Source organism: Halorubrum sp. ARQ200, from assembly GCF_005435115.1.
Lineage (GTDB): Archaea > Halobacteriota > Halobacteria > Halobacteriales > Haloferacaceae > Halorubrum > Halorubrum tropicale.
Genome location: NZ_SGTZ01000002.1, coordinates 1 through 55,555 on the forward strand (window position 1 = coordinate 1; position 55,555 = coordinate 55,555).

General features: G+C 70.1%; 53 protein-coding genes, 2 tRNA genes and 3 pseudogenes (1 of these 58 cut by a window edge). 26 read left to right on the top strand and 32 right to left on the bottom strand.

Features of this window, described 5'->3' with window-relative positions; genetic code table 11:
• Positions 1–603: 603 nt before the first annotated feature.
• A complete protein-coding gene (locus tag EXE50_RS03215) occupies positions 604–1,164 on the top strand; it encodes a TATA-box-binding protein (protein WP_049932645.1) in 561 nt (186 codons plus the stop codon).
• 103 nt (positions 1,165–1,267) lie between these two features.
• On the opposite strand, the gene EXE50_RS03220 is transcribed toward EXE50_RS03215, so the two are convergent.
• The 3 genes from EXE50_RS03220 to EXE50_RS03230 all read right to left on the bottom strand — a co-directional run bounded on the left by EXE50_RS03220 (position 1,268) and on the right by EXE50_RS03230 (position 6,751).
• Positions 1,268–2,473, bottom strand: coding sequence for a Cdc6/Cdc18 family protein (locus EXE50_RS03220; protein WP_053772570.1), 1,206 nt, complete (start codon positions 2,471–2,473; stop codon positions 1,268–1,270).
• A gap of 721 nt (positions 2,474–3,194) precedes the next feature.
• Positions 3,195–5,447: an NADP-dependent malic enzyme gene (locus tag EXE50_RS03225; RefSeq protein ID WP_053772571.1), complete on the bottom strand. Its 2,253-nt coding sequence runs from the start codon at positions 5,445–5,447 to the stop codon at positions 3,195–3,197.
• 170 nt (positions 5,448–5,617) lie between these two features.
• Positions 5,618–6,751 carry a hypothetical protein gene (locus tag EXE50_RS03230; protein WP_137704359.1) on the bottom strand — a complete coding sequence of 378 codons (1,134 nt, stop codon included), beginning with the start codon at positions 6,749–6,751 and terminating at the stop codon, positions 5,618–5,620.
• A 143-nt stretch (positions 6,752–6,894) separates the two neighbouring features.
• Between EXE50_RS03230 and EXE50_RS03235 the strand changes: the two genes are divergently transcribed.
• Complete coding sequence (locus EXE50_RS03235) at positions 6,895–7,743, top strand: hypothetical protein (protein ID WP_137704360.1); 849 nt, start codon at positions 6,895–6,897, stop codon at positions 7,741–7,743.
• Between the two features lie 37 nt (positions 7,744–7,780).
• Here the strand turns inward: EXE50_RS03235 and EXE50_RS03240 are convergent, their stop codons facing one another.
• The 11 genes from EXE50_RS03240 to EXE50_RS03290 form a co-directional block, all read right to left on the bottom strand.
• Positions 7,781–8,506 carry a fumarylacetoacetate hydrolase family protein gene (locus tag EXE50_RS03240; RefSeq protein ID WP_053772574.1) on the bottom strand — a complete coding sequence of 242 codons (726 nt, stop codon included), beginning with the start codon at positions 8,504–8,506 and terminating at the stop codon, positions 7,781–7,783.
• A 54-nt stretch (positions 8,507–8,560) separates the two neighbouring features.
• On the bottom strand, positions 8,561–9,088 hold the full coding sequence (locus tag EXE50_RS03245) for a hypothetical protein (RefSeq protein WP_241982619.1): 528 nt from the start codon (positions 9,086–9,088) through the stop codon (positions 8,561–8,563).
• Positions 9,088–9,447 carry a hypothetical protein gene (locus EXE50_RS03250; RefSeq protein ID WP_053772575.1) on the bottom strand — a complete coding sequence of 120 codons (360 nt, stop codon included), beginning with the start codon at positions 9,445–9,447 and terminating at the stop codon, positions 9,088–9,090. The genes EXE50_RS03245 and EXE50_RS03250 overlap by 1 nt, the downstream gene beginning before the upstream one ends.
• Complete coding sequence (locus EXE50_RS03255) at positions 9,444–9,725, bottom strand: ubiquitin-like small modifier protein 1 (protein WP_053772576.1); 282 nt, start codon at positions 9,723–9,725, stop codon at positions 9,444–9,446. Before EXE50_RS03255 ends, EXE50_RS03250 begins: the two co-directional genes overlap by 4 nt.
• 122 nt (positions 9,726–9,847) lie before the next feature.
• Positions 9,848–10,231, bottom strand: a complete 384-nt coding sequence (locus tag EXE50_RS03260; RefSeq protein ID WP_053772577.1) for a hypothetical protein — start codon at positions 10,229–10,231, stop codon at positions 9,848–9,850.
• Between the two features lie 36 nt (positions 10,232–10,267).
• A complete protein-coding gene (locus tag EXE50_RS03265) occupies positions 10,268–11,137 on the bottom strand; it encodes an alpha/beta hydrolase (protein WP_137704361.1) in 870 nt (289 codons plus the stop codon).
• Complete coding sequence (locus EXE50_RS03270; RefSeq protein ID WP_137704362.1) at positions 11,134–12,132, bottom strand: phosphate uptake regulator PhoU; 999 nt, start codon at positions 12,130–12,132, stop codon at positions 11,134–11,136. Before EXE50_RS03270 ends, EXE50_RS03265 begins: the two co-directional genes overlap by 4 nt.
• Positions 12,133–12,316: 184 nt before the next feature.
• Positions 12,317–13,264 carry a D-2-hydroxyacid dehydrogenase gene (locus EXE50_RS03275; protein WP_053772580.1) on the bottom strand — a complete coding sequence of 316 codons (948 nt, stop codon included), beginning with the start codon at positions 13,262–13,264 and terminating at the stop codon, positions 12,317–12,319.
• A 95-nt stretch (positions 13,265–13,359) separates the two neighbouring features.
• Positions 13,360–14,544 (bottom strand): cystathionine gamma-synthase, encoded by a 1,185-nt coding sequence (locus EXE50_RS03280; RefSeq protein ID WP_137704363.1) that lies wholly within the window; start codon positions 14,542–14,544, stop codon positions 13,360–13,362.
• Between the two features lie 87 nt (positions 14,545–14,631).
• Positions 14,632–14,740 (bottom strand) — tRNA-Glu (locus EXE50_RS03285).
• Positions 14,741–14,822: 82 nt separating this feature from the next.
• Positions 14,823–15,389, bottom strand: coding sequence for a peptidylprolyl isomerase (locus EXE50_RS03290; protein WP_053772582.1), 567 nt, complete (start codon positions 15,387–15,389; stop codon positions 14,823–14,825).
• 173 nt (positions 15,390–15,562) lie between these two features.
• On the opposite strand from EXE50_RS03290, the gene EXE50_RS03295 reads away from it, so the two are divergent.
• Positions 15,563–16,057, top strand: a complete 495-nt coding sequence (locus EXE50_RS03295) for a universal stress protein (RefSeq protein ID WP_053772583.1) — start codon at positions 15,563–15,565, stop codon at positions 16,055–16,057.
• Positions 16,054–16,971, top strand: coding sequence for a tRNA pseudouridine(38-40) synthase TruA (truA, locus tag EXE50_RS03300; RefSeq protein ID WP_053772584.1), 918 nt, complete (start codon positions 16,054–16,056; stop codon positions 16,969–16,971). The genes EXE50_RS03295 and truA overlap by 4 nt, the downstream gene beginning before the upstream one ends.
• A 22-nt stretch (positions 16,972–16,993) precedes the next feature.
• Here truA and EXE50_RS03305 read toward each other — a convergent pair whose 3' ends face one another.
• On the bottom strand, positions 16,994–17,527 hold the full coding sequence (locus EXE50_RS03305; RefSeq protein WP_137704364.1) for an HTH domain-containing protein: 534 nt from the start codon (positions 17,525–17,527) through the stop codon (positions 16,994–16,996).
• 424 nt (positions 17,528–17,951) lie between these two features.
• Here EXE50_RS03305 and nadE point away from each other — a divergent pair, with 424 nt between their 5' ends.
• A complete protein-coding gene (nadE, locus tag EXE50_RS03310; RefSeq protein WP_053772586.1) occupies positions 17,952–18,923 on the top strand; it encodes an NAD(+) synthase in 972 nt (323 codons plus the stop codon).
• Between the two features lie 29 nt (positions 18,924–18,952).
• Here the strand turns inward: nadE and EXE50_RS03315 are convergent, their stop codons facing one another.
• Positions 18,953–20,395, bottom strand: coding sequence for a M28 family metallopeptidase (locus EXE50_RS03315; protein WP_137704365.1), 1,443 nt, complete (start codon positions 20,393–20,395; stop codon positions 18,953–18,955).
• 117 nt (positions 20,396–20,512) lie between these two features.
• On the opposite strand from EXE50_RS03315, the gene EXE50_RS03320 reads away from it, so the two are divergent.
• Positions 20,513–20,583, top strand: a tRNA-Gly gene (locus tag EXE50_RS03320).
• 318 nt (positions 20,584–20,901) lie between these two features.
• Here the strand turns inward: EXE50_RS03320 and EXE50_RS03325 are convergent.
• Entirely contained in the window at positions 20,902–22,377 is a 1,476-nt protein-coding gene (locus EXE50_RS03325; protein ID WP_137704366.1) for a KaiC domain-containing protein, read from the bottom strand.
• Positions 22,378–22,524: 147 nt separating this feature from the next.
• Between EXE50_RS03325 and EXE50_RS03330 the strand changes: the two genes are divergently transcribed.
• Positions 22,525–23,352: an NAD(+)/NADH kinase gene (locus EXE50_RS03330; protein WP_053772589.1), complete on the top strand. Its 828-nt coding sequence runs from the start codon at positions 22,525–22,527 to the stop codon at positions 23,350–23,352.
• Between the two features lie 76 nt (positions 23,353–23,428).
• The gene (locus EXE50_RS03335; protein ID WP_137704367.1) at positions 23,429–24,121 is read left to right on the top strand and encodes a VTT domain-containing protein; all 693 of its coding nucleotides are present in this window, start codon (positions 23,429–23,431) and stop codon (positions 24,119–24,121) included.
• A 292-nt stretch (positions 24,122–24,413) separates the two neighbouring features.
• Here the strand turns inward: EXE50_RS03335 and EXE50_RS03340 are convergent, their stop codons facing one another.
• The 3 genes from EXE50_RS03340 to aspS form a co-directional block, all read right to left on the bottom strand.
• Positions 24,414–25,130, bottom strand: a complete 717-nt coding sequence (locus EXE50_RS03340) for a DUF4382 domain-containing protein (protein WP_137704368.1) — start codon at positions 25,128–25,130, stop codon at positions 24,414–24,416.
• 1 nt (position 25,131) lies between these two features.
• Positions 25,132–25,431 carry a hypothetical protein gene (locus tag EXE50_RS03345; protein ID WP_137704369.1) on the bottom strand — a complete coding sequence of 100 codons (300 nt, stop codon included), beginning with the start codon at positions 25,429–25,431 and terminating at the stop codon, positions 25,132–25,134.
• 294 nt (positions 25,432–25,725) lie between these two features.
• Positions 25,726–27,030, bottom strand: coding sequence for an aspartate--tRNA(Asn) ligase (aspS, locus tag EXE50_RS03350; RefSeq protein ID WP_053772593.1), 1,305 nt, complete (start codon positions 27,028–27,030; stop codon positions 25,726–25,728).
• A 533-nt stretch (positions 27,031–27,563) separates the two neighbouring features.
• Between aspS and EXE50_RS03355 the strand changes: the two genes are divergently transcribed.
• Positions 27,564–27,896 carry a hypothetical protein gene (locus EXE50_RS03355; protein ID WP_053772594.1) on the top strand — a complete coding sequence of 111 codons (333 nt, stop codon included), beginning with the start codon at positions 27,564–27,566 and terminating at the stop codon, positions 27,894–27,896.
• Between the two features lie 27 nt (positions 27,897–27,923).
• Here the strand turns inward: EXE50_RS03355 and larC are convergent, their stop codons facing one another.
• Positions 27,924–29,309: a nickel pincer cofactor biosynthesis protein LarC gene (gene larC, locus EXE50_RS03360; protein ID WP_137704370.1), complete on the bottom strand. Its 1,386-nt coding sequence runs from the start codon at positions 29,307–29,309 to the stop codon at positions 27,924–27,926.
• A 192-nt stretch (positions 29,310–29,501) separates the two neighbouring features.
• Between larC and EXE50_RS03365 the strand changes: the two genes are divergently transcribed.
• The 4 genes from EXE50_RS03365 (at position 29,502) to EXE50_RS03380 (ending at position 33,357) form a co-directional block, all read left to right on the top strand.
• Positions 29,502–29,804 carry a hypothetical protein gene (locus tag EXE50_RS03365; RefSeq protein WP_053772596.1) on the top strand — a complete coding sequence of 101 codons (303 nt, stop codon included), beginning with the start codon at positions 29,502–29,504 and terminating at the stop codon, positions 29,802–29,804.
• 241 nt (positions 29,805–30,045) lie between these two features.
• Positions 30,046–32,268, top strand: a complete 2,223-nt coding sequence (locus tag EXE50_RS03370) for a CDC48 family AAA ATPase (protein WP_121600617.1) — start codon at positions 30,046–30,048, stop codon at positions 32,266–32,268.
• Positions 32,269–32,445: 177 nt separating this feature from the next.
• Positions 32,446–32,979 carry a DUF5815 family protein gene (locus EXE50_RS03375; RefSeq protein WP_053772598.1) on the top strand — a complete coding sequence of 178 codons (534 nt, stop codon included), beginning with the start codon at positions 32,446–32,448 and terminating at the stop codon, positions 32,977–32,979.
• Positions 32,980–33,141: 162 nt separating this feature from the next.
• Positions 33,142–33,357, top strand: coding sequence for a hypothetical protein (locus EXE50_RS03380; RefSeq protein WP_053772599.1), 216 nt, complete (start codon positions 33,142–33,144; stop codon positions 33,355–33,357).
• A gap of 30 nt (positions 33,358–33,387) precedes the next feature.
• Here EXE50_RS03380 and EXE50_RS03385 read toward each other — a convergent pair whose 3' ends face one another.
• On the bottom strand, positions 33,388–34,425 hold the full coding sequence (locus EXE50_RS03385; protein ID WP_137704371.1) for a S66 peptidase family protein: 1,038 nt from the start codon (positions 34,423–34,425) through the stop codon (positions 33,388–33,390).
• A 158-nt stretch (positions 34,426–34,583) separates the two neighbouring features.
• Here EXE50_RS03385 and carB point away from each other — a divergent pair, with 158 nt between their 5' ends.
• Both carB and EXE50_RS03395 read left to right on the top strand, forming a co-directional pair.
• The gene (carB, locus tag EXE50_RS03390) at positions 34,584–37,814 is read left to right on the top strand and encodes a carbamoyl-phosphate synthase large subunit (protein WP_137704372.1); all 3,231 of its coding nucleotides are present in this window, start codon (positions 34,584–34,586) and stop codon (positions 37,812–37,814) included.
• A gap of 70 nt (positions 37,815–37,884) precedes the next feature.
• Positions 37,885–39,033, top strand: a complete 1,149-nt coding sequence (locus EXE50_RS03395; protein ID WP_137704373.1) for a signal peptidase I — start codon at positions 37,885–37,887, stop codon at positions 39,031–39,033.
• A gap of 14 nt (positions 39,034–39,047) precedes the next feature.
• Here EXE50_RS03395 and EXE50_RS03400 read toward each other — a convergent pair whose 3' ends face one another.
• The 3 genes and pseudogenes from EXE50_RS03400 to EXE50_RS03410 all read right to left on the bottom strand — a co-directional run bounded on the left by EXE50_RS03400 (position 39,048) and on the right by EXE50_RS03410 (position 41,443).
• Positions 39,048–40,061 (bottom strand): hypothetical protein, encoded by a 1,014-nt coding sequence (locus EXE50_RS03400; RefSeq protein WP_137704374.1) that lies wholly within the window; start codon positions 40,059–40,061, stop codon positions 39,048–39,050.
• Positions 40,051–40,623 (bottom strand): annotated as a pseudogene (locus tag EXE50_RS03405) (hypothetical protein). The gene EXE50_RS03400 and the pseudogene EXE50_RS03405 overlap by 11 nt, the downstream one beginning before the upstream one ends.
• A gap of 133 nt (positions 40,624–40,756) precedes the next feature.
• Positions 40,757–41,443, bottom strand: coding sequence for a hypothetical protein (locus EXE50_RS03410; protein ID WP_137704375.1), 687 nt, complete (start codon positions 41,441–41,443; stop codon positions 40,757–40,759).
• A 275-nt stretch (positions 41,444–41,718) separates the two neighbouring features.
• Between EXE50_RS03410 and EXE50_RS03415 the strand changes: the two genes are divergently transcribed.
• The gene (locus EXE50_RS03415; RefSeq protein ID WP_137704376.1) at positions 41,719–42,969 is read left to right on the top strand and encodes a hypothetical protein; all 1,251 of its coding nucleotides are present in this window, start codon (positions 41,719–41,721) and stop codon (positions 42,967–42,969) included.
• A 28-nt stretch (positions 42,970–42,997) separates the two neighbouring features.
• On the opposite strand, the gene EXE50_RS03420 is transcribed toward EXE50_RS03415, so the two are convergent.
• The gene (locus EXE50_RS03420; RefSeq protein WP_137704377.1) at positions 42,998–43,591 is read right to left on the bottom strand and encodes a nitrous oxide reductase accessory protein NosL; all 594 of its coding nucleotides are present in this window, start codon (positions 43,589–43,591) and stop codon (positions 42,998–43,000) included.
• A gap of 104 nt (positions 43,592–43,695) precedes the next feature.
• Here EXE50_RS03420 and EXE50_RS03425 point away from each other — a divergent pair, with 104 nt between their 5' ends.
• Genes EXE50_RS03425 through EXE50_RS03435 form a run of 3 tightly spaced genes read left to right on the top strand, consistent with a single transcriptional unit; the run spans position 43,696 to position 47,368 of the window.
• A complete protein-coding gene (locus EXE50_RS03425; RefSeq protein ID WP_137704378.1) occupies positions 43,696–45,714 on the top strand; it encodes a NosD domain-containing protein in 2,019 nt (672 codons plus the stop codon).
• On the top strand, positions 45,711–46,508 hold the full coding sequence (locus tag EXE50_RS03430) for an ABC transporter ATP-binding protein (protein ID WP_137704379.1): 798 nt from the start codon (positions 45,711–45,713) through the stop codon (positions 46,506–46,508). Before EXE50_RS03425 ends, EXE50_RS03430 begins: the two co-directional genes overlap by 4 nt.
• The gene (locus EXE50_RS03435; protein WP_137704380.1) at positions 46,505–47,368 is read left to right on the top strand and encodes a copper ABC transporter permease; all 864 of its coding nucleotides are present in this window, start codon (positions 46,505–46,507) and stop codon (positions 47,366–47,368) included. Before EXE50_RS03430 ends, EXE50_RS03435 begins: the two co-directional genes overlap by 4 nt.
• Positions 47,369–47,382: 14 nt before the next feature.
• On the opposite strand, the gene EXE50_RS03440 is transcribed toward EXE50_RS03435, so the two are convergent.
• Positions 47,383–47,736, bottom strand: coding sequence for a hypothetical protein (locus EXE50_RS03440; protein ID WP_053772605.1), 354 nt, complete (start codon positions 47,734–47,736; stop codon positions 47,383–47,385).
• Positions 47,737–47,847: 111 nt separating this feature from the next.
• Here EXE50_RS03440 and EXE50_RS03445 point away from each other — a divergent pair, with 111 nt between their 5' ends.
• From EXE50_RS03445 to EXE50_RS03460, 4 genes are all read left to right on the top strand, one after another.
• On the top strand, positions 47,848–48,360 hold the full coding sequence (locus tag EXE50_RS03445; RefSeq protein ID WP_053772606.1) for a helix-turn-helix domain-containing protein: 513 nt from the start codon (positions 47,848–47,850) through the stop codon (positions 48,358–48,360).
• Positions 48,361–48,458: 98 nt separating this feature from the next.
• Positions 48,459–49,316 (top strand): sulfite exporter TauE/SafE family protein, encoded by an 858-nt coding sequence (locus EXE50_RS03450; protein WP_053772607.1) that lies wholly within the window; start codon positions 48,459–48,461, stop codon positions 49,314–49,316.
• A 105-nt stretch (positions 49,317–49,421) separates the two neighbouring features.
• Positions 49,422–50,111 carry an SCO family protein gene (locus EXE50_RS03455; protein WP_053772608.1) on the top strand — a complete coding sequence of 230 codons (690 nt, stop codon included), beginning with the start codon at positions 49,422–49,424 and terminating at the stop codon, positions 50,109–50,111.
• Between the two features lie 91 nt (positions 50,112–50,202).
• Positions 50,203–50,829, top strand: coding sequence for a DJ-1/PfpI family protein (locus EXE50_RS03460; RefSeq protein ID WP_137704381.1), 627 nt, complete (start codon positions 50,203–50,205; stop codon positions 50,827–50,829).
• A gap of 18 nt (positions 50,830–50,847) precedes the next feature.
• Here the strand turns inward: EXE50_RS03460 and EXE50_RS03465 are convergent, their stop codons facing one another.
• Positions 50,848–51,312 (bottom strand): universal stress protein, encoded by a 465-nt coding sequence (locus tag EXE50_RS03465; RefSeq protein WP_053772610.1) that lies wholly within the window; start codon positions 51,310–51,312, stop codon positions 50,848–50,850.
• 147 nt (positions 51,313–51,459) lie between these two features.
• Positions 51,460–51,759, bottom strand: a pseudogene (locus EXE50_RS03470) (aldo/keto reductase); the annotation flags it as partial.
• A 36-nt stretch (positions 51,760–51,795) separates the two neighbouring features.
• On the opposite strand from EXE50_RS03470, the gene EXE50_RS03475 reads away from it, so the two are divergent.
• Entirely contained in the window at positions 51,796–52,437 is a 642-nt protein-coding gene (locus EXE50_RS03475; protein ID WP_137704535.1) for an RNase H family protein, read from the top strand.
• A gap of 21 nt (positions 52,438–52,458) precedes the next feature.
• On the opposite strand, the gene EXE50_RS03480 is transcribed toward EXE50_RS03475, so the two are convergent.
• From EXE50_RS03480 to EXE50_RS03490, 3 genes and pseudogenes are all read right to left on the bottom strand, one after another.
• On the bottom strand, positions 52,459–52,812 hold the full coding sequence (locus EXE50_RS03480; RefSeq protein WP_053772612.1) for a hypothetical protein: 354 nt from the start codon (positions 52,810–52,812) through the stop codon (positions 52,459–52,461).
• Between the two features lie 58 nt (positions 52,813–52,870).
• A complete protein-coding gene (gene trmB / locus EXE50_RS03485; RefSeq protein WP_053772613.1) occupies positions 52,871–53,923 on the bottom strand; it encodes an HTH-type sugar sensing transcriptional regulator TrmB in 1,053 nt (350 codons plus the stop codon).
• Between the two features lie 98 nt (positions 53,924–54,021).
• A pseudogene (locus EXE50_RS03490) lies at positions 54,022–54,201 on the bottom strand (proteasome assembly chaperone family protein); the annotation flags it as partial.
• 83 nt (positions 54,202–54,284) lie between these two features.
• Here EXE50_RS03490 and EXE50_RS03495 point away from each other — a divergent pair.
• Positions 54,285–55,355, top strand: coding sequence for a mechanosensitive ion channel family protein (locus tag EXE50_RS03495; protein WP_137704382.1), 1,071 nt, complete (start codon positions 54,285–54,287; stop codon positions 55,353–55,355).
• A gap of 43 nt (positions 55,356–55,398) precedes the next feature.
• Positions 55,399–55,555, top strand: the start of a protein-coding gene (locus EXE50_RS03500; protein WP_137704383.1) for an MATE family efflux transporter. The gene runs 1,469 nt beyond the window's last position; the window shows 157 of its 1,626 coding nt (coding positions 1–157); it begins with the start codon at positions 55,399–55,401; its stop codon lies beyond the right edge, outside the window.

The following is a 55,555-nucleotide window of genomic DNA, read 5'->3' on the forward strand; positions in this document are numbered from 1 at the left end:
GTGTTGACACACCATTGCATTGGTCTGTGTGGTGTCCGGGCCAGCCAACGGCTTGGATGGCACCGAACGACCACGGCTCACATCAGATCACCGCTTACGCCGGAGCGCAGGGGGCGTGATCCTCATCGGATGAGTCGGATGAACCGACTCTGCGAAACCGGGCCGAGTTGAACGGCCCGAGTCCGCGGTGCGTTCTTCGCGTCTTGACCGAACGGGCTTATACACTTAAGCACGTCGGAACGCTTCGACCGGCCGCGTCGACGGCCGGTCGGTGCCCCCTCGGCGGGGGCGCCTCGCATCTCATCGAATGCCCGGGTTGTACTTAACCTCGTCGAACTATCGGCACCACGTCATGCGGTTTCATGGAGCAACTCACAACCGAGTGACTCGTCGACGCGGCGCGACGGGTAGAGCTCGCCCACGAGAGCGAGCGACTGGAGAGGAGCGCGTGACCGGCAGACATATCAGAACTATATCATAGTGCTGCCGACGACTCGGAGGCACACGCGCGTGCGCAACATCGACAAAAGAAGAACTCGGGGGCAGCCGGTCATTTATACCACGGGCGTTTATAAGGGAGGGGAACACATATAAAAGCGAACGATGACGAACCCTGCAGACTCGATCGAGATTCAGAACGTTGTTGCATCGACGGGTATCGGTCAGGAGCTCGATTTGGAGGCGCTGGCGGAGGACCTCCCGGGTGCGGACTTCAACCCGGACAACTTCCCCGGCCTCGTGTACCGGACCCAGGAGCCGAAGGCGGCCGCACTCATCTTCCGCTCGGGGAAGATCGTGTGTACGGGCGCGAAGAGCATCGACGACGTCCACGACGCGCTCGGGATCATCTTCGAGAAGCTCCGCGGACTCCAGATCCCCGTTGAGGACGACCCGGAGATCACCGTCCAGAACATCGTGTCGAGCGCGGACCTCGGACACAACCTCAACCTCAACGCTCTGGCTATCGGTCTCGGACTCGAGGACGTGGAGTACGAGCCGGAGCAGTTCCCCGGCCTCGTCTACCGGATGGACGAACCCGAGGTCGTCATCCTGCTGTTCGGGAGCGGGAAGATCGTCATCACCGGCGGCAAGCGCACCGACGACGCCGAGGAAGCGGTCGAGGAGATCGTCGAGCGCATCGAAGGGCTCGGCCTGCTCGGCTGAGGGTCGAATCGATCGGTCTGTTCGGTTCCCGCCGTCTCGGAGACGGGCGGCGACCGGTGTCGAGCGGCCGTGGGTCGCTGTCGAGCGGCTGAGTGCGGTCCGGTTACGTTTCGGCGTCGTCTTCGGTGAGCACCTCCTTGACGACGCTCGGGTCCTCGAGGAGTTGGTGTTTCGTGTAACTCCCCTCGGCGCTGCCGCCGCTGTGTTTCGACTGTTCGATGATGTCGAGGAACGCGTGTTCCTTCAGGAGGTCGCGGACGCGGCGCAGCGAGAGGCTGTCGGATCCCTCCTGGCGGCAGATGTTCTCGTATATCTCGTACACGCGGCTCGTGCGGAACCCGTCCTGACGACCGTTCGACAGCGACAGCAGCGCGAGCGCCTGGAGCACGTACCGCGAGTGCGGCGTGGAGCCACGAATGAGCTCGCGGAAGCGGTCGGTCTCGGCTCGCTCGCGCGCCTGCGTGACGAACTCCTCGCGAACCGTAGGCTCGCCGTTCGCCTGCGCGATCTCGCCCGCGTACCGGAGGATGTCGATGGCCTTCCGGGCGTCGCCGTGCTCGCGCGCGGCGAGCGCCGCGGCCCGGGGTATCGTCGAGGGTTCGAGCACGTCGTCGTGAAAGGCGTCCGCGCGCGCCTGCATGATCTCCCGAAGCTGGTTCGCGTCGTACGGCGGGAAGACGAACTCGCGCTCACAGAGGCTCGACTTGACGCGCTCGTCCATCCGGTCTTTGTACTGGATCTTGTTGCTGATCCCGACGACACCCAGCTTACAGTCGGTGATCTTCCCCGCCTCTCCCGCGCGGGACAGCTGCATCAGGATCGCGTCGTCGTCGAGCTTGTCGATCTCGTCGAGCAGGATCAGCACCACGTCGTACCGCTGGTCGAGGATGCGCCAGAGCCGCTTGTAGTAGGTGGAAGTCGAGAGTCCCTTGTCAGGGACGTTGATTCCGGTCTGCTCGGGGTCGTTCACGCCCTCGGCGATGGTCTGGACCGCCTGGGTCTCCGTGGTGTCCTGCGCGCAGTCGACGTAGGCGAACGTGGCGGTGACGCCCTCCTCGCTGGCGGTCGAGACGAGCCGTTTGGAGACGTACTTCGCGCACAGCGACTTCCCGGTGCCCGTCTTTCCGTATATCAGGACGTTGCTCGGGCTCTGTCCGAAGATAGCCGGGTTGACGGCCGTCGCCAAGTCGGATATCTCGTCATCTCGGCCGACGATCCGTCCCTCGCCGGGTAGATGACTGATCTCGAGGAGCTCCTTGTTCGCGAAGATAGGATCCTCTCTCGTGAAGAGGTCGTCCGCTGCGTCCATGAGAGAGACACCGGGTTTCCGGTGAAATGCGTTCTGTTTCGCGACCGGGCGGGAGGCGAGGTCCGCACGTAATTCGACCGGTCGAGACACACACCGCGTTTCCGGTGAAACGGGGTGAGCGGTCGGTGGTGCGATCTTGGAGTGAGTCCTGTGACCGAGGGAAACAGGACATCGGAGAGCGACACCGGGCGACAACGTCCGTCAGTTCGGAAAATCCGAGCGAGGCACGGCGGTGACACGTCTCAGCATTTCACCGGAAACACGGTGTACGGTGTCGTGTCGAAGCTCCCCTCACGGCGGAGACCGCGTTTCCGGTGAACGACATAGTTCGCTCGGCGAGCCTTCGCTTCTATCGCTTGGCGAGCTATACTCACATTTAACTAATAAACCCGTTGTTTCAAAACAGACAGAATAGTGGAGGGTCCGCGATTCTACTTCGGCGGGTCTCGCACGCCTCCCCCAGCCGGCAGTACACCCCCACGCGACGACACCCGATTTCACCGGAAACACGGTGTGTCACTCACACCGCGACTCACGTTGGTCGGGGAGAACGACGCGGTGCCAGCCGCGAAGAAATTACGAGAAATTACGGGGAGTCGGTCGCGGGAAACGGAGGCCCCGCGAAAGAAGTACGCCACGTCGGCCCCGAGTGCTGCTAGAAAACGGCGAAGAGTGGCGGAAGGCAGTCGACGAGGGCCTTCGCCGCACTCCGCTGGACGAGTTACTCCTGGGCGTCGACGACGGCGACGCTGGCGAGGTTGACGATGTCTTTCACCTCGTCGCCTCGCTGGAGCACGTGGACCGGTTCGTCCATTCCGACGAGCATCGGCCCGATGGCCTCGGCGCCGCCGAGGCGCTGGAGCAGCTTGTACCCGATGTTCCCGGCTTCCAGGTTGGGGAACACGAGGACGTTAGCCGCCTCGTCGAGCTGAGAGAACTCGTAGGTCCCGTTGAGGATGTCGTCGACGACGGCGGTGTCGGCCTGCATCTCCCCGTCGACGGGGAAGTCGACCGTTTCGTCGGACTGGAGGATGTCGACCGCCTCGCGCGGCTTCCGGGTCCCCTCGTTGTCGACGCTCCCGAAGTTGGAGTACGACAGCATCGCCGCGCGCGGCTCGACGTTGAACCGGCGCGCGAGGTCCGCCGTGTGTCGCGTGACCTCCGCGAGCGTCTCCGCGTCGGGGTCCTGATTGACCGTCGTGTCCGCACAGAAGATGACGCGGTTCTTGAACGTGAGCATGTACACGCCGGCGACGGTGTCGGTGTCGACCGCGGACCCGACGACCTGGAGCGGCGGCCGGAGCGCGGACGGGTAGTGGTGGGTGAGCCCGGTGAGCATCGCGTCGACGTCGCCCGTCTCCACCATCACGCTCGCGAGGTAGTTCGTGTCGCGCCGGACGAGGTCGGCCGCCTCGCGCTTCGTGATCCCCTTCCGCTTCCGGAGTTCGTACAACCGGTCGCCGTAGCTCGAGACGTCGCGGTTGTCGGGGTCGACGACCTCGGGTCGGAACGAGAGCCCGAGCTCGGCCGCGGTCTGCGAGATGGTGTCCGCGTCGCCGAGCAGCACCGGGTCGGCGATCCCCTGCTCCGAGAGCTGGTACGCCGCCCGGATCATCTTCTCGTCGGTCCCCTCGGCGAGCGCGATCCGCTTCGGGTCGCTCTTCGCTTTGTTCAAGACGACGCGCATCATCTCGCGGGACTTCCCGAGACGTGCTTCGAGCCGCTCACGATACTTCGCTAGGTCGATCTCGGTTCGGGCCGACCCGGACTCCATCGCCGCCTCCGCGACGCGCGGGGCCACCTCGAACAGCACGCGGGGGTCGAGCGGCTTCGGGATCACGTACTCGGGGCCGAACTGGAGCGGGTCGTCGCCGTACGCCTTTACGACCGCGTCCGGAACGTCCTTGCGGGCGAGGTCGGCCAGCGCCTCCGCGGCGGCCGCCTTCATCTCCTCGTTGATCTCGGTCGCGCGCACGTCGAGCGCCCCACGGAAGAGGAACGGGAACCCGAGCACGTTGTTCACCATGTTCGGGTAGTCCGATCGGCCGGTCGCCATGATCACCGTGTCGTCGCGCGCGCCCTTCGCGTCCTCGTAGGTGATCTCCGGGTCGGGGTTCGCCATCGCGAAGATGATCGGATCGGCGGCCATCGAGCGGACCATCTCCTGTGAAACGATCCCGCCGACGGAGAGTCCGACGAACACGTCGGCGCCCTCCATCGCGTCCGCGAGGTCACCGCCCTCGACCGGGCTGGCGAACTGGCTCTTGTACTCGTTGACCTCGCCGTCCTCGACGCGCGACTCGGTGATGATCCCCGAGGAGTCGCACATCGTGATGTTCTCTTTGCGCGCGCCCAGCGATACGTAGAACCGGGCCGTCGCGATGGCGGACGCGCCCGCGCCAGAGAAGACGATGTCGAGCTCCGAGAGGTCCTTATCCGAGATGTCGACCGCGTTCATCAGCGCCGCGCCCGAGATGATCGCGGTGCCGTGCTGGTCGTCGTGGAACACCGGGACGTCCATCTCCTCGCGGAGCCGCTCCTCGATTTTGAAGCACTCGGGCGCCTTGATGTCCTCGAGGTTGACCCCGCCGAACGTCGGTCCCATCGCCTTCACCGCCTCGCAGAACGGGTCGACGGCGTCGATGTCGAGCTCGATGTCGAACACGTCGATGTCGGCGAACCGCTTGAACAGCACTCCCTTCCCCTCCATGACGGGCTTGGAGGCGGCGGCGCCGATGTCGCCGAGCCCGAGGACGGCCGAGCCGTTCGAGACGACGGCGACGAGGTTCCCCTTCGCCGTGTACTCGAAGACGGACTCGGGGTCGGCCGCGATGTCGCGACACGGCGCCGCGACTCCCGGCGAGTACGCCAGCGAGAGGTCCCGCTGCGTGTTCGTGGGCTTCGTCGTCTCTATCTCGATCTTCCCGGGCGGCTCCTGTCGGTGGTACTCCCGCGCGTCGTCGTCTAGTCCCATGTCTCTCTCCATTCGTGAACGGAGTAAAAAGCTATCCGATGGTGTCGAGTACGCAATTCGACGTTCGACGATCACTCGGCGACTCGTACGCGGTGCCGAGAACCTCGGCCACCGCGATCATCACGACCGAGCCCGCCAACGACACGCGATCGCTATCGACCGCCGCCGACTCACTCGCCGGTCGGTTCCCGGTCGTCGCTCGCGGCGAGCGTCGGTGCCAGCGGCGCGAGGGTCGGATCGATGCCGGCCAGCGTCGAGACTTCGAACGCGGTCAGGTACGTCCGCACGACCAGCGTGGCCGGGAGCGTCAGGACCACGACGGCGACGACCGCGCAGACGAGCACCGCCGCGAGGGCGATCGCCCCAGCGGTCGTCCCGATCAACGCCCCGACGCCGCCGAGCGCCACCGCCGCGAGGAGGAGCGCGACGAGCGCCGAAACCCCGACGACGCCGGCGACGAACGCGGCGGCGACGGCCTGAACGATCCCGACGCCGGCCGCGAGGACGAGGTGAACCGCAAAGTAGAAGACGACGTCGGCCCACGACCCGCGGAACGACGCCCAGACCGCTCGCCACCCGTCGATCACGCCAACGTCTCTGGCGACCATCGCCGGAGCGACGAACTCGAACGTGATCCTGGAGACGACGGTCCCGACGACCGCGACCGTGGCCCCGATCACGGCCAGCACGCCGAACGCCGGACCGATCACCGACGACCGCGCAGCTAATCCCCCAGCCGAAACGCCGAGGAACCGCAACAGGTCGGGATCGATCGCAATCGCGACCGCGACCGCGGGAAGCCCGACGGCGACAGCACTCAGCACCGCGACGCCGAGGAGACCGAGCGCCTGTCGGAAGCGGTCGCGGAACGGCCGCCAGAGCGCGACCTCCGTCGTCGAGAGCGCCTCGTAGAAGACGAGCCGAAACGCGATCGAACACGCGAACAGAGCCATCCCCGCGAGGAGGACCCCGAGAGCGAGTCCGGTCAGCAGCGCGGTGTCGAGCCCGGCCAGTAGCGCGGTGTCGAACCCGGCGAGACGCTCGACCCCCGCGTTCGCGGCGCGTTCGACGCCCGCGGGCACCGACACGGGCTCTGTGACCCCGGCGTCGCTCCAATCGCCGGCACCGCCGCCGGCGGGACCGCCGAGAGACGACGTCGTCGCGCCCGACGCCCCGGCGCCGCCGCTCACCATCACGAGCGCCAGGAACCCGAGCTTCGCCCACCGAACCGCTTCGAAGGGAAAGAGGAACCGGCGCGTGACCCGGACGGCGCGGTCGACGGCCTCAACGGCGTGCCGGCTCATACTGACCGTTCGCCCGAGGGCGTGAAATAGGCTGGCCACTGGTCCCGGACGGTTCAGGGGGAGAGCGGCTGACCCCGGGCACCGTGTCACGGGCCACCAGGCGACCCGCAGCCGTTTAGGGCGGACGCGACGAACCGGTCGCCATGAAGGTCCGCGGCGAACGCGAGTGCCAGTCCTGCGGCGCGCGGTGGTCGTACTACGACACGGGCTCCGTCGCGTGTCCGAGCTGCGGGGACCTGCGCAGCGTCGGCGTCGACGACCGCACGGCCCACACGGACGCCCCCGTTTCGCTCGACCTCGCCCCTCACCGCGAGCGGTTCGGAGAGGCACAGGAGACCCTCCCCCGATCCGGCGTCGACGAGCTCCAGTCCGACCTCCGGGAGTACTGCCGGAAGCGCGGGTTCATCGACGGGGGGAAGCTCGCCCCGCTCGACGGGACGTACCTCGCTGCCCGCGAGCTGCTTGAGGCCGTCGACTGCTACGAGCGGCTGCGCGACCCGACCGACGCCGACGGCGAGTACCTCCTCGCGCTGCTCGCCGGCGCGGACGACGGCGCCCGACCCGCGGCCGAGGAGGTCCCGACAGCGCTCCGGGAGGCGCGGGGAATGGCCGCCGTGCGCGCCGTCGAGGCTTACCGGAGCGACGTGCTCGACTTCCTCGACGAACTCGGATCAGGCGCTGGGGGGAACCGGGCCGAAACGAACGGCGACGACGGGACCGACGCTGACGACGCGCCGACTGTCACCGTCGACGGCCCCGACCCAGAAGACAGGATCGCCCCCGCCCGCGACGCCTTCGAGCGCCTCCGCGACCGCGTCACGCGTGTCGACGCCCTCGGCGGTGACGTGTCGCCCGCGACCGCGGACGCCCTCGTCGACGCCGCCGCCGCGCTCGGGGCCTACGTCCGAACCGGCGACGAGGGGAGCCTGCGGACCGCAACCGACCTGATCGACGACGCGAGCGTCGACGGCGTCGACCCGACAGATCGCTGAGCCGCCCGCCGCTCGCCCGCCCGCCGCACGCGGCGCGTCAGTCTTCGCCGGGCGCGACCACCGCGTTCGAGAGCGTCCCGACCCCTTCGTACGTGATCTCGACGCGCTCGCCCGGCTCGACGAGGCCGGGGTTCGCGGGGCTGCCGAACGCGATACAGTCGCCGGGCTCGAAGGTGAATCGCTTCGAGAGGTACGAGACGATCTCGCGGGGACCGAACAGCATCAGCTCCGTGTTGGCGTCCTGGCGCGTCTCGCCGCCCACGGTCGTCTCGATATCGAGGGCCGTCGGGTCGACGTCGGTCTCGATCCACGGCCCCAGCGGCGCGGAGCCGTCGAACGCCTTGCGGGCGGTCCGCCCCTGCTGGTCGAGCGCGTCGACGTCGTTCATGACCGTGTAGCCGCGCACGACGTCCGGCACCTCATCGGGCGCGAGGTCGCGGCACCGCTCGTCGATCACCGCGACCAGTTCGCCGGCGTAAGTCAGCTCATCGGTCCACTCCGGGTACCGGACCGGCTCGCCGTGCGCCAGCAGGCTGGCCGGCGGTTTGACGAAGAAGTCCGGCTCGGCAGGCCGCTCGTAGTCCATCTGGTCGAGCGTTTCGGCGTAGTTCCGGCCGACGCAGTACAGCGCACTGGGGTCACAGGGCGGGAGCAACCGACCGTCGCGGCCGACCTCGTAGCGGCCGTCGTCCGCGACGACCGCGCCGTCGTCGTAGCGGCCGGCCACGGGGCCGTCCGGCGTGAGCAGTCGAGCGAGTCGCATGCCAGAACGTCTGCGCTGGCCTTCGAAAAGGCGTCGGTGACGGCAGCGCCCGGGTCAGTCTCGGTCCGACCTCGACTCGCCGCCGTCCGACCTCGACTCGCCGCCGTCCGACCCCGACTCGCCGCCGTTCGTTCTCGCCGCTGCGTCGTCGGTTTCTTCACTTTCTACCTCGACGCCGATGACGACGCCCGACCGGATCTCAAGCGCGGTGTCGAACTCTTCCCGGCGACCGCTCCCGGACCCGATCCGCTCGACCGCTGCCTCGTGGGCTCGCACGACCGCGTCGCGCTCGCGCTCGGAGAGCCCGACGCGGTCGGCCACCGCCTCCCAGTGGTCCGGTTCGACGAGGAACGTCTCGCGGTCCGGCTCGGTCGCGACCCGCTCGTAGCGCCGGCGGTACTCGTCGATCCTTGTCCCCAAATCGGCCTGGACGCGCGTGAGCAGCGCCGGGACGCGGGCGGCCGGCACGCTCGCGAGCGCCGCCGTCTTCACCAGCGCGGTCCCCTCGATCGGGTACGGACCCGGGTCCTCCTCGGCGCCGTCCCGCCCCCCCGATTCCCCGCCGTCGGCGTCGTCGGACATCACCCGCCGGCGCGCATCGCCTTCTGCCGGTACCTCGGCAGGAGCTCGGCGAGGACCTCGGGGTCGCCCGCGAACTCGGCGGTCACCTCGGTGAGCTTGATGGCGGCCGCGGCGGTCACCGTCTCGGCGCTGAGGGTCACTCGCCAGCCGTCGCCGTCCACCCGGGTCGCGGCCGCGGGGTCGTCCGTCCCCACTAGCTCCCCGCCGAGGTTGCGGAGGTAGTGAGCCGCGAGCCGTCGAGAGATACCGCGGTACGCCACCGTCTTTCGCTCCCACCCCTCCTCGGCGGGCGGGAGGTCGGCCCCCGCCGCCTCGTCGTCGACGCCCCCCTCGGTCGCCGCCGACGCGTCGTCGGTCATGCGCCCCCCGCGACCGGCGGGAAGACGGAGAGCCGGTCGCCGTCCGCCATCGGCGTGTCGAGCCCGTCGAGGTGGAGCACCTCGCGGCCGTTCTTCAGGACGTTGATCTGGGGAGCGAGGTCGCCGTCGACGATCAGCCGGCCCTCCATCCCCTCGTACTCGGCCTCCAGTTCGCGCAACACGTCGCCGACGGAGGAGCCGTCGGCGAACTCCGCGTTCACCGTCTTCCCGCCGGCGGCCTCGCGAAACGTCGCGAAGAACCGCAGTTCCAATTCCATACCCGTACGTCGTGTCGCGGCGGCTTAAAAGCGGTCGGCCGCGGAACCGAACCGACGGCGGACGCGCGGCGACGACGGCGATCCGTGGCCCACAGTTCGCGGCCCGCGCGAGGTCGCACCCGCTACAGGTCCGACAGCCGGATCCCGTCTTCGACCAGCCGGAAGTTCCGCTCGCGGTCAAGGTCGTCGGCGAGCCACTCGTGGTCGTACAGCTGGCCGATCAGTTCGAGGTAGAGGTTCCGCCACGCGATGGCGTATATCGGCGACTGCCCCCACGCGCGGAGTTCGGGGACGAACTCGTGGTACGTGCTCGCCTGCGACTCCATGCGCTCGACCGCGTCGGCGACGACCTCGGCCGCCTCGTCCGGGTCCGCCTCGTCGAGCGCCTCGTTCAGCCGCGACTGGATCCCCGCGATGGCGCGTCGCATGTCGCGTTCGGCGGTCCCCTCGTCCTCCGGAAGCGACTCGACGACGCCCTTCGGCACGCCGAGTTCGATCTCTGGCATGGGAACACCTCGGGGGAGCGCGCTGAAAAAACCCGTTCACCCGGCGACGGGAGCGGCGGTAAGGACGCCCGCGGAGCCACGGTGCGAAACCGATCGCGACCGGCGCTCACGGGTCACCGCTCCCCGTTCGGAGAGCCACGTTCCCGTCACGTTCCCGACCGCTCGCCGGCTGGCCGCCGGCGACAGCGATGCGGGACCGTCGCCGGGCTGCGGGCCGTAAGCTCCGAAGCCGGCGTGGTTGACGCCGTCGAGTTCGACGACCCGAGCGTCCGCCGGGAGGTTCTCCCGAGAGGCGCGCTCGCGCTCGGCGTCGATCACTCCGTCGGCGCCGCCGAGGACCACGAGCGCGTCGAGGCCGCTCTGTGAGAGGTCCCGGTCGCAGTACGCGGCGTGGAGGACGAGCGCGTCGTACGCCCCGGCATTACCGGCGGCGTGTCGGCAGGCCATAGCGCCGCCGAGCGAGTGGCCGCCGACCGCCCACGCGTCCACATCGGGGTAGCGTTCCCGGACGCGGTCGGCGCGGTCCGGCGCGAGAACGGCAAGGTTGAGCGGAGCGTCCACCACGACGACGAGCGCCGCGCGGTCGGAACCGGCAACGATCTCGGCGGCGGTGGGAACGTAGCTCTCGTGTGACACTCGCCCGCCGGGGTAGTAGACGAACCCGACGGTCGACGCGGTCACCGGCCCGTCGCGGACCGCGGTCCCGACCGGCGTCCGATCGACGGCGACGTCCGGGTCGGCCTCGGCGGCCGCGACCGCGTCGGCGTTCGGCCCGAGTCCGGCGGCGAAGTACGCGGCACCGGCGGCGACGACGATGGCAGAAAGGAGGACTACCGCGCCCGCGGCGAGCGCGAGCGTCCGGCGCGTGGGCAGTCGGCGCGCGATCGAGTCGAGGGAATTCCTCACGGCGTCGGCGCCGCCTTCTGGAGCGCGGTCTCGGCGATGTTCCCGCCGTAGTCGGCGGACCGAAGCACGGAGTCGACGACGAGCCCGAGCAGCTGGGCCCGCGTCGGGTCGAGGTCGCGGAGCAGTTCGTCGATGGAGCGCACGCGCTCGTCGATGGCTCGAACGCCGGTCCGCGCCTCGTTGGCCCGGCGGGTCGCGGCCTCGGTGTCGTCGTCGAACAGCGCGTCCATCGCCGCGTCGATCACGTCGACGGCGTCGCCGTGGAGGTCGCTCACCGCCTCGACCACGTCCGCGGGGAGGGCCTCGTCGATCTTCAGCGTGAGGTGCGCGATCTTCGTCGCGTGGTCGCCGATCCGCTCCAGCTGCCGGGCGCTGGAGTGATAATCGAAACACTCCTCGCGGGGGAGGCCCAGCTCCTCGGCGGCCTTCGGCGTCCGCAGGGTGGCGCGGAAGATCCGCGAGACGACGAGCCACAGGCGGTCGAGGTCGTCGTCGCGGCCGATCACGTCGCGCGCGAGGTCGTGGTCGCGCTCCGAGAGCGCGGTGATCGCGTCTTCGAGCATCGACAGCGAGATCAGTCGCATCCGCGTGACCGCGTTGTGGATCGAAAGCTCCGAGGAGTCGAGCAGGTCATGGACGACGACGCGGTCGCGCGTCTCCTCTAACACCTCCAGCCCGACGAGGCTCTGGACTCCGTCGCGGATCGTCGAGCGCTGCTCGGTGGTGATCTCCGCGGCCTCCAGTTCGATGACGTCGAATCCGCTGACGTACATCGTCGTGACCGCTCGGCGGAGCGCCTGACCGCTCAGACCGGATATGTCCAGCGACCCCCGCGTCCGTTCGGACTCGGACCGCGGGGTGAGGAACAGCGAGTCGCCGTCGGGGTGGAACTCGATCTCCGTCCCGGCCTCGACGTCGTTGTCGGTCGCCCACGTCTTCGGAATCGAAACGGTGTACGTCGAGCCGCCGGTGACCTGGACCTTCCGCGTTTCCATATCAGGCCCTCGGGAGCGGACCGCCTTAATTTTGATCAAAATATATACCTCCGTCAGAGAGTACGGGACAACCCCGCCGACTCAGCTCGCTCTGTCCCGTTCAGCGTTTTCTAAATCGGTATTAAGAAACAATTAGGAATATATAGTATTGTATATTTTCAGACAGTCCATCCTCGGTGCCGCTTCAAACCACGCGGTTGCGCGGGTCGTCGCCGGCGTCCAGCCGCGCGACGTTGTCCGCGAGGATGTCGGCGACGCGCTCGTAGTACTCGGGCGTGTGGCCGGCGTTGTGCGGCGTGATCGTCGCGTTCGACAGCCCCCACAGCGGGTGGTCCTCCGGGAGCGGTTCCGGGTCCGTGACGTCCAGCGCCGCGCCGCGGATCCGGTTGTTCCGAAGCTCCGTCACCAGCGCGTCGGTGTCGACGATCGGCCCCCGCGCGATGTTGACGAGGACGGCGTCGGACCGCATCGTCCGGAGCGCGTCCGCGTCGACCAGCCCCCGCGTCGTCTCCGTGAGCGGACACGCCAACACGACGTACTCGGCGTCGGTGACGGCGTCGTGGAACTCGTCGAAGCCGTACACCTCGTCGGTCGGGCCCCCCTTCTCCGGGGTGTAGCGCACCCCGACCGTGTCGACGTCGAACGACTCCAGGCGGTCGACGACGGACCGGCCGATGGCGCCGAGTCCGACGACGGCGACCGTCGAGCCGTACACCTCCGTCGTCTCGTAGGTGCGCCACTCGCGGCGGGACTGCTGGCGGTACGCGCGGTGGAACTGTCGCGCGTGCGCGATGATCGACCCCACGACGTGTTCGGCGATGTTCGGTCCGTGGACGCCCGAGGCGTTCGTCACGGCGACGCCGTGGTCCGCGAGCAGGTCCCGCGGCAGGTGGCCCGTCCCCGCGAACACGCAGGCGAACAGCTCCAGGTCGTCGGCGACCGAGAGCAGGTGTTCGTCGATGCTGAGTCCGACGGCGACCCTGGCGGTCCGGATCAGCTCCCGCTCCTCCGCCGGCGTCCGCGCCCGCGCCACCTCGGCGTCGGGGAGCCGCTCGCGGATCGCCGCCGCCAGTTCGTCGGGGCCGAGCCCGTGGATCGTCTGTCGAAGCACCAAGACGTCTGGATCGCTCATGGAGGCAGTCTCGGCGGCGGCGACAAAAATGGTACCAGTCGTCCGGCCGCGAACCTGGCGTGCCGACGGAGCGGCCCGGAGCCCGGGCGGGCGGGCTACGACAGCGCCGCGTCGAACGCCGCCTGGAGGTCCGCCTTCATGTCGTCGACGTGCTCGATCCCCACGGACACGCGGACGAGGCCGTCGGTCAGCCCGGCGGCGAGCCGCTCCTCGCGCGGGATGGCCGCGTGGGTCATCGCCGCCGGCTGCTCGATCAGGCTCTCGACGCCGCCCAGCGACTCCGCCAGCGTGAACACCTCGGTCTCGCTCACGACCGTCGACGCCTCTTCGAGGGTGCCGTCGAGCTCGAACGAGAGCATGCCGCCGAAGTCGTCCATCTGTTCGGCCGCCAGCTCGTGGTCAGGGTGCGACTCCAGCCCGGGGTAGTAGACGCGGTCGACCGCGTCGTGACCCTCCAGCCACTCCGCGAGCGCCATCGCGTTCTCGCAGTGGCGGTCCATCCGCACCGGGAGCGTCTTCGTCCCGCGGAGCACGAGGAAGGCGTCGAAGGGGCCGGGCGTCGCGCCGACGGAGTTCTGGTAGAAGCCGAGCCGTTCGTCAAGCTCCTCGTCGTCGACGATCAGGGCGCCGCCGATCGTGTCCGAGTGGCCGCCGAGGTACTTGGTCAGCGACTGCGAGACGATGTCGGCGCCGTGTTCGAGCGGCCGCTGGAGGTACGGGGTCGCGAACGTGTTGTCGACCGCGCAGAGCGCGTCGCCCTCGTGGGCGATGTCGGCGAGCGCGCCGATGTCGTTGACGTTCATCAGGGGGTTCGTCGGCGTCTCGAGCCACACCAGCTCGGTCTCGTCACGCATCGCGTCCCGGACCGCGTCGTGGTCGGTGGTGTCGACGAACGTCGTGTCGAGATCGTACTCGTCGTACACCTGCGTCAAGATTCGGTGGGTTCCGCCGTACACGTCGTCGCCCGCGACGACGTGGTCGCCCGCCGAGAGCAGGTTGAGCACGGTGTTGATCGCGCCCATCCCCGAGGAGAAACAGCGGGCGTGGCTGCCCGACTCGAGCGAGGCGAGGTTCGCTTCGAGGTCGGTCCGGGTGGGGTTCCCGGTCCGGCTGTACTCGTAGCCGCGGTGGTCGCCGGGCGCGTCCTGCTCGTAGGTGGAGTTCGCGTGGATCGGCGTCATCAGCGCGCCGGTCTCCGGGTCCGGCTCCTGGCCGGCGTGGATCGCGCGGGTCTCGAACCGCCTGTCGTCGCCCTCGGCGTCGTCGGATCGGTCGATCATATCCGCCTCTCCGTCACCGACGGTGGTGATTCTTCCCCTTCGGAGTGCGGGCGGATCCGGACGCGCCGCTCGCGAGGTGAGAATGGATGCTCGGTCAGGGATTTGAACCCTGGTCGTCGGCTGACTTCCGAACCGGCGCCGAGGCGCCGCGTCCGCCGAAAGGCCAACATGATTGGCCGGACTACACCAACCGAGCGCAACCGGTGATTACGCCGGGGGCAATTTAACTCTTCTCAACTCCACGCGCCGGGGAGGGGTCCGACGCCCGACCGCGAGGGCTACTCGTCGACGTCGACGCGCTCGATCTCGACGGCCTCGCGGGGGTCGTCGTTGCGGCCGGTCGGCACCGCGCCGATCTCTTCGACGACGTCCATCCCGTCGACGACCTGCCCGAAGACGGCGTGCTTGCCGTCGAGGTGCGGGGTCGCGTCCAGCGTGATGAAGAACTGCGAGCCGTTCGTGTTCGGACCGGAGTTCGCCATCGAGAGGACCCCGGGCCCGTCGTGGGTGAGTTCGTCGTGGAACTCGTCGTCGAACTGGTAGCCGGGGCCGCCGCGACCGTTCTCCATCGGGTCGCCGCCCTGGATCATGAAGTCGTCGATGACGCGGTGGAAGACGTTGCCCTCGTACAGCGAGTCGCCGCGGACCTCGCCGGTCTTGGGGTCTTCCCACGTGTTCGTCTCCGGCGCGGGCTCGGCGTCCGCGGCGGGGTCGTGTCGCGCCAGGCCGAGGAAGTTCTCGACCGTCCGGGGCGCGCGGTCAGCGAACAGCTCAACGACGATGTCGCCGTGGTTGGTCTGAAGCGTTACCTGCGGGTTGTCGGGGTCGGACACGTCGCGTCCCATACCCACGGGGAGGGCCGCCCGCCGGAAAACCCTACCCATCCGGCGCCCGACTGCCGCCCGGCGACACCCTCGATCGACCGTCGCTGACCGCCTTCCCGACCGGTCAGCCGACAGGTCCGCCGACCGGTTCCCCGGCCGACAGGACTTTGCGGGTGGGCGTTCCGTACCCACGCATGTACGACGACATCCTCCTGCCCGTCGCCCCCGGCGGCGAGGCGAACGACGCCATCCCGCACGCGGCCAGCCTCGCCGAGCGGTACGACGCGACGGTCCACGTCCTCTCGGCCGCCGATACCGCCGCCGACACGCTCGCCGGCCCTCGGGCGGGCGTGTTCTCCGACCGACTGGCGGACGCGGCCGAGGAACGGGTCGAGGCGGTGACCGCCGAGTTGGAGGCGAGGGGCGTCGAGACGGTCGGCAGCGTCGTCCGCGGCGACCCCTTGGAAGTCATCGAGAACGCCATCGACGACGGCGCCGACATCGTCGTCATGCCGAGCCACACCCGTCGGGGGATCCGCCGGTTCCTCCTCGGCAGCGTCACTGAGAAGGTCGTCCGCGTCGCGTCGGTGCCGGTGGTGACCGTCCCGATGGCCGACCCCGACGAGGCCGAGGCGGACCCGCCGGACACCGGCGAGGCGGGCGACCCCGAGCCGTCCGGCGCCCAGTGACGGGCGCGTCGAACGGACGCGACACGGTCACGCGCGCCTTCCGCGTCGCGTACGACGGGCGGGCGTACGCCGGCTTCCAGCGCCAGCCCCACGCCCGCACCGTCGCGGACGCGCTCCTCGAAGCGCTCGCGGACCACGGCCTCGTCGAGCGCGGCGACGGGTCGACGCACGCCACGCCCACGGGCTACGCCGCGGCCGGGCGGACCGACGCCGGCGTCTCGGCTGTGGCCCAGACCGTCGCCTTCGAGGCGCCGACCTGGCTCACGCCCCGCGCGTTCAACGGCCACTTGCCGGGGTCGGTCCGCACGTGGGCGGCTGCCGACGTCGGCGACGGCTTTCACGCGACCCACGACGCGGCCCGGCGGACGTACCGGTACCACCTCTACGCCCCCGAGTCCGGGGCCGAATCCGCCTCGGACCGCGCGCGGCAGGACCCCGAGCACGCGGTCGACGACGACCGATTCCGGGAGGCGCTCGCGCGGTTCGACGGCGAACGCGACTTCCACAACCTGACGACCGACGAGACGGGGACGGTCCGCGACCTCGACGCGGGCGCGACCCGCGGGGGCGACACGCTCGTCGTCGAACTCTCGGCGGACGGCTTTCCGCGGGCGCTCGTGCGGCGGGTCGTCGCCGCGGCCCGCGCGGTCGGCCGCGGGACCGCCGACCTCGCGTGGATCGACCGACTGCTCGCCGCCGAGCCGATACCGGGCGACCGCGGGATCGGTCCCGCGCCGCCGGAGCCGCTCGTGCTGTGGGACGTGACCTACCCCGACGCCTCGTTCGCCGTCGACCGCGAGGCCGCGGAGAGCGCGCGCGTCGCCTTCGGCGAGCGACACAGGGACGCGCGACACGCCGCGTCCGCCACCGGCGCGGTCCGCGACAGGCTGTTCTCGGCGGTCGAGGGAGACTGACCGCGGGCGCCGACCGAGCCGCTCAGGCGGCCGAGCCGCCCGTCGGGGTCTCCATGCCGTCGACGCGGACCAAGAGGCTGTTGCCGTCGACGTTCGTCGCGTCGACGACGCCGGAGAGCCGCAGCCCGGTGGCCGGCGTCGGCCCGACCGTCACGTGGTCGCCCGCGTCGAAGGGGCCGACCGGACCGCGGATCACGAGCTCCGCGCGGCACAGTTCCGGGTTCGCGACGCTCGGCAGGTCTATCTCCGCGACGGTGACGTCCTCGACCAAGGTGCCCTCGCGCTCGACCGGCGTCGTCGCGGCGTCCTCCAAGCGCTCGATGCCGAGCGCGTCGTAGGCCCCGTCGGTCGGGATGTAGCCGCCGTCCGGCCCGGCGACGCCCTCGACGAGGCCGAGGGTGCTGAGGCTCCCCATCCGGTTCCGTACCGTCCCCGCGTTGCGGTCGATTGCGTCCGCGATCTCGCGGCCCTGTACCGGCGCCTCTCGACCCTCCGAGAGGTTCACGAGCGCTGTGAGCACGCGTTCCTGACTCGAACTTAACTGGATCTTCGACATGGTAAGATAGAACTAGATGCGGATAATAAATGTTTGCGTATAACGACATTATATGATTAGATCTGTGGTTATCTGCGCTGTTCCTACAAAAACAAGCAATGATTTTGGATACAAGACTTCATATACAAGTCACGGCACCGATCGAGATTCCCCATATACAATTATTTGAAAATATTTGTCTATAATTGCATGTGTATGTGGTTTTTCTTCTCTATCCCCACGAGACACTAGTAAATATACTACATCCTTATATTATCTACACCGCAAGTATTTATCACCGCGACCGGAAGCGGCGGACGACGAATGACGATCCAACGCGACGCCCGCGATCGCTCGCAGAGACGCGCCCGCGCTCCGCGCCGAACCGTCGGACGCTCCCGCGGGCGCACGAAGCGGACGGGGCGGACGGCCCGCGGAGGCGAGGATGGCTGACCGCGAGTCGGCGTTCGACCCGGACGATGCGGCCACCGAGCGCTCGGGGAGAGCGACGGGCTCAGGCGACGGCGGAGCGGCCGCCGGCCGGGTCCTCCCCGCCTCGCTGCTCCCGGACCGGGACCCCGCGCTCGAACGCGATCGAATCAGGTCGTTCGTGGCCGACCGGGTCGACGCCGCGGGCGCCGACGGCGTGGTCGTGAACATGAGCGGCGGGCTCGACTCGACGGCGACGGCCGCGCTCGCGGTCGAGGCGCTCGGGACAGACCGCGTGTACGGGCTGATCCTGCCGTGTAACAAGATCGGCGCGCCGCACGCCCGCGACGCCGAGGCGCTCGCGGAAGCGCTGGGTATCGACCACGACACGGTCCACCTCCAGCCGCTGTTCGCGCAGTTCGGCGCCGCGGTCCCGGACCGCTTCGACCTCCACGACGAGCCGGTGCGGTCCGGCAACGCCGTCGCGCGGCTCCGGATGGCGGTCGCCTACCTCGCCGCGAGCGCGACGGACCGCCTCGTCTGCGGCACCGCGAACCGGAGCGAGCTCCTGCTCGGCTACCTGACGAAACACGGCGACGGCGCGGCCGACCTGTTCCCGCTGGGCCACCTCTACAAGTCCGACGTGCGGGCGCTCGCGAGCGAGCTCGACGTGCCGGAGTTCGTCGTCGAGAAGGCGCCGACGGCGGGCTTCCTCCCGGGACAGCGCGACGCGGAGGACCTGGGCGCGCCGTACGAGGTCATCGACCCGGTCCTCCACCTCGGCGTCGACCGCGGGCTCAATCCCGAGTCCGTCGTCGAGCGGATCGCGGCGGCGCTCACGGAGGGCAAATCCCCCGCGGCCGACGCCGGGGCCGGCACCGACCTCGGCGCGGTCGACCGCGAGCTCGTCGCGGACCTGCTCGGGCGTCACCGCGCGTCGGCGCATAAGCGGCTTCCCGCGCCGACGCCGGACGCTGACCTGGAGTGAACGACCGGCGGGCCCGTCCCCCCGCTCGATCAGTCCCAGTCGGCCGGCCAGAGATCGGCGGCGCGCATCCCGGTCTCGAAGTCGGCCTCGCGGAACGCGGCCGCGAGCTCGTCGCGGTCGAGCCGCGGGAGGTCGCGTTCGGGCGCCGCGAACTCGGCGACGAGCAGCGCGACCAGCATCGCGTGTTCGCGGACGTTCCTGTCGTCCACCTTGTCCCGCGTGTCCGCGTGCGTGTGCCCCCAGCCGCGCCCGCGGTCGCCCGAGTCGCTGTGGAGCTGGAGCGCCGGCACGCCGCGGCGCACGAACGGCCACTGGTCGGAGAACGGGTGCGGCTGCGCGTCGACCTCGATCGGCTGCCGGGTCGCGGTCGACACCGCCTCCGCGACCGACGCGGCCGCCGTGGAGGCGTGCGCGAGCGCGACGAGGTCCCGGAACCGCCCGGCTCCGTCGACGTTGACCACGCCCTTCACCCGGTCGAGGTCCAGCCGGTCGGCGAGGTGCTCCGCCCCGAGCAGCCCCACCTCCTCGGCGCCCACCGCGACGACGTCGACGCCGATCGGGAGGTCGGCGTCCGCCAGGATGTCGGCCGCGGTCGCGACCGTCGCGATCCCGCAGCCGTTGTCGAGCGCGCCCTCCGCGATGTCGTGGGCGTCGTAGTGTGCGAGCAGCAGGACCCGCTCGTCGGTGCCCGGCCCGGTGCTCCCGAGGACGTTGCGGCTCTCGCCGGGCGTCGTCGACGCCTCGACCGACAGCTCCGCCCGTGCGACGTCGTCTTTCGCGGCCCCGACGGCGCCGGCCTCGACGCCCACAGCGTACTCGCGCAGCCACGCGCCGGTCTCCTTCGAGACGCCGACCGCCACGGCCTCGGCCTCCTCGCCGAACGTGAGCGACCCGGTGGGGGGCAGCTGGCCGTCGAGGTGGTTGACGAACACGAACCCGACGGCGCCCGCGTCGATCGCGTAGCCGAACTTCTCCATGCGGTGGACGAACCGGCCGCCGGAGGGCGTGGTCGTCGACGCGACCGCGATCCGGCCCTCGACGTCGCGCTCATCGATCTCCGCGGGGGTGCCGTAGCCCACGTCGACGAGTTCGCCCGAGACGCTCCCCGACGGCGAGTACGGCAGCGCCAGGGCCCCGAACGAGCGCGTCGACGGCTGGCCGTCACGGCCCGAGACGGTCGCGTCGAGCGACGCCGACCCGCGCTCCCAGACCGGGAGGTCGAACGGCTCCGTGCGCACGTCCGCGAGCCCGACGCGCTCGAATACATCGGCGACGAGGCCCGCCGCCCGGCGCTCGCCCTCGCTCCCGGCCATCCGGCTCCCGATCGCGGTGAGGTCGGTGAGGAAGCGCCACGGATCGTCGTCGGTCCAGGTCGCGCCGAGGGCGGGGGCGAGTTCGTCCGCGCGCTCGCGGACGCGGTCGACCGCCGCGGCCGCCTCGGGTCGCGCCGCGTCTGCTGCGTCGTCGGTCATGGGCGTGCGTCCGTCGGTGAGGGCTTAAGCGTGTGGCTCGCGGCACCGCGGCTCGGAGCCGGCCGGCGTCCGCCGAAACGCTACGTTCAAGTGGGACGGTCAGGTATCTCGACTTGAGCACCGTTGGTCCAGTGGTAGGACATTAGCTTCCCAAGCTAATAGCCCGGGTTCAATTCCCGGACGGTGCATTCCTGCGGCGAACAATCCGTGAGCCGCAGGAATCAGCAGGGGAATTGAACCCTATCGGACGCGCGCAGCGAGTGAAACGAGCGAGCACGTCTGATTCCGGTTCAATTCCCGGACGGTGCACTTCTGACGGACTTTGTCAGTCAGCGTTTGCCTCGCTTCGCTCGGTAAACACTCTTCGGTCGTGCTCCGTCCGTTGTCCCGTTCACTCCGCTCACGGGACTCCCGGACGGTGCATTCCTGCGGCGAACAATCCGTGAGCCGCAGGAACCGTAGCCGAATCCGCTCCGGAAACTCGGTGCCGACACGGCCGCTCGCGGTCAGAAGATGTTCGCCTGATCGTACACGGAGATTCCGGTGTCCGTGATGTCGTACGGCTTCGTCTCGCGGGAGTGGTTCGCGTCGCGGATCTTCTGGATCTCGACGGCCAGCCGGGTCTCGCGGAAGTCGGAGCCGCGGACGTACTGGAGGACGAAGACGGCGTCCGTGAGGTACTCCACGATCCCGTGCCGCGAGGCGTACGGCGTGTCCTCGCTCGCCTCGGAGGTGAGCAGCGTGGTGACGCCCGATTCCTTCAGCGAGCGCGTGAACCCGAACACCTCCGACCGGCGCTTCGCCGGGTGGTCGTACATCATCTCCAGGAGGGAGACGGAGTCGAGCACCAGCCGGTCGGCGCCGAACTCGGAGATGAGCCGGACGAGGTCGTTGCGGATCGACGACAGTGAGTTGGCCATCTCGATCGGGTCGATGGCGACGACCGCGAGGCGGTCCTCGTCGGCGTGTTCGCGGAACGACCACCCCTTCTCGGTCGCGGTGTCGAGGATCGACTCGCGCGTCTGTTCCAGCGTGATGTAGATCCCTCTGTTCCCGGACTCGAGCGCGCGGTTGAGGAACTGGAGCGCGAACGTCGTCTTCCCCGTCCCGGCGCCGCCGATGACAGACAGCAGCGACCGCTTGGGGACCCCGCCGAGGATCATGTCGTCGAGCCCCTCGATCCCGATGTCGGTCCGCGTGATCTCCGACTCGAACTCGTCCGGGTCGGCGTCGAAGTCGGGCGGGCCGCCGGCGTCCGCGTCGCCCCCGAGGTCGCCGAACCCGAAGTCGTCGTCGCCGGCGGTCGCGGCGCCGCGGTAGCCGCCGAAGGGGTCGCCACCGCCCTCGGTCCCGCCGCCGCCCGCGCCGCTCGGTCCGCCGCCTCCTCCCCGACTCCCGCCGAAGGGGTCGTCCGCGCCGAACGGGCCCCCACCGCCCGAACCGGTGTCCGTCCCCGCGCCGGAGCCGCTCTCGGGGACGCCGTCAGCGTCTGTCCCGCCACCCCCGCCGAAGGGGTCGTCCCCGCCGAGGGAGTCGAACCCCTCGTCCGCGTCGAGGTCGCCGAACGCGTCGGCCGGCACGCCGTCGTCCGCCGATGGGGGGGTCTGCCCTTCGCCTCCGGACTCGTCGTCGCCTCCGACATTGCCGTCGAACGAGCCGCCGTCGTCGGCCGCGGCCCCCGCCTCGTCCGTTTCCGTGCCTACCTCCTCGCCCGCATCTTCGGACTTAGATTCGGAGTCGGCACCGCCGCCCAAGTCGCCGAGCTCGGCCGCCGGATCGTCGTAGTCGGTCGACACGGGATCAGGCTCGCCGTCCTCCGAATCGCCGTTCGCGGGATCGATTTCTGCCGCTCCGTCGGCCGGGCCGTCCGCCGCTCCCTCGTCGTCGCCGGATCCGCCCGCCGCGTCGCCCACCGGCCGCTCGTCGGACTCCTCGTCGGTCTCGCGCAGCGCGCGCTCGAACCAGTCGTCCTCCTCGCTCATCGTTTTCGCCGCCCGTGGGGGGTCGACATGGCCCGAGCAACGCGGCCGAGCGGCTTGAAACTTTCCGGCGGGGCGCCGAGACCCGGGAACCCGGCGGAGCCGCCCGATGTCCGCACGCTTTTATCCGGGGATCGGGATGGGTCTGCCATGGAAGTGGGCATCGTGGCGCGAAAGGGCAGCGAGCGGGCGGCGTCGCTCGCGGCGACGCTCAGAGACGTCGTCGTCGACGCGGACGAGAGCGTCTGGCTCGACGAGGAGACCGCCGCAGCCCTCGACGCCGGCGACGAGGCCCGGCCGGTCGGCGCGTTCGACGACTGCGACCTGGTCGTCGCGGTCGGCGGCGACGGGACGTTCCTGTTCGTCGCGCGCAACGCCGGCGACACCCCGATCGTGGGCGTGAACCTCGGCGAGGTCGGCTTTCTTAACGCCGTCCAGCCGGCGGACGCGGCGACGGCGCTCCGCGCCGAGATCCGGGCGTTTCGCGACGGCGGCTTGGACGTCCGCGAGGCTCCGCGGCTCGCGGCCAGCGCCGGCGACTGGACCTCGACGCCGGCGGCGAACGAGGTGGTCGTCCAAGGCGGGCGCCGCGGGCCGGGCGGCGGCATCGACTACGAGGTGCGCGTCGACGGCTCGCGGTACGCCGGCGGCCACGCCGACGGGGTCCTCGTGGCGACGCCGACCGGGTCGACGGCGTACAATCTCTCCGAGCGCGGCCCGCTGGTCCACCCCGATGTCGGGGGACTGGTCGTCAACGAGATGGTCGCGGACGAGGGGATGCCGCCGCTCGTGGTGGACGCCGACGCGACCGTCACCGTCGCCGTCGAGAGCGACGCGGGAGCGACGGTCGTCAGCGACGGCCGCGACACCGAGACCCTCGACGGGCCGGTCGAGGTGACAGTCGAGCGCGCCGCGCCGCCGATACGGATCGCGGGGCCGCCCTCCGACTTCTTCGAGGCGCTCGGGAAGCTGTCGTGACCGTGGCGGTCGCGCCGGCGACCCCCGCTCGAACGCACCCACAAAGCGTTTACCGGACGCCCGCGGACGCGGGAGCGTGAATCGCCGGACCACGGTCGGTCGGTACGCGCTCGGCGGGACCGCCGTCGCCGCGATCGCGGCGGTCGCGCTCGCGGTCTCCCCGGAGGCGGCGCTCTCGCGGCTCCGCTGGCTCGCGACCGATCCGCTCCGCTTCGGCGCCGCCGTGGTCGTGCTGGCGGCCGTCAGACCGCTCCTCGCGTGGCCGACGACGCTGCTCGCCGTCGTCGTCGGGTTCGGATACGGCTGGGTCGGGACGCCGTTCGCGCTCGCGCTCGTGGTCGGCACCGCCGTGCCCCCGTACGCGCTCGCTCGGGCGGGGCGGCTCAGGCTCGGGGGCGACCTCGACACAGTCGAGGACTCGGGCGTCGCAGCGCGGTTCTGTCGCGCCGGCGAGCGCTTCGCGGCCGAGTCCGGCGGCGTGCGCGCCGTGGCCGGGACGCGACTCCTGCCGCTCCCCTCCGACGCGGTGACGGTCGGCGCCGCGGCCGCGGGGGTCGGGGCCCGACCGTTCGTCTTCGGGACCGCGCTCGGCGAGCTGCCGTGGGTCCTCTGCGGGGTCGCCGTCGGCGTCTCGCTCGACCGCCTCGCGGCGGGCAGCGGGTCGCTCGTGGACCCCGCGGTGATCCTCGGGATGGCCGGCGTCGGCGCGCTGGTGCTGGCCGGCCCCCTGTACCGGACGTTCGTGCGGTCGGACGCGGCGGCCGCCTGACTAAATAGAGAGCGACGCCGCTCCGCGAGCGGTCGGGTGAACGGATCGGAGAAAGCGAAGACCGTCCGTGCGTCGTCGTCGCGCGGACGATCCGTGCGGGTCGTGTGCCTCTGACGGCGACGGGATGCCTCGAGTCGGGGACCGACCGCAGCGGCGCGCGCATTCCCCCGGTCCCCGAATCCCGGGAACCGACCCAGCCCTGACCCCGAAGCCGCGGCGCGGTCCGCGCTCGCGCGTGCGTGCGACGGTCGCGACCGCGGCTCCAACGGGGGACCGGGGGACTGCGGCGGCGCTACGCGTCGGCGGTCTCGTTGTCGCCGCTCGAACCGCTCCCGTCGGACTCGCTCGACTCCTCGTACCCCACCTCGATGCCGCTCGGCACGGGCCGGAGGAGATAGCGGCCGTTCCCCCGGAGCACCGGCGCGAAGTCCGCGGTGAACGTCGTCCGCGTGTTCTCGCGGATCTCGAACGACTCGTTGAACTTCAGGGGCGCGTTGCCCGGCAGGTCGACGGTCGCGTCGCTCCCGTCGGTGAGCGTCCCGTCTGCCGACGACACGTCCAGTTGGAGGTACGGGTACTCGCCGGTCTGAAGCTCGCGCTCGTCGATCAGCTTCGTCTCGCCGTTCTGAAGCTCGACGAGGTCGGCCTCCTGCGGCTCGTCGAACTCGAAGTACTCGCGACCCTCCTCGGCGTCCTCCTCCCCGTCGGTCTCGTTGCCGCCGGCGTCCGCGTCGTCGCCCTCGCCCGAGTCGTCACCGGTGTCGGTCTCGTTGCCGTCCTCGTCGTCCGACTCGGCGCCCTCCGGCCCGAGCCAGAACCCCTCGACGGTGACGACGAGCGACTCGAAGTCGCCGATGTCCGCCGGCTGGTCCGTGACCTGCGTCGCGAGCGTCCCGGTCGCGCGGCCGACGCAGCCGGCGAGGCCGGCCGCACCGAGCGCCGCGGCGCCGGTCGCCCGAAGGTAGGTCCGGCGGTCGAGCGCGTCGAAGTCGGGCTTGCGGTCCGTCACGTTACGCACCCCCGTCGGCGTCCGTTCCGTCGCTCGCGTCGCTCTCGCCGGCGCCGTTCCCGGCGACCTCGCTCACGGTCTCGCCGAGGTCGTCGACGCCGCCGTCGAGGAACTCGTTCACGCTGTCGAGGATGCCGCCGACGAAGTCGGGCACCCGGTCCGGGAGGTCGCCCGGCGGCCCGGCGTCGCCGGGGGCGTCGTCCGGGCCGGGCGTCGCCGCGCCGGCACCGGCGGCCGCGCCGGTCCCGATCAGTACGACCGTGGCCAGCGCCACGAGCAGCGTCGTTCGGAGTGCGTTCATTGCGACTCGGCTTCGGGCCCCGATACCCTTTAATGACGCAAGCCGTTCAGCCGAATTTCGCCCGATTTAATTCGGTTAAACGGAGAATAGAGCCCCTGAAAACGGGATGTACCCGTACTCAGCGAGTACTTATAAACGACCGCTCACGTCGACCGAGGGAGAAGCCGCTCGCGCGGCGAGTCGAACTCCGCCCGCGCGGCCGGGGAGGGGAAGGGAGATCCGCTTGGTCGATGGTCGGGCCGCCGCGCCCGCGACGCGAACCGGACGCGGACCAGACCCGAAGAGTCGCGCCGCCTACGGCTCCAGCCGGTTCGGGTCGCGCGGGAACATGATCGCCTCTTTGATGTTGTCGAGGTCGGCGACCTTCTGGACGAGGCGATCGATGCCGAGCCCGTAGCCGCCGTGCGGGGGCGTGCCGTAGCTCAGCGCCTCGATGTAGAACTCGAAGTTGCTCGTCTCGACGCCCTCTTCCTCCATCACTTCGACCATACGCTCCACGTTGTGCTCCCGCTGCCCGCCCGAGGAGAGCTCCTGGCCTTTATAAATCAGGTCGAACTTCCGGGAGGCGATGTCGTCGTCGGGGACGTCCTGCATATAGTAGAACTTCTCGTCGGGGTAGCCGACGACAAAGAACGCGGGGTGGCCCTGCTCCTCGAAGTGCTCGCCGAGCAGCTTCTCCCCCTTCGTGTCGAGGTCGGTCGGGTCGTCCGGGAAATGCCCGTACTCGGTCTCTAAGATGTCGAGCGCCTCGTCGAAGGTGATCCGCGGGAAGTCGTCCTCGGGGACCTCTAAGTCCACGTCCAGGAGGTCGAGCTCGCGCTCAGCGTTCTCGGCGACCTCGCTGAGCGCGTACCGGAGCGACTCCTCTTGGACGTCCATCACGTCGTCCTCGTCGTCGATGTACGCCAGCTCGACGTCGAACATCGCGATCTCGGAGACGTGTCGCGAGGTCGCGAAGTCCTCCGCGCGGAACGCGGTGCCGGTCTCGTAGACGGCCTCGTAGCCGGAAGCCATCAGCATCTGCTTGTACAGCTGCGGGCTCTGCGAGAGGAACGCGTCCTGGTTGTAGTAGAGGATCGGGAACAGCTCCGCGCCGCCCTCGGCGCCCCCCTTCGAGATCAGCGGCGTCTTGATGTCGACGTACCCCTCCGACTCGAACCACTCCTCCATCGCGGTGATCAGCTCCGAGCGCAGGGTGAACACCGCCAGCGTCTCCGGCTTCCGGAGGTCGAGCGCGCGGTTGTCGAGCCGAGTCGAGAGGTCGACCTCGATGTCCTTCGAGATCTCTAAGGGCAGCGGCGAGTCGGCCTCGTCGATGACCTCGTACTCGGTGGGCGCGATCTCGACGCCGCCGGGCGCCTGGTCGCTCTCCAACGGTTCGCCGACGACGCGGACCACGTCCTCGGCGCCGACGTCCTGAACGGCCTCGAACAGCTCGGGCTCGCGCTCCTCCTTGAAGACGATCTGGATGAGCCCCTCGCGGTCGCGTACGATGAGGAAGACGAGGCCCCCAAGGTCGCGGATCTCGTGGACGTGGCCGGCGATGGCGACCTCGTCCGCGTCCGGTTCGACGTCCGACGTGTGAATGCGCTCGATCATGGCGGTGACTGCTTACGCGCAACTGGTCGGGCGGCCGGCATAGGCCTGTCGTCTCGTCGTCGACGGAACGGGACGCCCGCGGCCGCTCCGGCGGATTCTCGGCGCCTCTCGGATCGAACACGCCGTGTTATGTGGTCGCATAACTAACATAATTTTAATATGGAACCGACATATGCGGTGATCAACGGCGCATTCCGCGCCGCGGAACCCGACTATGACCCGCTCCACCACCTCGACGCTCGTGCGGTCCGCGAGCGTCGCGTTCCTCGGGTGGAGCGGGATCGGCTCCGGGATTCCGAACCTACGGTCCGTCCACCCGACCGCGTGACGCGCGTCGGCTGGGGAGGTTTCCCCGCGGGACGGACCGCACCCCGTTCTCTCCAGCCGCGGCTGTCCGTCGCGCGCGTCGAGTCGGACGACCGTCACCCTCGCGAGCGCCGCCGACGGCGTTCGAGGACGCGGGCCGATCGGTCCCGGGGTCGCGACCCGGGACGCCGACCGGCCGCGCCGCGTTCGACTCGCGGCGAGGGCGTATGGCGGCAGCCATCCACACGCCGTCGGTCGAGGCCACGGTGACCGTCCGCGTCTCGCAGGCGGCCACCGGCGACCTCGTCGCCGGCGCCAGAGCACAGATCGAGCGAATCGACGGCCTCCGCGTCGAGGAGCTGGATATCGCCGGCCTCCGCCCCGGCCTCAACGACACCACGGTCGAGGCGGTCGCCACCCTCGCGGTCGACGAGGAGGCGGCCTCGGCGGCCGAGTTCGGCACGGGCGAGTCGGTCGTCGCTGACCGCGTCCGGGAGCGCCTCGCCGACGGCTTCGGTGTCGACCCCGAGCGCGTCGAGCGCGTCGACCCGCCCGACTGACGGGCCGGTCGCGACGTCGGCGCCCCGCTACTCGTCGCCGAGCCGCTCCCGCACCGCCGCCTCCGCTCGCCGGAGCACCTCCCGGATCGGGAGGCTCGTCGCCTCCGCGACCGCGGCCGCGTCGTCGTACTCCCCGCTGACGTCGTAGACCTCCCCGTCAGTCGTCGAGGCGACCTTCACGGTGACCTCGTGGTCGGCGCCGTCGACCCGGAGCGTCGCCGTCTCGAACTCTCGTTCCGCGATCCAGCGGTGACTCGCCCCGGACTGGCGCACGCCGAGCGTCCCCGTCTCACGGGCGAGTCGCTCCGCGACCGCCTCGGCGTCCGCCGGCTTACAGATCACCTTCACGAGGTGGCCCGGACGGGACTTCTTCATCGTCGTCGGAACGATCGTCACGTCCCGCGCGCCGGCCCGTTCGAGCGTCTCCTGAAGCCCGCCGAGGACCTCCGGCGCGGCGTCGTCGAGGTTGGTCTCCAAGACGACAATGTCGTCGCGGACGAGGCTGCCGCCCGCGGTTCGTTCCCGATCGGTCTCGCTCTCCTCCCGTCCCCCGTCGCCGACGAGCGCCCTGAGGACGTTCGGATGGCGCTCGAAGTCGGCGTCACCGGCGCCGTAGCCCGCGCGCTCGACCGTCAAGGCCGGGACCGCGTCGACGCCCTCCGCGACGGCCCCGAGGATCGCGGCGCCCGTAGGCGTGAGCAGTTCGCGGTCGATCGGCCCGCCGCCGACCCGGAAGCCGGCCCGGCTCGCGATCTCTGTCGTCGCCGGGGCCGGCACCGGGTACGTGCCGTGGCTCATCTCAACCGTCCCACCGCCGGCGGCGACCGGCGTCGTGACCACGCGCTCCGGGTCGAGGTCCGCTAACAGCAGCGCCGCGCCGACCACGTCGGCGATCGCGTCGTCCGCCCCCACCTCGTGGAAGTGCGTCTCGTCGAGGTCGGTGCCGTGGACCGACGCCTCCGCGCGCCCGAGTAGTTCGAAGGCGTCGAGCGCGGTCGACTCGACCGCGGCGGGGAGGCCCATCGACTCGACGAGGTCGACCACCTCGCGGTAGGAGCGGTGGACGCCGGCGCCCTCGGCGTGCGTCTCGTCTCGGGAGGCGTCCGTCTCGTGGTCATGACCGTGGTCGTGACTATGGTCGTTGTCGGGGCTATGGTCGTGACCGTGACTATGATCGTTGTCGTGGGCGTGGCCGCGATCCGAATCGGCGTCTCCCGCGTCGTCGCCGTCGACGAGGACGTCGACGGTCGTCGCGCGGATCCCGTTCTTCTCCGTCTCGCCGACCGCGTACCGGACCGGGAGCGCGTCGCGCACCGGGCCGAGGACCGCGGGGTCGGCGCCGGCCGCGATCAGCGCGGCGCAGATCATGTCGCCGGCGGCGCCGGTCCGACCGTCGAAGACGAGCGTTCGCATGGCTCCTCCGAGGCGACTGTCCGACAAATACCCCCGGATCGGCGGCTCCGTCGAGCCTATCGGCCGGTGACACGTCCGAGCCGACGGTAGTCGCCGGAGGGTCCGCACACAGGCTGGGACCGCGAGCAACGCCGGCGGGACACTCTCCGTTTCACCAATCATATCCGCGTCGCCGAGCGATCGGCTCGTACCGTGCCCTCCGGAATCAGCGAGGTCGTCTTCAGCGAACCGTCCGGCGGACTCAACGCGTACGCGATGTTCGCCTCCTCACTCCTCATGGCGAGCATCTACGTCTACTTCGGCGTCCTCCGCGGCGTCGCCTCGGTCAACGCGCTCGTCATGGCGGTCGGGTTCGCGCTGTCCGGGGTCGCCGAGTCCCTGCCGGCGGAGCGTCGCCGGTTGGCGGGCTGGGTTCGTGTCGCTGCGGTCCTCCTGTTGACAGGGCTGCTCTTGGTCACGGTTTTCGCCCCCGAAGTCGTTCTCGGCCCGCGGTAGCGGCGTCGCTTCGACGCACACGCCGCGGCGAACGGCGAACGAACGTCCGGTAGAGCGGCCGCGAGTCCACGGCGAAAACGCACGCTTACGACGGGGTTTTATGACCGGACTCCGTATCGTGCTATATGATCACACAGCCTATCGCGGCCGCCGATCGGACCGGCGGAATCGGCGGGCCGGGCACGGGCAACAGGCTTATTCCCGGACCGGATCCAGATACGACCATCCCCCGCGAGGAATCATGAACGAAGTCCAACTCGAAGTGGCGAAGGCGTACCCGAACGACTCGGGGCGCGGCATCGCCCGACTCGACCCCGACACCCTGCTCCACCTGAAGCTCTCGCCCGGCGACATCATCGAGATCGAGGGCGCGGAGACGACCGCCGCGAAGGTCTGGCGCGCCGACCGCCAGGACTGGAACACCGACACCGTGCGCGTGGACGGGTTCACGCGGCAGAACGCGGACGTCGGCATCGGCGAGCGCGTCACTATCCGGAAGGCGGAGGCAGAAAAGGCCGACAAGCTGGTGTTGGCCCCGCCGGAGGAGGCGTCGGTCCAGTTCGGATCCGACGCCGCCGGCATGGTCAAACGGCAGATCCTCAAGCGCCCGGTCGTCGAGCGCGACATCGTTCCCGTGATGTCGTCGACGAACCACCCGTTCATGCGGTCGCCCGGGCAGGCGATCCCGCTGATCGCGGTCGAGACGGAGCCCGACGGCGTCTGTCTCATCACCGAGGACACGGAGGTCGAGCTTCGCGAGGAACCGATCTCCGGGTTCGAGAAGACCGGGGGCGGAATCACCTACGAGGACATCGGCGGCCTCCAGTCCGAGATCCAGCGCGTCCGCGAGATGGTCGAGCTGCCGATGAAGCACCCGCAGATCTTCTCGAAGCTCGGCATCGAGCCGCCGCAGGGCGTCCTGCTCCACGGGCCGCCGGGGACCGGGAAGACCCTGCTCGCGAAGGCCGTCGCCAACGAGACCTCGGCGTCGTTCTTCTCGATCGCCGGGCCGGAGATCATCTCGAAGTACTACGGCGAGTCCGAACAGCAGCTCCGCGAGATCTTCGAGGACGCGAAGGAGGAGTCGCCCTCGATCATCTTCATCGACGAGCTGGACTCCATCGCGCCGAAGCGCGAGGACGTGACGGGCGAGGTCGAGCGCCGCGTCGTCGCCCAGCTGCTGACGATGATGGACGGGTTAGAGACCCGCGGACAGGTGATCGTCATCGGCGCGACGAACCGCGTCGACAGCGTCGACCCCGCGCTCCGCCGGCCGGGCCGGTTCGACCGCGAGATCGAGATCGGCGTCCCCGACGAGGTGGGCCGCAAGGAGATCCTCCAGATCCACACCCGCGGCATGCCGCTGTCGGACGACGTGAGCTTAGACCACCTCGCCGACGAGACGCACGGCTTCGTCGGCGCCGACATCGAGAGCCTCACCAAGGAGGCCGCGATGAAGGCGCTGCGCCGATACCTCCCCGAGATCGACTTAGACGAGGAGGAGGTGCCCCCGAGCCTCATCGACCGGATGATCGTCAAGCGCGACGACTTCTCCGGCGCGCTCAACGAGGTGGAGCCGTCGGCGATGCGGGAGGTGCTCGTCGAGCTCCCGAAGATCTCGTGGGACAACGTCGGTGGGCTCGAAGACGCCAAACAGCAGGTCCAAGAGTCCGTCGAGTGGCCGCTCACCTCGCCGGAGAAGTTCGACCGGATGGGCGTCGACGCCCCGAAGGGCGTGCTACTGTACGGCCCGCCCGGCACCGGGAAGACGCTGATGGCGAAGGCCGTCGCCAACGAGACGAACGCGAACTTCATCTCGGTGCGGGGGCCGCAGCTGCTCTCGAAGTGGGTCGGCGAGTCGGAGAAGGCGATCAGACAGACCTTCCGGAAGGCCCGGCAGGTGAGCCCGACGATAATCTTCTTCGACGAGCTGGACAGCCTCGCGCCCTCGCGCGGTCAGGAGATGGGGAACAACGTCTCCGAGCGCGTCGTCAACCAGCTCCTGACGGAGCTCGACGGCCTCGAAGACATGGGCGACGTGATGGTCATCGGCGCGACGAACCGGCCGGACATGATCGACCCCGCGCTGCTGCGCTCTGGCCGGTTCGACCGGCTCGTGATGATCGGCCAGCCCGACCGGGAGGGCCGCGAGCAGATCCTCGACATCCACACCCGGAACACGCCGCTCGCGCCCGACGTGAGTCTCCGCGAGGTCGCGGAGATCACCGACGGCTACGTCGGCTCCGACCTGGAGGGGATCGCCCGCGAGGCCGCGATCGAGGCGCTGCGCGACGACGACGACGCCGAGGAGGTCGAGATGAAGCACTTCCGGCGCGCGATGGAGTCGGTGCGCCCGACCATCAACGACGACATCCTCGCGTACTACGAGGACGTCAGAGAGCAGTTCAAGGGCGGCGGCGGCGAGTCGCTCCGCGACACCGGCGGCCGGATCGGCTTCCAGTGAGCGCCTGAGTCGCGGAGCCGCAAATCGCCCCGCTCGGACCCGTCGCGATCGACCGTTTTTGCGTTCCCGCATCGAAGCGGAGACCGATATGTCCGACGGCGTGCTCGTCGGCGTGGATGTCGAGCAGCGATCGCCCCGTTCCGCTCCTTTTAACCTCGACAGCGACCAAGCGGAGGCATGTCCCAGCCCCGCGTCCCCGGCGGCGACGAGAACGCGCTGGAGCTACCCTGCGGGGAGACGGTCGGCGTCGGCGAACTGGACCTCGGGATGCGCGAGTACGAGTGCGCCTGCGGCGAGACGCACGCGGTCGTGATGGACGTTCACCCGCCCGAGCGGTTCCTCCCGGAGTTCCTCGTCGAGGTCCTCCGCGAGGCGATCGACACCACCAGCGAGGAGATGCCCGAGTTCGACACGCCGCACCTGCTCGGCGTCGTCTTGGAGGAGTTCCCCGAGGCGGTCGTCGCGCACGACGCCAGCGAGAACGCCGACGTCGGGTACGCGATGGTCTGGGTCACCGAGTTCGACTCCCGCCGGCTCCACGAGATCGTCGTCGAGCTCGTCGTCGAACTGATGGAACACGCCGTGAGCCACGCCGACGACGACGAGGCGCTCTCGGCGTTCGAGCGGGAGATGGTCGAGTTCGACGTGAGCGAGTTCGTCGACCAGTACCGCGCCGAGCGCGACCTCGAGGCCGAGGACCCGTACGCCTGATCGCGGGCGACGACGGGCTCCGCCGCCCACCCCGGCGTGTCCGGTCTCGCCGCGATCGGCGACTCAAACTCCCGATAACGGGGCTCTCAGCCCTCCTGTCTGACGGTTGTCCGACTCCTGTCTCACTGAACCCTATATATTCGGGGACCGTACGTAAGACGTATGAGCGCCGGTGAATACGACCGGTACGACCGGATCCGGAGCGTGCTCGCCGAGGCCGACGAGCCGCTGACGGCGCGGGAGATCCTCGCGCTCGCGGGGGAGTGCGAGGAGATCGACAGTCCCCACCGCGTCGCCACCGTGCTGGGACGGTGGGCCGAGCGCGGCGAGGTCGAGGTCATCGCGGACCGGCCCTATCGGTACCGGCTCGAAACCTGAGCGCAGGCCCCCGCGGCAAGGGACACGCGCTCACTCCGGCCCGAACCGGAGCGTGCCGCCGGTCGGGTCGAGCGTCGCGACCGCACCGAGCGGGAGCGGGAACGAGGGGTCCGTGTGGCCGAAGTCGTAGCCGAAGCCGGCGACGACGCCGGGCGCGTACCGTTCGAGCTCTCGGGTCGCGACGCGCCGTATGTCGGCGGGGTACTCCTCGGGGTCCGGGTCCCACTCCAGCGGCGGCGCGTTGGTCCGCGGGCGCCCGAAAACGACGCCGCCGAACCGCTCCAACAATCCGCGTTCGCCCATCGCGCAGAGCGTGTACCCGACCTCGCGCGGCGGCGGGGCGTCCTCTGAGGTCTCCAGCGCGAGGACGGCCCCGTCGAGCCGCTCGGGGTCCGGGAGGAACCGGTCCGTCTGCAGGTGCCACTTCACGATCGCGAAGGAGCCGCCCCAGGTTCGGCCACGGACCGCCTCCTCGGGGTCGGCGTCCGGCCCGACCCACGTCGTCGGACCAGGGTTCTCGCGCCACTCGCGCGGCTCGCCCGTCTCGAAGTCGAACCACTCGTCCGTCCACTCGTCGGCGGGGTCGACGGCGCCGAGCGAGTCTTCGAACAGCGCGCGTCGGAGGTACCGCTCGGTGTACGGGTGGAGTTCGGCGTCGCAGACGAGGTCCGGGTGAACCCCGAGCCCGTAGCTGACGATCCCGCGGTTCCAGAGGAACAGCCGGAGGTTGTCGTTGTCGCTGTAGCCGAAAAAGCGGGTCGGGTTCGCCGCGAGGGCGTCGCCGTCGAGGTGTCGTAAGACTCGGATCTGATCGTCGCCGCCGGTGTACGCCATCACGGCGCCGACCTCCGGGTCCGCGAAGGCGTCCTCGATGTCGGCCGCGCGCGCTCCGGGCGACGCCGGTTCGTCGCGGTCGGGGTCCGCCGTCGGATAGACCCGCGTCTCGACGCCAAGCGCGGCGAGTCGATCGCGACCGATCCGGAGCGTCGCCGCGTCAGCCGGCCGCGAGGGCGCCACGATCGCGAGCGCCTGGTCGTCGCCGAGCGACGGCGGCGTCGTAAACACCATGTTGGCGGGCTGCGTCCGGTGCCTTGATAAATCGTCGGGAGGCGTGTTACGCTGTTTCGTGCGCCATGGTCTGACGTACCTTGCGAAAATCGCAAACTCGCTGCGAGATTCGTATTCTATCGTCGGCCTTATTACGATGAGCGTATTCGGTCCGCGTAATGAGCGAGGACCGGACGATTCTCCTTATCGGCAGCGGACCGATTCAGATCGGACAGGCGGCCGAGTTCGACTACTCGGGCGCCCAGGCGTGTCGCGCGCTCCAAGAGGAGGGCGCCCGCGTCGTCTTGGTGAACTCGAACCCCGCCACCATCATGACCGACCCCGAGACGGCCGACCGGGTGTACATCGAGCCGATCACGCCCGAGGCCATCGCGGAGGTCATCCGCATCGAGGAGCCGGACGGCGTCATCGCGGGGCTCGGCGGGCAGACCGGGCTCAACGTCACCGCCGAACTCGCGGAGGAGGGGATCTTGGAGGAACACGGCGTCGAGGTGATGGGGACGCCGCTGGACACCATCTACGCGACGGAGGACCGCGACCTGTTCCGCCAGCGGATGGAGGGCCTCGGACAGCCGGTCCCGAAGTCGACCACCATCTCCTTGGACGACGACGAGTCGGTCACCGACTTCGACGAGGCGGCCTTCCGCGAGCGCGTCCGGGAGGCGGTCGACGCGGTGGGCGGCCTCCCAGTCATCGCGCGGACGACCTACACCCTCGGCGGCTCCGGCTCCGGCGTCGTCGACGAGTTCGAGGAGCTGGTCGAGCGCGTCCGGAAGGGGCTGCGGCTCTCGCGCAACAGCGAGGTGCTGATCACGGAGTCCATCGCGGGCTGGGTCGAGTTAGAGTACGAGGTGATGCGGGACGCCGACGACTCCTGTATCATCATCTGTAACATGGAGAACATCGACCCGATGGGGATCCACACCGGCGAGTCGACGGTCGTCACGCCGTCGCAGGTGATCCCCGACGACGGTCACCAGGAGATGCGGGACGCGGCGCTCGAAGTGATCCGCGACTTAGGGATCCAGGGCGGCTGTAACATCCAGTTCGCGTGGCACGACGACGGCACCCCCGGCGGCGAGTACCGCGTCGTCGAGGTGAACCCCCGCGTCTCGCGCTCCTCCGCGCTCGCGTCGAAGGCGACCGGGTACCCGATCGCCCGCGTCACGGCGAAGGTCGCACTGGGCAAGCGGCTCCACGAGATCGACAACGAGATCACCGGCGAGACGACGGCGGCCTTCGAGCCCGCCATCGACTACGTGGTGACGAAGGTGCCGCGGTGGCCCATCGACAAGTTCGACGACGTGGACTTCGAGCTCGGCACCGCGATGAAGTCCACCGGCGAGGCGATGTCGATCGGCCGCACCTTCGAGGAGAGCATGGTGAAGGCGCTCCGCTCCTCGGAGTACGACCCCGCCGTCGACTTCGACGCGGTCGACGACGGCGAGCTGGAGTCGGAGTATCTCGAACGGCCGAGCCCGGACCGCCCGTACGCGATGTTCGAGGCGTTCGACCGCGGGTACTCGGTCGACGAGGTCATCGACCTGACTGGCATCCACCGCTGGTACGTCGAGCGCTTCGAGAACATCGCCGAGGGCACCGCCGCGGCCGCCGAGGGCGACTTCACCGAGGCCGCGATGGTCGGCCGCACCGACGCCGAGATCGCGGCGACCGCGACCGCCGGCGGCGTCGACGCCGACGTGGGGCAAGTCGAGAGCGCCGTCCCCGACCGCACCTACAAGCAGGTCGACACCTGCGCGGGCGAGTTCGAGGCCTCCACCCCGTACTACTACTCCGCGCGCCTACCGGAGTTCCTCCGGGGCGCCGACACCGCGGGCGCGGCGAACGAGGTCCGCGTCGACCCCGACGTCGAGAGCGTCGTGGTCGTCGGCGGCGGGCCGATCCGCATCGGGCAGGGCGTCGAGTTCGACTACTGCGCGGTCCACGCGGTGCGCGCGCTCCGCGAGCTGGGCATCGACGCGCACGTGATCAACAACAACCCCGAGACGGTCTCGACCGACTACGACACCTCCGACGGGCTGTTCTTCGAGCCCATCTCCGCCGAGGAGGTCGCCGACGTGATCGAGACGACCGGCGCCGACGGCGTGATGGTCCAGTTCGGCGGGCAGACCTCCGTCAACGTGGGCGAACCCCTCGAGGCGGAGATCGACCGCCGCGGGCTCGACTGCGAAATCATGGGCACGAGCGTCGAGGCCATGGACCTCGCCGAGGACCGCGACCGGTTCAACGTCCTGATGGACGAGCTGGGGATCGCCCAGCCAGAGGGCGGCACCGCGACGAGCGAGGCGGAGGCGCTCGAACTCGCCCACGAGATCGGCTACCCGGTCCTCGTGCGCCCCTCCTACGTGCTGGGCGGCCGCGCGATGCGTGTCGTCGAGGACGACGCCGAGCTGGAGGAATACATCGAGGAGGCGGTCCGCGTCTCGCCGGACAAGCCGATCTTAGTCGACCAGTTCCTCGACGACGCGGTCGAGCTGGACGTCGACGCCGTCGCGGACGGCGAGGACGTGCTGCTCGGCGGCGTGATGGAGCACGTCGAGAGCGCGGGCGTCCACTCGGGCGACTCCGCGTGCATGATCCCGCCGCGCTCGCTCGGCGACGAGACGCTCGGTCGGGTCCGCGAGGTCACCGAGGACATCGCCCGCGCGCTCGACACGGTCGGCCTGCTCAACGTCCAGCTCGCCGTGACCGGCGTCGACGACCCCGAGGCGGACAGCGAGGTGTACGTGTTGGAGGCGAACCCCCGCTCTTCGCGCACCGTCCCGTTCGTCTCGAAGGCGACGGGCGTCCCCATCGCGAAGCTGGCGGCGAAGGTGATGACCGACGACCTGACGCTCGCCGACCTCGACGCCGACGAGCAGATCCCCGCACACCGCTCGGTGAAGGAGGTCGTCCTGCCCTTCGACCGCCTGCCGGGCTCGGACCCGCGGCTCGGGCCGGAGATGAAGTCCACCGGCGAGGTGATGGGCACCGCGACCTCCTTCGGCAAGGCGTACGACAAGGCGCAGGACGCCACCGGGAAGCCGATCCCGGAGTCCGGCACCGCCGTCGTCGACCTCTCGGCCGAGGAGTTCCCGGACCCGGACACCGAGGCGGGCGAGGCGCTCGTCGCGGGCTACGCCGAGCACTTCGAGCTGAGCGGGGCGACGGACCTGATCGAGGCCGCCAAGCGCGGCGACCTCGACCTCATCGTCTCGCGCCAGCGCGACCTGCTGGAGGTCGCCGTCGAGGAGGAGATCACCTACTTCTCGACGCACGCCTCCGCGAAGGCGGCGCTCGAAGCCCTCGATCACGCAGGCGACGACCTCGACGTGATGGCGGTCTCGGACCGCCCGAAGCGCGTCGAGGACTGGGGCGCCGCGGAGTAGTCGCGGGTACTCCCGCACGTGACCGGTCCGTATTCGACATTTTAAGTCCCGACACGTCGTCAGTACGGTCATGACACGGGAGACGGTGAGAGATGCCATCACCGTCGTGTCCGTGCTCGTCGTTGTCGCGGTCGTGGCCGGCCAGCTCGCCGGACAGCCGGTCCTTCTCGGGTACGTTACCTCCGGAAGCATGGCGCCGACGCTTGAGGCCGGCGACGGGTTCGTCGCCGTGCCGGCAGCGGTGTCGGGACCCGTCGAGGAGGGGGATGTCGTCGTCTTCGAAGCGATCGAACTCGACGGAGGCGGGACGACGACCCACCGCGTCGTCGGATCGACGCCGGACGGCTATCTCACGAAGGGAGACAACAACCCCTTCCGGGACCAAGACGGCGACGAACCTCCGGTGACCGAGGATCGGATCGTCGCGACGGCGCTCCAGGTGAACGGTGAGGTCGTCCGAATTCCGGGGCTTGGGACCGCGATCACCGGCGTCCGAGACGCGGCCGGGGGCGTCGCGGCCGGGGCGGCCGGAGCGGTCGGTCTCGACTGGTCGCCGGACGGGCGCGGGCTCAGCGGGCTCTTCATCGCCGTCGGTCTGGCGCTGCTCCTGTTCATCCTCGCCGACGACCTCAGGAAGGCCGGCCGACGGATTCGGAGCCGAGACCGATCCCGAGGAGACGATGGGCTCGACGCTCGCTGGGTCGTACTCCTCGTGGCGCTGTTGATCCTCGTTCCGGCCAACGCGGCGATGATCGCTCCCAGCGGGACGCATCACGTGACCGTCGACGGCGACGACCTCCCGGCCGGGACGCTCCCGGGCGACGAGGTCGAGAACGAGTTCATCGCAGAGAACAACGGGCTCATCACGATGCTCGTCGTGCTCGAAACGGCCCATCCGGAGAGCGAGTTCGACCGGACTCAGCTGGCCGTTCCGCGGGGAGAGTCGGTGACGGCGACGCTGTCGACGACCGCACCGGAGCCCGGCGAGCGCGCGACGGTCGCGGTCTCGGAACACCGGTACTTCCTCGTGGTTCCGCCCTCCCTCATCCTCCGGCTCCACTCCATCCACCCGGCCGTCGCGGTCGGCGCGTTCAACTTGCTCGTCCTCGGGAGCGTCGTAACGCTGCTGGGGGCGCTCGTCGGCTCGGGGTCGGGGCGCGTCCGAGAGCCGAGGCGCGGTGCGTCGCTGAGCGTTCAACTGCGGCGGCTGTTCAAGTGATTGCGAGAAGGTACCTAATTCGAGTTCGTGTCTTTCCGTCGGAGTTCGAAGTAGTCGATGTCGACCGAGACGCAGTTCCCGTTCGACGTCGTCTCGAAGATGAGATAGAGGTTGTCGACGTTCTTGCTGATAGCCGAGTTCTCTGACTGACTGAACTCGATCGTCTCCGACCGCACTTTCTGTCCTCCCCCGGTCAGTTTGTACTTCCCGGTCAGGTCGTTCCCGTCGATGTCCCGAAGGTAAACGTTCCAGCTACCGTTGCTGTTCTTGTACTTCACGTAGAGTTCGTATGCTCCGTTCTGCTGGGCCGGAGGTAACGCGTAACCAACGCGTCCGCCCCTGCCGTCTCCACCGTTTCCGTTTCTACCATCGCCCTTCCCGTTTCCGTTGTTCCCGCTGTTTCCACTCGAATTCGAGTTACACACCGCAACAGCCGTCGCGTACGTGTCGTCGTTTCCGTCGTTTACGTTCCCGGGGTTCTCGATTGTCCCCTTCGGATCGTCCGGCTGCGCCGCGGTTCCCTCATCGCCGCTGTCACGGTAGTTGTTCGAACTACCGAAGTCGTAGCAGTCGATCTCGACGGGTCCGATCGTGCGCGTCGCGGTGATAGTGAACTCCGGGTTCGACGCGGTGAATTCCAGTGCGATCGTGTACGATCCCCTGAGCCCGCTCGCGTCGTCGGAACAGCTCACCGCTACGTCGAACGTGTTGCCGTCGGCGGTAACCTTCGCATCGAGCCTTTCACCGCCGACGGCGCGAGCACTGACCGCAATGTCGGCCGGTTCGAACGTAACGATATTGTCTTTTATTTTGTACACCTCCGACAGACTTCCGGACCGAACGACGCCCGCATTACCAGAGACATCGACGAACTGTAACACGGCGTCCTCGCCGTTACCCGCGTTGACCTCGACGTCTCGATCCGAGGTGATCTGCGTCGACCCGCCGGTACCGAACAGCATGAGTCCGCCGCCGCTCACGAGCGAGCCGACGGCGGCGCGTCGCGTCCACTTCTTGTTATCGCCCATCTCTGAGTTCCGGCGGTTTCCCGTCGCTACCGAGGTTCATCCCCCGGTTCTGGTAGACGTGGAACGCCGCCGAAGCCGTGAACAACACCGCGATGATGCCGGCCCACGCGAGGCTCGGCACCGACTCCGGAAAGACGCCGGCCTAGACGGCGGCGACGAGGCCGAGCGACACCGCACCGAGGCCGAGGTAGTACTCGGCCCACGGGATCGAGTCCCCGGGCACGACGTCGACGTACACGTCGAGGTCGCGCGCCTCTTCGGTCAGCTCGATGGTCCCGCTGTCGTGCGTGATGATGCCCGTGCGCTCCAGCTTCGGGATGTGGTTCTGCTGTATCGAGCTGTACGCGAGGTGCCGCTCCTTGGACGTGATCTCGGAGACCGATTTGTCGTTCTCCCACGCCGCGACCTGCTCGGCGACGTCGGAGAGCTCCGTGGCGCCGTCCTTGATCTTGATCGCGTGAAGGGCGTAACGCCGTCGGGGGTTGCTCAGTACCTCGTAGATGTCGTTTCGCGACAGTGGTCGACCGCTTGCGGATCCCACGCTAATCCCCTCCGTGCTCATTTCTCTCTCGGCACAGGAATCTCTATCAGGGAACTAGAAGCAGCGGACGTAATCATATCTGATATAGCAATGACACGAATAAATACTTTGTGGAGAGCCCATGGCGACTGTCACCTGGCCCCACCCTAAAAAATCAGTTTTCTGTTATTTCGATGGTGAGATCCTCTGTCTCGGTCGCCGTCTCACCGGTGTCGACCGTCGTGTCAAGCAGGGTCGTTCCGCCGTTAACGGTCCCGGTAGCCGTCGGCGTCGTTCCCGTATCTTCCACAGCTTCGCCGCCGATATTCGTAATGAGCCTCGCGTTGGTCGCGTTTTCAGAGCTGAACGCGACATCGAAGTTCCCGTCGCTCACGAGCGCGAACAGATCGTTCTGTGTGAGGATCGCGTTGCTGGGCAGTTTGTTTCCGTCCGGTCCGAAAACGATCGTCACGTCGTTCGCGACGAGGCTCACATAGTTCTCGTCGACGTTGGTATATGTATCAGAACCGACGGGGAACAGCTCCTCGCCGTCGTAGAAGGTGCCATTACCGTCTTTCACGGCGATGTTATCCGAGGAAGTGTCGACGAGAACATCGGCGAAGTTACCGGTGATGTTGTCGGCGAGTTCGTTCTCCTGTTCCTGGATGGCGTCGGGAAGGTTGCCGGCGTCCTCGTCACCGTTCGGATTCAGTCTGCTGATCCCGTTGTCGCCGCCCAGAACGTTGACCTCGACTTCGCGCTGCGCTTCGACAGTCGTGAACGCTCCCGACCCGAACGCCGCGCCGGTCCCGACGCCGATCATCCCGATAGCCCCCAACACGCTTCTGCGGTTCAGCTTCATTGTAACGTTCACCCCTTGGCTAGGTACCCACTTACTATTAGGCCGCGTTAGCCGGGTTCAGGCAGTCATTGAAGCCGGCGAACGGCGCTAACGCCCCCGGTTAGCCGAGTCAACATTACGCTGAAACGGCTAACGCAGTTCACTACTAACAGGCTCAGCGACGTACCGGCGTGCGTGAGCGAACGGGCCGCGCCGACGACAGCGACGACGCCGAGTAGCCTCGGCCCTGTCGTCGCGCGGCGGGACCCGACCCGGACGGCGAACGCGGTGGGAACATGAGCCGCGCTCTCATCGTACTCGCGGTGGTCGTCGTGTTGCTCGGCGGCGGCGTCGCGACCACCGGCTCCTTCACCGACGGAGACGAGGTCGCGACCGACTCGGGGGTCTACCTGTCGCCCGCCGACAGCGAGAACGCCGACCGATACGTGGCGTACGACGACGCCGGCGAGCTGCGGATTCGCTTCGGCTCGGTCCCGCCGGACGCGCGGACGAGCGTCGACAACCTGTTTCTCGTCGGGTTCGCCGGCTACGAGAGCAACGACTCCGCCGCGACGATCGAGATCGACACCGACGCCGACGGCGTGACGTTGTACCGGATGGACACCGGCGAGCGAGTCACCGGCGGGGAGATAACGCTCGATCCGAATGCGTCCGTTACGCTCGGTGCGACGATCCCCCCGTCGGTCGGAAGCTACACCGAGAGCGTCCGCTTCACCGTCGACGTCCCCGAAGACGACGCCGGATCCGGTCCGGGTGGCGACACCGGCGGTGGTGACGGGGGCACCGGCGGCGGTGCCGGGGGCGGCGGTAGCGACGGCGGACCGAGCGATAGCGGTGACGGCGACGGGACTGGCGGCGACGACGGCACCGGCGGCAACGACGGTGGGACCGGGAGTGGCAGCGGTGGCGACGGCGCCGGAATCGATGATAGTGGGGCCGGGAGTGACGGCGGCGACGACGACACCGCCGACGATGGCACCGGCGACGACGGCACTAGCGGTAGTGGCAGCGGGACCGACGGTGGCGACAGCGGAACGGGCGGTGACGGCGACAGCACCGACGGCGACGCGGACGGAGGCGACGACGACTCCGACGAGGCAGACGACGACTCCGACGCCGGCGACGGGACTGACGACGGCGAGGCGGACGGTACCGCCGACGATGTCTCCGACTCGGCGGAGTCCGGTCCGACCGCCGAGCCGGCCGGCGGTCAGTTCGAACTGCTACCCGCCGGGTGGTCCCTGTTCGCGGGCTTCCTCGCCGGGCTCTCGAACTACCTTGTACAAACGCGAATCAGGGGCGTGGTACCGGCGTTGAAGACCGAACAGTCGGAGCGCAGGGCACGCCTCCGGAGCATCCTCGCCCGCGAGGCGGTGGTCATGCTGGCCGTGATGGCGCTCACCGTGCTAGTGGCGGGCGCGCTCTCCGGCGCCGGGATTACCGGCATCACGCAGTTGATCGCGACGTTGGGGTTCTCGGCGATAGTCGGCGGGCTGTCCGGGGCGCGCGAGTTCCCGAGAATCTGAGTTCGGCGTGCGCTCGGTCGGGTCGTCCTCAGAGCGCCTCCAGCGTCGCGCGGTCCACCTCGGTCGCGGGCATCGCCTCGCCGCCGTACTCGGCGACGAACGACTCGACGTCGCCCTCCTCGCTGAACGGGATCAGGTCGGGTCCCATCGCGCCGATCACCTCGCTGCGCGCGACGACGGTGAGGGCCGTCTCGCGGGCGAACGCCTCGCTGTCGACGTGCGAGGAGAACATCGTGTCGCCGCCCTCCTCGAACACCTCCTGCTCGACCGCGGAGTAGTCGGTGAGAAACGTCGCGAGCGGCGTGCGCCCGGAGTCTTCGGCGTCGAAGCGGTAGGTGTACGTACAGGTGGCGCTACAGAACTGCGCCGGGCGACCACCCTCCGGTTCGTCGTCCTCGAAGTGGACCTGCCCGACCGTTCCCGGGTGGTCCGCGACGATCATGCCGCACTGGTCGCATGCCTGGTCGTCGTCGATGGAGACCGGGGCGATCGAGTTCGACCCACCGCCGGCGCAACCGGCGACGGAACCGATCCCTGCGGCGGCGATTCCGGCGAGCACTCGGCGCCGCGGGACGCTCTTCGAGCTGGCGGGCGTGGGAGTCGATGGGTCGCGTTTCGTCATGGTCGTAGTTGGGGTACTGGCCTCTTAGCCCCTCTGGACGCGTTCAGCGGCGCGTTCGAGGAACGAACCAAACGCCATAAGCCACTGGCGATCGAACCGAACGCGTGGCAGTATTCGACACCGACTCGGGCCGGTCGCGTCGCCTCCGTCTCGCGGCCGTCGCGCTCGTCGCCCTCGCGGCCGTGGGCACCGCGGGCGCGTTCGCCGCGGACCCGAGCGAGTCAGTCCCCGAGCCGGTGCGGTTCGAGGACGCGGTCGAGTTGGGGCTCTCCTCGGAGACGGACGCCCTGATGGCGGGCGATGCGACGCTCCCGCGCGTCCAGGTGTTCTACTCGCAGCTCCAGTACGTCGTCGGCTACAACGGGATCGCCTCGTTCGTCGACTCGCGCGGAGACGGGCGGACCGAGCGACAGTTCGGCTACCCGCTCGTCGCGTACGTGGAGACGTTCGATCACCGAGACCCGGGCACGACCGAGTCCGGACTCTTCGCGGCGGGCGGGGCAGGTGGGTGGACGCCGGTCGACGAGGCGTTCTACGTCGTCGGCAGCGACGCCGAGACGCCGTCGGGCGAAGTCGTCGTCCCGTTCCGCGGCCGCGAGGCGGCGGCGGCGTTCGCCGACGACCACGGCGGGTCGGTCGTCGGGTGGGAGGCGGTCCGGACCCGGTCGTACGACGTCGACTCCGCGGCGACCGTGCGGTCGCTCGCCGCGGACCGCTGGCGGACGGCGAACCAGCGGCTCGCGGCCGCGGAACGGCGCGCGGACCGACCGGTCTCCGTCGTCGTCGGCGAGGACGCCCCCACCGTCTCCGCGGCGGTCGCGGCGGCGCCGCCGAACACGACAGTCCGCGTCCCGCCCGGGACCTACGAGGAGACGGTGACCGTGAACCGGTCCGTGACGATCGCCGGCGCGGGCGCCGGGCGGGGCGACGCGGCCGCGACCCGGATCGTCGGCAACGGCACCGGCTCGGTGGTCACCGTCCGCGCGGCCGACGTGGCGCTCACGGGGCTGCGAATCGCGGGAACGGGGAATCGGACCCGGGACCCGGAAGCCGCCCGTCAGTCCCGCGACCCGGAGGGCGGTACGTGGGACACGAACATCCAGCTCGGCTACGGCCACGGCGACGCCGGAGTGAAGGCCGTCGGCGCGCCGGGCCTCGTCGTCGACGAGGTGGTCGTGGACACGAACGCGAGCGGGCTCCTGCTGCGATCGGGTTCTCACGCGACCGCGAGCGGGCTCGTCGTCCACGGGACCGACGAGTGGCAGGCGGGGTTCATGGGCATCACAGGGATGGAGTCGCGCGTCACCGTCACGGACAGCCGGTTCGAGGGCGGGCGAGACGGGATCTACCTCCACCGCGCCGACGGCTCCGTCGTTCGGAACTCGACGTTCGTCGACAACCGGTACGGGACGCACCTCATGTACACCGGGGACGCGCTGGTCGCGGACAACGTCTTCCGAAACGAGGTGTTCGCCGGGGTGACCGTGATGACGCGGCCGGCCGGGAACGCGATCGTCGGCAACGACGTCCGCGACTCCAGCGCGGGGATCCAGGCGTCGGGAACGCGGACGTACGTCGGCTACAACACGCTCGTCGACAACGAGCTCGGCTTCTCCACGAGCGCCCGCGGGTCGCTGTACGAGCACAACGTCGTCGTCGGCAACGAGCTCGGGGCGCGGGCGACGACGGTCGTCCCCTCCAGCCGGGTCGTCGCCAACGACTTCGTCGGCAACGCGGACCACGCGGCGGCCGGGGCCGGCGCGCTGCGCGTGTGGGCCGACGGCGGCCGGGGGAACTACTGGGAGGGCGCGAACGTCGGACCGCGCGGTCCTGGCGAACGGGCGTACCGCCCGACGTCGCCGGTCGACGGGGCGCTCCACCGGACGGTGAGCGCGGTAACGGTGCGTGAGTCCCCCGCCGCGCGGCTGCTCGACGCGCTCCGCGGGACCGTGCCCGGGGCGCGCTCGGGGAGCATCATCGATCCGGCGCCCGCGGCCGAACCGTATCACCCCGACCGGCTCGCCGCCGTCGCGGAGTCGGACGGCGACCCGGTCGAGTCGTCGTGGCGCTCCGCCGCCGGAGCGGACGGGAACGCCACGGCGACCGCGGAGGGGGCCGAATGAGCGACCGTACGCTCGCGGCGCTTGACGGCGTCACGCGCACCTACAGCGGCGTCGCGGTGCTCGACGAGGTCTCACTGTCGGTCGGGACGGGCGTCACCGCCGTCATCGGTCCCAACGGCTCCGGCAAGTCGACGCTGCTCGGGGTCCTGAGCGGCGCGGTCGAACCCACCGCGGGGACGGTCCGGTACCCCGAGGGCGGTCCGCGCTCGGGGTCGGAGAAGCGCGTCGGCTACCTCCCGCAGCGGGTACCGTTCCGAGACGGGTTCACCGCCCGAGAGACCCTCGGGTTCTACGCGGCGCTCGCTGGCGGCGACCCCGACGCGGCGCTGGCGGCGGTCGGGCTCTCGGACGCGGCCGGGAAGCGGGTCGCGGACCTCTCCGGCGGGATGCGGCGGTTGCTCGGGATCGCACAGGCGAGGCTCGGCGACCCGGACGTCGTCGTCCTCGACGAGCCGACGAGCGGGCTCGACCCGGAGATGCGAGAGCGGGCGTTCCGCGCGGCGGCGCGGGCGGGCGACGACGCCGCCGTCGTCGTCAGCTCGCACGACCTCGACCTCGTCGACGCCCACGCCGACGCGGTCGTCGTCCTCCGCCGCGGCCGGGTCGCCGCGGCCGGGCGCCGCGAGCGCCTCCTCGACGAGCGGGGGGTCGACGACGTCGCGGCGCTGTACCACGCGGTCGCGGCCGGCACCGACGGGGCGTCGTCGCCCGCGGGCGGCGGGGCGGAGGAGGGCGGAGAGAGCGGCGGAGCCGACGCCGAGTCGGTCCACGTCACGGGGGTGTCCGACCGGTGAATTCTCCGTTCGGCGGCGTGTGGGTCGTCTTCCGGCGCGAGCTGGTCACGGTGCGCCGGACGCCCGGGTACGCCGTTCTCGCTGCCGGGCTGCTTGTCGTCCTCGCCGGCCTCGTCGCGGTCGGGGGCGGCGGCGCGACCGGGTTCGTGCCCGCGGTCGTCGACCTGCTGTTGCCCGCCGAGGTGCTTGTGCCGCTGCTGGCGGTCGTGCTCGGGTACCGCTCGCTGTTCGCCGACGCCGCGAGCGGGGAGCTCAGCGTGATCCGGACGTATCCGGTGAGCGCGACCGGGTACGTCCTCGGGGTGCTGCTCGCCCGGACGGTCGCGCTCGTCGCGCTCGTGGGCGGCCCGTTCGCGCTCGTCGGCACCTACGTGTGGCTCACCGCCGCGCCGGACACGGGCATCTTCGCGACGCACGCCGGTGTCGACTCGCCGGTGCTTTTCGTCCGCTTCATCGCGCTCGTCGTGCCGTTCGGCGCGGCGTACCTCGCGCTCTCGGCGGCGGTGTCGACGGTCGCGACGAGCCGGCGGAGCGCGGTCGCGCTCGCCCTCCTCGCGCTGCTCGGCGGCGTTCTCGCCGGCGACCTCGCGGTGCTTCGATCGCTGTCGGCCGGGGCGTCGCCGGGCGGGATCGCCGGGTCGGTCGCGCTCTCCCCGAACGGTGCGTTCCGAGGACTCGTCTTCGAACACGTGATCGGCGTCGCCTTCGCGCCGGAGGGCGGGTTCGTCCAGACCGGGCGGGCGGTGGCATCGCTCGTCGGGTGGACCGTCGGCGGGACCGTCGTCTCCGTCGCCGCCGTCGCGTTCGGGCCCCGCGTCGGCGTCGCGGTCGAACGCCTCCGCGGGAGCGTCGGCCGGTAGGCGCGTCGCTCGGCTCAGTCCGAGGCGGCGTCGTCGCCGACCGCGCCGGGCGCGTGGGCGTACACCGCATAGAGGACGGTCGCGGCGATGAGGAAGTCCAGGCTGTGCGCGAGGAGGTGGTGGACCGGCATCGGCACGGCTCCCAGAACGGTCCCGACGCCGACCACCGACCGAGCCAGGAGCGCGCCGACGGCGAGGGAGATCAGTCGGTACTGCGCCTGCCGGCGGCGTCGGTAGGCGGCGAGGCTGACGGCGAAGAGGAGACTCGTCCCGAGTCCGGCGGCGACCACGACCGCCAGGATCGGCAGCGACCCCTCCACGGACCATCCGGCGAGCGCCGACACCGACCCCGAGAGCGACTGCGTCACACCGGCCCTTGGGAGCCGACCGACAAGAAGACGTGCCCCGCCGCCGTTCCCAGAGCGAGAGACCGCACGGGCGCCTTTTATTCCGAGCGGGGGTAGGTCGATCCCCCGAAAATGGCGGACACCAGAGACAGGATCCGACGCCACGTCCGCGACGCCCCCGGCGTCCACTTCAACCGGATCGGCCGCGAGCTCGACATCGCGACCGGACAGGCGCAGTACCACCTCCGCCGGCTCGTCCGGGACGGCGAGCTCGCGGTCGAACGCATCGGCGGGCGCGCGCACTACTTCGATCCGGCGGTCGACCCGTGGGACCGGCGGACGCTCGCGTTTCTCAGGCGGGAGACGGCCCGCGAGATCGTCGTCAGGCTCCACGCCGACGGCCCAACCCGGCCGGCGGCGCTCGCCGGTGACCTCGACCTCGCGAAGAGCACGGTGTCGTGGCACGTCTCGACGCTCGCGGACCACGGGATCGTCGAGAAGTCCCCCGACCGGCCGATGACCGTCGCGCTGGCGCGTCCGGACCGGACGGCCGCGCTCCTCGACGAGGTGTCGCCGTCGCTGCCCGACCGGCTCGTCGACCGCTTCGTCCGCACGGTCGACTCGCTCCTCGACGCCGAGGGGTGACGGGTGAGCGCCGCGCGAGGGGATCGGTGTGAGCCGGGCTCGCGCCCGTTCGCCGATCACACCAGATCGGTTAGCGACCCGGCGGTCGTTGATCCGGTATGGACGTCCTCATCGATACCGGGGCGCTTCGACTCGTCGACGCCGTCGGAACGGCGACCTGTGAGCCGAGCGGCTCCCTGTACGCGACCGAGTCGCTCGGCCTCGGCGTCTTCCTGCTCGTCGGACTGCTCGGCGGCGCGCACTGTCTCGGCATGTGTGGCCCGCTCGTCACCACCTACGCCGATCGGATGCGGTCCGGGCAGGCCGGCGGCGGTCGCGGGCGAGACGACGACCTCACCCTCCGCCAGGTGCGCCAGCACGCGCTCTTCAACCTCGGACGCACGGCGAGCTACGCGACCCTCGGCGGGGCCTTCGGTCTCGCCGGCAGCCTCGCGTTCGTCACGGGGCGGACGGTCACCGGCGTCGCCGACGATGTCCACGCGCTCACCGGCATCTTCGTCGGCGGAGTGATCATCGCCGTCGGCGCGCGCTACGCGCTCCGCCTCCGGCTGGAGTCCGTCCCGATACCGGGGTTCGACCGGGCGGCGAGCGCGGTGAGCGACCGGATCGTCGCCCGCGTCGACGCGTGGGTCGGAGACTGGCGGATCGTCGGTCTGGGGGCGGCGCACGGCTTTCTCCCGTGCCCGCTCCTGTACCCGGCCTTCCTCTACGCGTTCGTTCAGGGGAGCGCGCTCGGGGGAACGGTCGCGCTCGGCGCCCTCGGCCTCGGCACCGTGCCGTCGCTGCTGCTTTTCGGTACGGTGTTCGGGTCGATGCGTCTCGAAACGCGGCTGCGGATCCACCGGGTGCTCGGCGTCGCCTTCGTAGCCCTCGGATACGTCCCGCTCCAGCACGGGCTCGCGACGCTCGGCGTGCCGCTGCCGCACCCGCCGATCCCGTACTACACCCCGTTTTGACTCGGGCGACCGACTCGCCGCGCGCTCGCTCCCGCGTGACCCGGGTCGCTCGCGTTCGTCGATCGCACCAGACGCGTTATGCGCCGCTCGCCCCTTCGCTCGGGTATGAAGCGACGAACGCTGCTCGCCGGCGTCGGAACGGCCGCCGCCGGCTCCGTCGCGGGCTGTACGTCGCGCCTGTTCGGTGGAAGCCCGGACGACGTCGTGCTCGATCCGCAGTCGGACCAGCTCGCGGACAGCGAGGACCTCGCGTATCCCGCGTACGGCCAGCCGCTCCCGTCGTTCGAGCTGCCGGCTCCCCTCGCGGACGAGACGTTCGACAGCGACGAGCTCGACCGGACCGCCCTCGTGACCGGCGTGTTCACGTTCTGTCCCGCGGAGTGTTCGATCCTCCTCCGCCAGTGGGCGACGGTACAGCGCCGCGTCGCGGCGGCGGGGCTGACCGACGACACGTACTTTATCCCGATCACGTTCGATCCGGAGCGCGACGACGCGGCGGCGCTCCGCGACAACGCCGAGTCGATCGGCGCCGACCTCGAGGCGGGCAACTGGATCTACCTGCGGCCGGAGACGCCGGCTCGCGCGAAGGCGGTGGTCGAGGACCGACTGGGGATCGGCTTCGAGCGGACGACGGAGAGCGACCGCCTCCCGGGCTACGACTTCACCCACATCGTCGTGACCCTGCTCGTCAACCCCGACGGCGTGGTCGAACGGGCCTACCGCGGCGAGCGGATCGACCCGGAGCGCGTCGCGGGAGACATGGAGCGCGTCGTCGCCGCGTTCGACGACGAGTGACGCCCCGTCGAAGGCTCAGACCGACGCGCGGCCGGGACCTCGCTCTCCCGGAGGGGGAACGCACAAACCGTCCGCCGCCCTCCGGAGCGGTATGAACGTCGACGTGCTGCTGTACGACGGGTTCGACGAACTCGACGGCATCGGGCCGTACGAGGTGTTCGACTACGCGCTCGGCTACGCCGCCGCGGACGGCGAGCGCGCCGGCCGCGTCAGGTACGTCACGCTCGCCGAGCGCGAGACGGTGACCGCGAGCCACGGGACCCGCGTGGGCGTGGACGGAGTCCTTCCCGACCCCGAGTCGGCCGACGCGCCCGACCTGCTCGTCGTCCCCGGGGGCGGCTGGAGCGCGCGCGACGAGGACGCGAGCGCCTGGGCGGAGGCGCAGAAGGGCGACGCGCCGCGCGCGCTCGCCGGCCACCACGCGGCCGGCACCCGGATCGCCTCGGTGTGTACGGGCTCGATGCTGCTCGCGGAGGCGGGCGTCACCGACGGCCGCCGGGCCGTGACGCACGCGTCGGCGGTCGAGGAGCTCCGCGAGTCGGGCGCCGAGGTCGTCGACGCCCGCGTCGTCGACGACGGCGACCTGCTCTCAGCGGGCGGCGTCACCTCCGGAATCGACCTGGCGCTGTACGTCGTCGAGCGCGAGTTCGGCGCCGCGGTCGCCGACCGAGTGGCGACCGTCATCGAGTACGAGCGGCGGTACGAGGTCGCCCAGTAGGTCGGACCGCGCGAGGGCTCAGTCGTCGTCCTCCGGCAGGGGCGGGCCCTCGTCGTCGACCTCGTTGGTCGTGATCCCGCCGTCCGCGTCGACGGTGATCACGGTACAGTCGAGCTCGCCCCGGAGGAAGGAGTCGATGTCGGGGTCGGAGAGCAGCTTCTGGACCATCCGCCGCCACCGGCCGGCCTGCTTCGACCCGATGACGACCACGTCGGCGCCCTCGGCCACGACCTCTTCGAGGATCGTCTCCTCGACGAGGAAGCCGCGGCGGACGACGTAGCGCGCGCGGTCGACCCGACCGATTCGCTCCTCGACGGCGCGCTTGAGGTCGCTGCGCGAGACCCCGCCGGAGCGCTGGTAGAGGTCGACGTGGAGGACCGTGAGGTCCGCGTCGCGCTCCTCGGCGACGCGGGTCGCCTCTCGCAGCGTCGCCGCCGAATGCGACGAGGGAGGGAACCGGACGGGGACCACGACGAGCGTCATGTCAGACCGGTCGCGCTCGGGACGTAAATACGCTGTCGATGTGGCGGCCGCGCGAGCGCGTCGGCTCGGGCCGTCGACCGGCACCGGCTCGTACGGCTCGGCCGGCCAGTCGAGGTCCGGGTCGGCGGGGTCGACGTCGAGCGCCTCGCCGGGCACGCGCTCGCGCTCGCCGGCGTCGTAGGCGTTTGCGGTGTCGATGAAGGCGATCCCGTGGTCGATCGCGGTGTCGACGACCACCTGCGCCTCCTCGTCCGAGAGGTGCCGGTCCGCGTCGCCGCCGAAGGTGTTCGTCCCGATGCCGATCCGACTCGCCTTCGTTCCGGACCCGCCGAGCGTCGCGTACTCCCTACGGCGGCCACGCGCGGCATGGACGAAGCCGTCCCGCTCGCGGCCGCGCTGCCGGGGCGCCCGCGCCTTTTTGTCTCGTCGGTCGAACCCGTTGGTGATGGACCGACAGGGAGCGCGCCGGACGACGGAGGAGTGATGGACCGACTCCCCACGGAGGGGCTCTCGCCGCTCGCGAGTCGCGTCGACGAGGTCCTGGCGCGGTACGGGTACGAGATCGGCCCCGCCATCGACGCGATCGACGCGGCCGTGTCCGGCTACGGCGGCCTGTTCGACCCGGGGACCGGCGACGGCGAGATCCGGACCGCCGTCGAGGCGGTACTCGCCGCGGACCCGCCGGGCGAGCGGGAGGGCTCGTGGGGCGACGACGACGGCAGCGTGGTCCTCTACGTCGACGGGAGCGCCCGCGGGAACCGGGGGCCGGCGGGGGCGGGCGCCGTGTTGCGAGCCGACCGCGAACCGGCGGTCCGGCTGGGGCGACCGGTCGGCCGGGTCGGGAACAACGCCGCGGAGTACGCCGCGCTCCACATGGGACTGGAGGCGCTGGCCGCGCGCTGCGACCCGGCGGCCGTCGAGGTCCGGATCGACTCGCGGACCGTCATCGACGACGTCTGGGGGACAGGTGACGGCGTCGCGTCGGCCGCGCCGTACAGGACGGCGATCCAAGAGCGGATCGCGGCGCTGTCCGCCTGCGAGTGGACGCACCTGGCCGACAGCGACCCCAACCCGGCGGACGCGCGGGCCGCGGTCGGCGCCGACATCGCGGCGCTCGGCCCGTGACCGGAGCCGGCGGTCAGCCCCTCACGCCCCGTCTCGGTCGCCGTCAGGGGCGACGAGGTCGTCGTCGCCCCTCGGCGCTTCGAGCCGGACCGGGTGGTTCGCGTGTCGCGCGTGGGTCCGCGCCCAGCGCCGGGCGGGCCGCTCCGCCAGGAAGCGCTCGCCGTCCGGACAGCGCTCGCACCGAGCGATCCACGGGGTCACGTCGTCCGGGTAGTGGCCGGTGTGGCGCTCGTGGTCGATCGCGAACTGCTCGACCGCGTGGCCGCCGGGGTCGAGGCCGTCGATCTCGCGGTCGAGGTCCCACTCGCGGCCGCACCGCTCGCAGGACACGGTCGGTACCGCCCGGTCGTCGTCGAGGGACGCGTCGTCGGTCACGGGGACGCTTCGGACCGCACGCACTTGAACGGCGACCGCGCGGCGACCGAAGTCCGCCTCACAGCGCCGGCGGCTCGCCGCGCCCGATCACGATCTCCTGGCCCTCGACGTCCTCCAAGGCGGCGACGCGGCCGCCGATCTCGACGCGCCCCTCGTCGGTCTCGACGACGAGCGAGGCGACCTCCTCGGTGTCGACGAACGCGACGTCGACCACCTTCCCGCGCACCGTCACCTCCTCGCCGGTCTCGATGTCGCGCCCCTCGACCGTGGCGTAGAACTCCTCGCCGTCGAACTCCCGCACGTCCTTCACGGCGCGGCGGATCGAGGCGTAGCGGCGCGGGAAGGGCCGCTCCGCGCCGTCGGTGGCCAGCGTCTCGGCGGTCGTCCACAGGACGGTGCCGAAGAAGCCCGAGACGAGGAAGCCGAGCGCGGAGCGGTTGAAGATGACGCCGTAGCGCTCGCGGTCGTCGCGCAGCGCGTCTTGCGTGGCGTACACGGAGTACTCGCCGTCGCCGACCGCGAGGACCGGCGTGGTGATCCCGCGGCGGGCGCGCGCGATGGTCGCGACCTCGAGGTAGTCGAACTCCGCCGGGTCCGGCGCGTTCGACGCGGGCGTGACGAGCAGTTCGACGCTGACGCCCGCCGCGACCTTCGCGGCGAGCTCGTCGCGGAACCGCCGGAGGAGGCCGGGCGTGAGCGACACCGCGAGCTCGTACTCCGCGTTCTCGATCACCTCCTCGATGTACCGGAGGATCGTCGAGCGCGACTTCACGAGCGACACCGCCTCGGTCTCCCTGGTCGGCGCGGTGTAGCGGGCCTCGAGTTCGTCGACCATCTCCGTGAACGACGAGCGGAGCTCGCCGAACGCGTCGTCGGGGTCGACGGCCACGATTTTCATCGGTCGGGACTCGCGGAGCTCGACGAGCCCGCGGTCCGAGAGGCTCCGGACCGTGTCGTACACCCGCGGCTGCGGGATGTCGGTCCGGTCGGCGATGTCGCTCGCCGTCAGTTCCCCGTGTTCCAACACCGCGAGGTACGCGTCGATCTCGTACTCGCCGAGGTTGAACCGGTCCCCGACGCGGTCGAGGGTGTCCCGGAGATCGTCTGTCATAGTCCGACGAAGGGGGGCGGGGATTATAGCTTTTTACTATGAGTCGAGTTGTACGCGTTTTCAGAGTTCGCTCCTCCACCCCCGCGACGACCGACCGGTCACAGATACATCCGGTCGTCGCTCCCCTCCGGCTCCCGCTCTTCGATCCGCTCGGCGAGGTCCTCGTAGCGCCGCCGGATCTCCTCCGCGAACGCCTCTAAGTGGGTCGCGTCCACGCCGAGGTCGTAGGTCGCGTTCGCCGTGTCGACGAGCGGCACCGCGGCGCTGACGTTCAGCGCGCTCGGGGGCGCCGCGCTCGCGCTCTCCGCCCGGGGCGTCCGCAGGGAGAAACGCTTTTTCGGATGGCCGTCCGCGAGTCATCATGGTCTTCCCGGAGGTGACGCCGATTGTCGGGGTCGTCTCCCGGCTCGCCAGTCTCGGCTCTCGGCTCGCCGAGCTGCCAGGAGCGGGGCTCCTCACCGTGGTCGCCTCCGTCGCGGTGGGCGTCGTCCTCGCAAACTTCCTGGTCCGGCTGATCGGTCGCCCCGTGGCGCAGCGGGTGTCCCGCCAGAGCGTCGCACAGACGATCGTCCGCGGCGTCCGGGCGGGAACGATCGGGGCCGCACTGCTCGTGGGACTGGGCGCCGCCGGGTTCCAGTTCGCCGACCTCCTCCTCGGGACGGCGGTGTTCTCGGCCGTCATCGGTATCATCCTCGCGCCGCTTGTCGGGAACTTCATCAACGGCGTGTTCGTCCTCGCCGACCAGCCGTTCGAGATCGGCGACATGATCGAGTTGGAGGACGGGACCGCCGGGTTCGTCGAGGACATTACCATCCGGTACACGAAGATCTTCACCGTCGACAACACCTTCCTCGTCGTGCCGAACGGGACGATGCGCGAACGCGACGTGACGAACCTCTCGGCCGAAGACGAGCGGACGCGCCGGTCTATCGACGTGCTGGTCACCTACGAGAGCGACATCCCGGAGGCGCGGCGGCTGATCGAGATGGCGGCGCGCGACTGCGACGCCGTCATCGACGGCGGCCCCGACATCCGGATCGGCGTGGCCCGGTACATGGCGGGCCCGGACTGTCGGCTCCACGAGTTCGCGGACGACGGGATCCTCCTCCGGCTGCGGTACTGGGTGAAGAAGCCGTACAAGCTCGCGAAGGTCCAATCGGACGTGAACACCCTGATCCGCGAGCGCCTCGCCGACGCGGACGTGGAGATGGCGTACCCGCACCGGCACCTCGTCTTCGACGACACGTCGGGCGTCGCCCGCGTCGACGCCGGGAGCGAGGCGCCGAGGGCCGTCGACCCCGACGCGCCGGCGGCAGATGCGTCGGAGGTCGGCGACGGCCCGGGCTCGGACGCCGCCGGCGACGGCGCCGCCCGGGGCGGCGTCGACTCCGAGCCCGACCGCGGCGACGTGAGCGGCGGCGGGGCCGGGTAACCGAATCGGAAGCCTGATAGAGCGCCCCCGGCGTGTTACGGCAGTGAGCGACGAGCCCGCTGCCGACTCCGACGGCTCCTCCGCCGACGGTTCGCCCGACGATCCCTCCGGCGACCGGCCGGACGACGTCGTCGCCGGGCCGTCGAGCGGTCCCGACGACGACGGTCCCCTCGACGACGAGTCGATCACCGAGGGGAGCC

Coding starts and splice junctions, on each gene's coding strand:
- EXE50_RS03370 (WP_121600617.1), top strand. CDS start 30,046: ATGAACGAAGTCCAACTCGAAGTGGCGAAGGCGTACCCGAACGACTCG.
- EXE50_RS03430 (WP_137704379.1), top strand. CDS start 45,711: ATGAGCGACCGTACGCTCGCGGCGCTTGACGGCGTCACGCGCACCTAC.
- EXE50_RS03400 (WP_137704374.1), bottom strand. CDS start 40,061: ATGGGCGATAACAAGAAGTGGACGCGACGCGCCGCCGTCGGCTCGCTC.
- EXE50_RS03275 (WP_053772580.1), bottom strand. CDS start 13,264: ATGAGCGATCCAGACGTCTTGGTGCTTCGACAGACGATCCACGGGCTC.
- EXE50_RS03215 (WP_049932645.1), top strand. CDS start 604: ATGACGAACCCTGCAGACTCGATCGAGATTCAGAACGTTGTTGCATCG.
- EXE50_RS03240 (WP_053772574.1), bottom strand. CDS start 8,506: ATGCGACTCGCTCGACTGCTCACGCCGGACGGCCCCGTGGCCGGCCGC.
- EXE50_RS03450 (WP_053772607.1), top strand. CDS start 48,459: ATGGACGTCCTCATCGATACCGGGGCGCTTCGACTCGTCGACGCCGTC.
- EXE50_RS03445 (WP_053772606.1), top strand. CDS start 47,848: ATGGCGGACACCAGAGACAGGATCCGACGCCACGTCCGCGACGCCCCC.
- EXE50_RS03230 (WP_137704359.1), bottom strand. CDS start 6,751: ATGAGCCGGCACGCCGTTGAGGCCGTCGACCGCGCCGTCCGGGTCACG.
- carB (WP_137704372.1), top strand. CDS start 34,584: ATGAGCGAGGACCGGACGATTCTCCTTATCGGCAGCGGACCGATTCAG.
- EXE50_RS03475 (WP_137704535.1), top strand. CDS start 51,796: ATGGACCGACTCCCCACGGAGGGGCTCTCGCCGCTCGCGAGTCGCGTC.
- EXE50_RS03415 (WP_137704376.1), top strand. CDS start 41,719: ATGAGCCGCGCTCTCATCGTACTCGCGGTGGTCGTCGTGTTGCTCGGC.
- EXE50_RS03250 (WP_053772575.1), bottom strand. CDS start 9,447: ATGACCGACGACGCGTCGGCGGCGACCGAGGGGGGCGTCGACGACGAG.
- EXE50_RS03295 (WP_053772583.1), top strand. CDS start 15,563: ATGTACGACGACATCCTCCTGCCCGTCGCCCCCGGCGGCGAGGCGAAC.
- larC (WP_137704370.1), bottom strand. CDS start 29,309: ATGCGAACGCTCGTCTTCGACGGTCGGACCGGCGCCGCCGGCGACATG.
- EXE50_RS03330 (WP_053772589.1), top strand. CDS start 22,525: ATGGAAGTGGGCATCGTGGCGCGAAAGGGCAGCGAGCGGGCGGCGTCG.
- EXE50_RS03260 (WP_053772577.1), bottom strand. CDS start 10,231: ATGCCAGAGATCGAACTCGGCGTGCCGAAGGGCGTCGTCGAGTCGCTT.
- EXE50_RS03290 (WP_053772582.1), bottom strand. CDS start 15,389: ATGGGACGCGACGTGTCCGACCCCGACAACCCGCAGGTAACGCTTCAG.
- EXE50_RS03325 (WP_137704366.1), bottom strand. CDS start 22,377: ATGAGCGAGGAGGACGACTGGTTCGAGCGCGCGCTGCGCGAGACCGAC.
- EXE50_RS03255 (WP_053772576.1), bottom strand. CDS start 9,725: ATGGAATTGGAACTGCGGTTCTTCGCGACGTTTCGCGAGGCCGCCGGC.
- nadE (WP_053772586.1), top strand. CDS start 17,952: ATGGCTGACCGCGAGTCGGCGTTCGACCCGGACGATGCGGCCACCGAG.
- aspS (WP_053772593.1), bottom strand. CDS start 27,030: ATGATCGAGCGCATTCACACGTCGGACGTCGAACCGGACGCGGACGAG.
- EXE50_RS03460 (WP_137704381.1), top strand. CDS start 50,203: ATGAACGTCGACGTGCTGCTGTACGACGGGTTCGACGAACTCGACGGC.
- trmB (WP_053772613.1), bottom strand. CDS start 53,923: ATGACAGACGATCTCCGGGACACCCTCGACCGCGTCGGGGACCGGTTC.
- EXE50_RS03385 (WP_137704371.1), bottom strand. CDS start 34,425: ATGGTGTTTACGACGCCGCCGTCGCTCGGCGACGACCAGGCGCTCGCG.
- EXE50_RS03410 (WP_137704375.1), bottom strand. CDS start 41,443: ATGAAGCTGAACCGCAGAAGCGTGTTGGGGGCTATCGGGATGATCGGC.
- EXE50_RS03245 (WP_241982619.1), bottom strand. CDS start 9,088: ATGTCCGACGACGCCGACGGCGGGGAATCGGGGGGGCGGGACGGCGCC.
- EXE50_RS03225 (WP_053772571.1), bottom strand. CDS start 5,447: ATGGGACTAGACGACGACGCGCGGGAGTACCACCGACAGGAGCCGCCC.
- EXE50_RS03220 (WP_053772570.1), bottom strand. CDS start 2,473: ATGGACGCAGCGGACGACCTCTTCACGAGAGAGGATCCTATCTTCGCG.
- EXE50_RS03495 (WP_137704382.1), top strand. CDS start 54,285: ATGGTCTTCCCGGAGGTGACGCCGATTGTCGGGGTCGTCTCCCGGCTC.
- EXE50_RS03375 (WP_053772598.1), top strand. CDS start 32,446: ATGTCCCAGCCCCGCGTCCCCGGCGGCGACGAGAACGCGCTGGAGCTA.
- EXE50_RS03455 (WP_053772608.1), top strand. CDS start 49,422: ATGAAGCGACGAACGCTGCTCGCCGGCGTCGGAACGGCCGCCGCCGGC.
- EXE50_RS03270 (WP_137704362.1), bottom strand. CDS start 12,132: ATGGAAACGCGGAAGGTCCAGGTCACCGGCGGCTCGACGTACACCGTT.
- EXE50_RS03380 (WP_053772599.1), top strand. CDS start 33,142: ATGAGCGCCGGTGAATACGACCGGTACGACCGGATCCGGAGCGTGCTC.
- EXE50_RS03305 (WP_137704364.1), bottom strand. CDS start 17,527: ATGTCGAAGATCCAGTTAAGTTCGAGTCAGGAACGCGTGCTCACAGCG.
- EXE50_RS03420 (WP_137704377.1), bottom strand. CDS start 43,591: ATGACGAAACGCGACCCATCGACTCCCACGCCCGCCAGCTCGAAGAGC.
- EXE50_RS03315 (WP_137704365.1), bottom strand. CDS start 20,395: ATGACCGACGACGCAGCAGACGCGGCGCGACCCGAGGCGGCCGCGGCG.
- EXE50_RS03280 (WP_137704363.1), bottom strand. CDS start 14,544: ATGATCGACCGATCCGACGACGCCGAGGGCGACGACAGGCGGTTCGAG.
- EXE50_RS03345 (WP_137704369.1), bottom strand. CDS start 25,431: ATGAACGCACTCCGAACGACGCTGCTCGTGGCGCTGGCCACGGTCGTA.
- EXE50_RS03355 (WP_053772594.1), top strand. CDS start 27,564: ATGGCGGCAGCCATCCACACGCCGTCGGTCGAGGCCACGGTGACCGTC.
- EXE50_RS03465 (WP_053772610.1), bottom strand. CDS start 51,312: ATGACGCTCGTCGTGGTCCCCGTCCGGTTCCCTCCCTCGTCGCATTCG.
- EXE50_RS03235 (WP_137704360.1), top strand. CDS start 6,895: ATGAAGGTCCGCGGCGAACGCGAGTGCCAGTCCTGCGGCGCGCGGTGG.
- EXE50_RS03395 (WP_137704373.1), top strand. CDS start 37,885: ATGACACGGGAGACGGTGAGAGATGCCATCACCGTCGTGTCCGTGCTC.